The organism is Nibrella saemangeumensis, from assembly GCF_039541915.1.
Classification (GTDB): Bacteria; Bacteroidota; Bacteroidia; order Cytophagales; family Spirosomataceae; genus Nibrella; species Nibrella saemangeumensis.
The window spans coordinates 403700-461370 of the sequence record NZ_BAABHD010000029.1 but is presented as its reverse complement, the minus strand read 5'-3'; the positions used below and the strand labels follow the sequence as shown (position 1 = coordinate 461370).

The following is a 57671-nucleotide window of genomic DNA, read 5'->3' as shown; positions in this document are numbered from 1 at the left end:
TGAAAAAGGGATTCAGCAGTTTATCCGACGGTGGCGGTCATGAGATGGCAATCATCTGGTGGCCGCGCAGTTCCGGCACGGTGAAGACGATGCGGTCACCGGATTGTTTGAACGGAATCGCTTTATTTTCCGGCACCCGCATCACGCTTTTCACCCGGCCCGGCGTTTTGACCGATACCGCTACATTGTACAGCGGAATTACATCTTCCAGTACATCAAATGCGGTGCCCCGCCGTTCGGGTACGTAGTGCAGCAGGTGGAGTACGCTTCGGTTCTGGGGGGCCTGCCGGTTCAGGGCCGCCATTAATGTAGTAGGTGCCCCCGGCGTTTGCACCAGCGGGTCGGGCAGCAGGCGGTCAACCGCGTTCAGTACCAGCTTTTTGCACCAGCTTGGGGCATTCTGGGCGTATTGGCTGAAAATCGGGTGGGCAAAATAAATGACTTTACCGGTCTGCACCACTGCCGGATAGCCCGCCTTACCTGATGAGGGCGTGTGCCGGTGCGAGACGAAATGCTGATACGTCCGGTTAAAATACGGTACGTTGGTCATAGCCAGTACGGTGGCCGTGACCGGCTTTACCTCCATGGCCTTCTGGTAAACGACCAACTCGGTAGCCGGCAGTCCGGCGCTAATGCCTTCGCCGGAGGAGACAATGAAGTCAGGGCTGTACGGAGCCTCGCCAACCAGTGAAATACCGAAGGCCGAGCTGCCGAAATCCTTTTTGTCTGGCCGCAGCCCCGAACTGTGCGACGCAATAACGGAACCACCGCCGGCCAGATAACCCTCCAGTTTCTGCTTCATGGCATCAGTCATCACCACCTGGTCGGGCAGAATCACCACTTTATACGGTGACCAGTCGCTCAGCACATCGATCACGTCGAACTGATGCTTACCTTCCTGGAGCATCCGAACGGCACCCATCATTGGCTCCGGCACCCGCGCTGAGGTTTCCAGCGGCTGCATCTCTTCGATGGTCACGATGCCGATGTCGACCAGCGGCCGGGCTCCCTGGCACCAGGGTTCCTTTTGTTCCACCTGCCGGTACACATGGCCAATGAGATCGTAGGTAGCCGCGTCGAGTTTGCCGTTGGGCGGCAGTTGATCGCCGATAGAACATTTTCCGGTCATAGCCAGCATATTGAAGCACTCGAACTCCAGAGCCGCCTGGTTTTTCAGGGAATGAAAATCACCCCAGGAGGTATGAAACTTGCCGGTCATACCCATAAAGTCTTTGCCCAGCGTACGGGCGTAGCGCGATGTCAGCGGGTAGTGCAGATACCCCCAGCCCCCACTCGGCAGTGATTCCAGTTCCAGGTGCGTATAGGTGGGCAGCGGTCGGCGGATATACGGCCCGATATGCCCGCTGTTGTAGAAGATAGACGCGTTTTGGTCCAGCTTACGAATGAACGCCGTGAGGTCTTCGCGCCATTCCACCATCACATCACTGTAAAAGTGCATCCGGTCGGCGGAGCGGGCCGGGTCCAGTCCCTTTTTGCGCATCTGCCGGATGTTATGCGGGTTTGACGAATCCAGTACTTTGATGATGTCCAGGAAGAGCCCATCTACCGGCACCGTCTCGAAGAGTTCGCCAATATACCGTTTCAGGAAATCGCGGTAGGGGGTATTCACGTCGAGGTAGCGATAGAAGCCGGCTTCGTAAGGCTCGGTGCCGTAGGGTTTGCCATGTTCGTCCACAATTACCCATTCGGGGTGTTCATTGGCGGTAAAGTAATCCCACTGTACGGTTACGTACACCGGCACCCGGATGTTTCGTTTGTGGCAGGCTTCAATCTGTTCTTTCAGCAGGTTTCGTTTCAGGTGGGGGTGGTGCCGATCCGGAAACAGTTTGGTGTCGTGGTAGATCAGCCCGTGGTGGCAGCGGCCAAAGCAGGTGACCGAGTTCACTCTGGCCTTATCCAGCGTAGCGGCAAACTCTTCGGGGTCAAATCTGCCGGCAATGTCCTCTATCAACTCACTGGTGTGATAATCGAGGTGAATCTGCCGGAACCGCAACGCAAACGGGCTGTCGGCAGGTAGTGCAGAGGCAGGTCCGGATTGGTTATCCGGACCCAAACTGCCGGCGAGACTGTATTCTGCCTGTACACCTTTAGCATATATCGGTTGGGCCACCAGCAAGCCGGCGGCACTCAGCGTAGACTGTTTCAGAAAGGCCCTTCGGTTAAACATAGGTCAGCAGTTACGGAGTAGTATGATTTGTCTTCTTATAGAGACAGAATTTCGGGTAGTTTACCCTGGCTGGGCATGACTTCTTTTCGGGCAAAAGGGTGTAAATTTGTCGGCTTAGTATCTTGTTTGCTCCTGTAATGAAAGTCGCCGGCTTCAGCTTTATCCGCAATGCCATTCAATACGATTACCCTATTGTCGAAGCCATTCAGTCCATCCTGCCGGTTTGCGATGAGTTTGTGATCGCCGTCGGTCGCTCCGAGGATGAGACTCTTGCCCTGGTACAATCCATCGATTCGCCGAAAATCAGGATTATAGAAACCGTTTGGGATAATACGCTGCGGGAAGGTGGTCGCGTACTGGCTGTGGAGACCGATAAAGCCCTTGCCGCTATTGCGCCGGATGCCGACTGGGCGTTTTATATTCAGGGCGACGAGGTGCTGCCGGAGACATACCTGCCCGAGGTGCGCCGGGCCATGGAGCAGTACCTGGATCAGCCGGCGGTAGAAGGCCTCCTGTTTAACTACCGGCACTTCTACGGCTCCTACCGCTACGTGGCCGATTCGAGAAAGTGGTACCGGCGCGAAGTCCGGATCGTGCGCAATACCGGTAATGTGGTGGCTTACCGCGACGCGCAGGGCTTCCGCACCCGCGACAATCGCAAACTGAACGTCAAGCTTATTGATGCCTGGATGCACCATTACGGCTGGGTGAAGCCGCCGGAAAAACAGGCCGGTAAACTGAGCAACTTCGGGCGCTACTGGCATACCGACCAGCAGATGGCGCAGGTGCGGCAGGAGCTACAGAATTTCGACTACAGCGGCATCGACTCGCTTGCCCTGTTTACCGGGCAGCATCCCCTCGTGATGCAGGACCGCATTAATCGGGCAGACTGGAATTTTCAATTTGACATTCGGCAGAAGAAGCTGTCTATCAGGAACCGCCTGCTGGCGCTGATCGAAGCCGTAACGGGCTGGCGGGCGGGGGAGTACAAGAATTACAAATTGATCTAGGGAGAGACCCTTTTCAGTACGGGGAAGGTCGCTTATCCTGCTATTCTACCGTTCATCATTTTAATGGCTAGTGTGTATTGCATAGTAGCTTAGAAAAAAAGCATCTTTGCTAAACACACATCGTCTGAACCATTGACCTGTTGATTATGAAGTTTGTCTCCCTAACGGTTGTAGCTATTCTGCTCACGGCAGGCTACTCCGAATTTCTGTACAAAGCCAACGTGGTTGATGGTGGCATGGCTACTTTATCGAACGTTTTCACTGGCCATACAAACAAAGTGTGGGCTGTGCGCTTTAGCCCCGACGGAGCCCTGGTAGCCAGCGGGAGTGTAGACAGTACCGTCAGAATCTGGAAAAAGACCACCGGTGAGGTCATTCAGACACTGAAACACTCCATGGGTGTGACGCATCTGGAGTTTAGTCCGGATGGGCAATACATCGCAACCGGCAGCTATGATGCCATTGTAAGGCTGTGGAGGGTTTCGGATGGTAGTCTGGTCAGGTGTTTTCCGGGTCATGCTAAAACCGTATGGACCCTTGCCTTTAGTCCGGATGGAAAAACGCTGGCGGTCAGTGGGGAAGATGCTGTTATTACGCTTTGGAATGTAGCGCAGGGAAGCCATGTCCGCACGGTAAAGGGCCATGACCGAACGGTATGGTCAATCCGGTTTAGTCCGGACGGCACCAAGCTGGCCAGCGGCAGCTTTGATAATACCCTGAAGTTTTGGGATGCCCATACCGGCAAATTGATCCGAACCCTGGAAGGCCATACGGAGGCCATTGTGGATGTTGCCTTCAGTCCGGATGGCCAAACGCTGGCGAGCGGAAGTGATGATAAAACGGTAAAGCTGTGGAATGTCAACGACGGTCACCTGCTCCGTACGCTCCAGGGCGATTCTGAATGCGTGTACGGCATTGCCTTCAGCCCGGACGGCAGGCGAATCGTGAGTGGCAGCCGGGACAAGCCGGCCATCGGTGAAGTCGTCCAGAATTTTTTTGGCGACTCAAAGGTCAACAAAGGCGTTTCCATGCGGCTTTGGGATGTCGCAACAGGTAAGCTCCTGCAAACGTTTGCCGAGCATAGCAATGAAGTCAACGATGTGGCGTATAGCCCGGATGGTGAGTGGATTGCCAGCGCCAGCGCCGACAAAACGGTTCAGGTGTGGCGGTTAGCCCGGTAACTTAGGATGGATATGCCGAATAGTAACGCTCCCAATCGCTATATTTAGGGGAAGACAGCCTTTTAGAGCAATAGTAATGCTATCAGGCTGCCCGTTCGTCTATGAATGAGCTTCAGCAAAATGTGTTTACATCCATCATCAATGGCCATCATACAGTTTTGCCTTCTTCGATGCATAAGCTTCTGGAGAGCTGCCAGATCAGGCATCTGACTAAAGATGAATTCCTGACTCAGGAGCACCAGCCCGATACGTATGAGTACTTTTTGCTGGAAGGACTCGTTCACCGCAGTCTCTTGGGCGAACATGGGGAATATGTCACCACAGGCTTTTATACGGCTCCAACCGTAGTAACGCCCCATTTTGCCCGTACCGTTACCGGAAGGAGTCTGTTTACCCTGCAGGCGCTTACTCCTGCCTGTGTCGCTTATATGCCCGTGGCAGCCCTGGATGCCCTCCGCTATTCACTAGACGACGTAAAGCGGTTCGGGCAGGATGTTCTGGCCGATGAACTACGCCAGAGTATTCACCACGAAGTGGCGTTTCGCGCCTGGAGTGCCAAAGAACGTCTGTTGGACCTTCGCCAAGCGTATCCGAATCTGGAGAACCTGGTGCCCCATTCGTTAATAGCTTCGTATCTGGGCATTACACCCGTGTCGTTCAGCCGGCTCCGGCATGAACTGGCGCAACACCGCTGAGTAGAGCTTTCCAGACTCCGGCGTAGCCCATTGATTTTCCGGATCTTCCGTTTCTTTCCTTGTTTAACAATTAACAGCCTGAGTTTCGTCAGCCTGCCAGCATATTTAAGCGAAGGCGAATGCGCTGGCAGGCTGACGATACCCAGGCCATGCTGGTACGAATTATCCCTTATTCAGGACAACCGCTTATTGCCCTTTAAGAACCCTGATGGTTTTGTGCTGATCCGGGGTGCTGACCTGCAAGAGGTACACCCCCGGCAGGCTGCCTACCTGCAGTACCACCCGCTGCCGAGCCTGGGCCTGCTCTACCTGCTGTTGATCGAGTGTACGACCCTGTGGGCTCACCAGCGCTACCCGCAGGGCTTGCCCGGCGGCTCCGCTAATCAGGACTTCTACCTGCTGACTACTCACCGGATTGCCCAGCACCTGCACCTGCAGCTCAGGATGAGCTGGCTCGGCGCTCAGGCGGGCGTTGGCAGGCGAGGGGCTACAGGCACCCAGCTGATCACCATGCGCCAGGTGGTCCTGCATGCCTTCTTTATCCACACACAACATATTTCCGTTGTGACACACCAGGTACTTGGCTTTTTTGCCGTTCTGCGGCTCGCAGTCATAGATGTCCACCACACCGTCGTTATCATCATCCTCATCACAAATGTCGCCTTGGCCATCTTGGTCAAAGTCGGCCTGGTTGGCATTGGCCAGCAGGGAGCAGTTGTCCTGGGCATCGGCTACGCCATCGTTATCATCATCCGTATCGCACACGTTGCCCTGACCATCACTATCGGTGTCGAGTTGATCGGCATTGGCGGTTAGAGGACAGTTGTCTACTTCATCGTTTACCCCATCATTATCACCGTCGCTGTCCAGCACACACATATTTAGTAAAACACCCAAATTGTTGTTGGAATTTGCCACGACCAGATCAGGCTTTCCATCGCCGTTGAAGTCGCCGGTTGATATACCAAGTGGCTGGTCGCCACCGGAGGGAAATGTGGTAGCAATTGAAAAGGTACCATCACCATTGCCCAGCAGCACCCCCACATTGTCGAAGGATAGATTTGTCACCGCCAGATCAGGCTTTCCATCGCCGTTGAAGTCGCCGGTTGATATACCATATGGCTGACCACCACCGGTGGGGTAGGTGGCGACAGATGCAAAGGTGCCATCACCATTGTTCAGGAAGATGCCAACTCTGTCGGAGGATAGATTTGCCACCACCAGATCTAGTTTACCATCGCCGTTGAAGTCGCCGGTTGTTACGTCCCTGGGAGCCCCACCACCGGTGGGGTAAGTGGCGGCAGATGCAAAGGTGCCATCGCCATTGCCAGGCAGGATGCTAACATCATTAGAGACTCCATTCGTCACCGCCAGATCGAGTTTACCATCGCCGTTGAAGTCGCCGGTGGCGATGCCAAATGGCACGTCGCCACCGGAGGGGTAGGTGGTGGCAGCCGCGAAGGTGCCATCGCCATTGCCCAGCAGCACACCCACATTGTCGGAGGATAGATTTGTCACCGCCAGATCAGGCTTTCCATCGCCGTTGAAGTCGCCGGTTGTTATACCAAGTGGCTCGTTTCCACCGGAGAGGTAGAGGGTGACAGCCGCGAAGGTGCCATCGCCATTGCCCAGCAGCACACCCACATTGTCGGAGTTAAAATTTGTCACCGCCAGATCGAGTTTACCATCGCCGTTGAAGTCGCCGGTTGTTATATCAAATGGCACACCTCCACCGGAGGGGTAGGTGGTGGCAGGCAAAAAGGTGCTATTACCACTGCCCAGCAGTACACCAACATTGTTGGAGCCAGCGTTCGTTACTGCTACATCGGGATTGCCATCGCCGTTGAAGTCCCCCGTGATTGTATAATTAAGGCTATTACCGCCGGAGCTATAAGGTACTGCCGGTGTAAAGCTGGGGGTAGAGCAACCACCGCTTTGGGCACTCACATTCAGCACACCGGCTAGAAGCACTGGCAGGATCCATACGGCACGGGAGCAGGTTACTAGCCAGCCAGGACATTGCCGCTGCGAACTTCGGCGGATGAACAAGTTGGGGGAGATCTCGAGGGTTCGCTGAGCGAACGAAGTAAAAAGTAGATACATAGTCAGTACGCTGAGTGGTTTAAGAGACGATACAACAGCAGGATAAACGTATGGATATTCACCCAGAATGAGGTGCACTATTGTTCAGAAAAGGTGCAGTATTGTTCAGCCCCGGGCTGATTAGTGATAATTTCCGGGAGAATGCTTCGGGGCTGGGCGTTATTACGGTTGTGGAGCTACTTATCTCCGCTTCTCCAGACCATGTTTCATTCGGCAACTTCACAGATAGTCGGGGTGCTACACTAAAAACCAGTCAGCAGGTCCAGCTTCTGCTGAGCCTGCTGACTGGTTGCGCTAACTCCACAAGGAAAGGCTTACTGGGCTTTCAGAAGCCGCACGGTTTGACTCTCTTTAGTGGTGCTCACCCGCAAGAGGTACACTCCAGGGGTGCGGCCCACCTCCAGCTGCAAGTCCTGCTCAGCCTGGGCTTGCTCCACCTGCTGCTGGGCCACAGCACGGCCTTGTAGGTTGACCACTTCCACCCACAAGCGCTGCCCACCGGCACCCCGCACCAGGGCTCTCACCTGCTCACCCTGCATCGGATTACCCAGCACCATCACCTCCAGGCCTTGCTCGGCACTGGCGACGCGGGCAGTAGCATTGCTGCAGGCGGTGGGGGTAAAGCTGATAGAAACCTCCGTGTAGCCTCCGCTGGCATTACGCTGGCGGACCCGCAGCTTCAGCTCCTGGCCGATGTGTTTATCCTGCACGATAAAGGTATTGCTGCTGACGCTCTCCCAGCCGGTAGTTACACTGGCAATTTGGTATTCCATCACCCCCCCGTTTCCTCCTGTGGTGCGCAGGGTCAACTGCCGGGTAGCGCAGCTATAGACCGGAGCAATCATCTGCAGGGGAGCGGCCTGCACCACCACTGTAGCGGAGGCTGACGGACTGGTGCTGGCGCCCAGCTGGCAGCTTGCCGAGTAAACAAAGGTACCGGTCTGGGTGGTGGGTACCTGAATGGTACTGGAGCTGCCGCTGCTGCCATTGGGGCCCGTCCAGGCGATGGTAGTACCCGCTGGGCAACCCTGCACCTCCAGCACGACGGGTCCGGAGTACTGGGGTACGGTGACGGCGGACTGACCGGCGGGGTAGGTGGCCCCTCCAGCCTGGGTCAACAGGGTTGGTGGCGAGTTGTTTGGATTACAGTTAGCTTGCACCTCGGCCAGGGTAGCGCAACCCGGCGCATTCCCCGAGATTTGGGTTCTGTCAGGATAAGCCGCTACAAACTGGCAAACGCTGGCAATAGCACAGGTAGTGAGCTTAGCGTTGTTGTTGATTAGCAAGTTTCCACCAATGCTGGTGAGCATCTCCAGACCGGTCAGACTCGTCAGCTCAGGATTATTTTGAATCCGCACATCTCTTCCTACTGAGGCCAACCTGCTCAACGCGGCTATATTGGCCAGCTTGGCGTTGTTGAGGATTCGGAAGTCTATATTATTACTCCCTCTGTATCCAATCTTGGTTAGCTTTTCCAGACCGGTCAGACTCGTCAGTTGGGGATTACCTACAATCTGCATCTCTTCTCCAACTGAACTTAATCTGCTCAGCCCGGCAAGACTGCTAAGTTTAGCGTTGCCCGAAATATACATACCTGCAGGATACATCACCTCTCCAACTGCGGTTAGGTTATTTAGGCCAACAAGACTCGTCAGCTCGGAATTGTTGGAAATACGTACAACACCGCCTACCATATATAGCCCGTTCAGTCCGGTCAGACTGGTAAGTTTGCTATTGTTAATGATAGATAAGTCTCCGTTTCTAAGTTCTCGCAGGTTCCCCAGACCGGTCAGACTTGTTAGTTCGGGATTGCTTTGAATCTGCAAATGATATCCTAAAAAATCCAACCGCGCCAACGCGGCTATACTGGTAAGCTTCACATTATTTAAGATGTTCAAGCTTCTACTAATCTCCGTCAACTTCTCCAGACCGGTCAGACTCGTCAGCTCAGGATTGTTTTGAATTAGCAAGTCTCCTCTTTCTATTGATATCAAACTGTTCAATCCGGCAAGACTGATAAGTTGCGGGTTATTTTGAATAATCAAACTACCATAATTACTTATACGTTGCAGATTGGCCATCGGACTCAAATCAGTGATGTCGTCCCCTTCAATACGTATTGTTCCATCGTACTGGGTACAGGTGGAAGGGAAAGCATTCACCTGAGCCTGGCTGCTGAGCCATATATTACCAGAGCACTGGGCCCACGCGCTCAGGCTAGGCAGGCCTAGCAACAGCAGCATGCATATGGCACGTAAGCCCGACGTTAGCCAGTTGGTTCGATGCCGCTGCGAACTTCGGCGGGTGAACAAGCTGGGGGAGATCTCGAGGGTTCGCTGAGCGAACGAGGTAAAAAGTAGATACATAGTCAGTACGCTGAGTGGTTTAAGAGATGATACAACAGCGGTACAAGAGTAGGGCTACCCCCGCCAAAAATGGTGCACTATTGTTCCGAAAAGGTGCAGTATTGTTCAGCCCCCGGCCAAATGGCGGTAATTTCCGGGAGAAACGCCAAATTCCTCAGAGAACAACCGGCTGAAATATTTCGGATTGTCGAAGCCCACGGCGTAGGCTACTTCCGAAACGTTTAGTTTCGTAGTGGTTAATAACATCTGCGCCTTGCGTAACCGCAGGGCGCGCACATAGCGGCTGATCGACATGCCCGTCAGGGCCGTTAACTTCAGGTGCAGCGTGGTCCGGCCCATGCCCAACTGCTGGCAAATGGTTTCCACCGAAAGTTCGGGGCTTTCCAGTTGGGCTTCTACCGTAGTCCGGAGCTTCATCAGAAAAGCATCTTCCAGAGCATCGACGGCGTCGACCGGGGTCTCTTCAGCAGGAATAGCGTCCGGCCTGGATAGGTCCGGCCTGGTATGGTCCAGCGGGGTGCCGTTCAGCGGGCTGCTGCCCAGCGCCAGTTGACTGTAGTAGGTCTGCATCTGCCGCCGGGTCTGAATCAGGTTACCCAGCACAATCAGGAGTTCTTCCCGCAGGAAGGGTTTAGTCAGGTAAGCATCGGCCCCGCGCCGTAAGCCGGCAATACGATCACTCACGGCCGCCCGGGCCGTCAGCAGAACAACGGGGATGTGACTGGTTCGCTGGTCATTCTTCAGCGTATCGCATAGCTCAAATCCATCTTTGAGGGGCATCATCACGTCGCTGAGGATTATGTCCGGCACCTGCTCCAGCGCCAGATCAATGCCGACTTGTCCATTTTCGGCCCTGATCACCCGGTAGTCGGTTCCGAGGCAGCTCTGAATGTACGCGGCTATATCGTCATTATCCTCTGCCAGCAACAGCAAGGGTCCGTCGCCGGAAGTGACCGGTTCCGGTTCGTCTTGCTGAATGGGCTCGGGGCTGACCTGTACCGGAGTGGGTTCTAGTTCTTCGGCAGGCTGAGCCTGACGGGTAAGCGGTATACTGACTACAAACTCGGCCCCGCCAAGGTCGTCGTGGTTCCGAACGGCCAGTCCACCCTGCATAAGCTGCACCAGTTCCCGCACCAGCGACAGCCCAATGCCGGTGCCGTTAACCGGTGAAGCCGACTGATTGTCTGCCATACGTGGCCCGGCCGAACGCGGCCCGGCCATTCGTGGCTCGGCCTGGAAAAATCGGCCAAAGACTTTCGGCAGGCTGGTCGGTTCAATACCGGGTCCGGTATCGCTGACGCTGAACTGAATCCACGGGCCATCCAGCCTGGGACCATCCAGCCTGGGACCGTCCAGCCCGGGATCATCCAGATAGGCGGTTGGGGTAAGTTCCTCGTAAAATCCCTGTACGCATAGAGGCTGCCAGTTTTCCAGAATCTTTAGCTGATAGTAAATATGCCCGCCCGCCGGGGTAAACTTGAGGGCATTGGCCAGCAGGTTGGAAAGGATATCCTGAAGCTTGTTCTGATCAAAATCAGCTTCAGCCGTTTTTTCCGCCAACAGCACATGCAGTTGAATCCCCCTGGCCTGAGCCAGCGATTGAAACGATTCGCCAACGTACCTGGCAAAGCCTACCAGATCGGCCCGCACCAGCTGTAGGTGCATCTCGCCGGCTTCTAGTTTGGAAAGGTCAAGAATCTGGTTGATCAGCCGCAGCAGATTCGAGCCGTGGCGGCTGATCAGGCCGGCCGCCTTATGAACTACGGCCGGTTTTGCCTCCGGCTTATAGGTCGCCAGGTCGGCGGCCATGCCCAGAATTACGGTAAGGGGCGTACGAAACTCATGCGAAATGTTAGCAAAAAACCGGGAGCGGGCTTCGTTGAGCCGGAGCAGATCCTGCGCCTGCTGCTCAATGGTTTCTTTATCGGCCTCAATGCGGGCTGTGGCCTGATGAATCTCCCGCTGCAACCGGATCTGTTCGCGCTGATGCCGCCAGATCCGCCAGCGTAGCCACGCCCATATACCGGCACCTACCAGCAGGGCCGTAAGGACCAGAAACCAGCTGCGCAGATAAAACGGCCGCACCACCGATACGTTGATGGACAGCGTATTGCCCGACCATTGTCCGTCGGCCGCCTGTGCTTTTATCAGTAGCTGATGGTCACCATAGGGCAGGTTACTCAGCCGTAGGGTGGGCTCCGTCTGGAAGGTCCATTCTGTATCGATGCCCTTAATCTGGTATGCATACACGTTTTTGTCGGCGTTGGTGTAATTAAGCAGGGCAAACTCCATCACACTCGAGCGGTCGCCGGGCGGTATGGTGATGGTGTTCGTCCTGACTACTTCATCTGTTTTATCGACAAGCTTATCCGTCGCATCGTCATACTGCCGAAACGAAGTAATGCGCAGCGGTAACCCGTCGGCCGGTCTATGTGTCTTAAAATCGCGGGGGTCAAAGGCGGTAATGCCATTGAGTCCGCCAAAATAGATCCGGCCGTCTTTATCCTGATAATGCGCAATTCGGTTGAACTCATTGTTGGTTATGCCATCTTCCACAAAGTATGCATACGTGGTGAACCGGACAGGGTCGAACTGCATGATACCAAAATCACTGCTCATCCAGAGGTGGCCCCGGTGGTCAGGGTAGACGGCGTAGATATTATCATTGGATAAGCCTTCGCTGCGCCGGAACTGCCGATACCGGCTTTGCCGACGGTCCCACCGAATGAGTCCCGCGTTGGCCGTAGCCAGCCAGTAGATGCCCTGGGGATCCTGGTAAAAATGCTGGTAATTCTCGGCAGGCAGGTAAAAGCGCCCCTTACCTCCGCTCCAGTACCGGGCTGTTATGCCTTTTTTCGGGTCCAGGGTGTATAAGCCGGTATTGGCACAGAGCCAGAGGGTGCCCTGCCGGTCGGGAGCGATATGCAGGATATGGGCCTGAGCCAGTTCAGTAAATTGATTGTACTGCGTAAATGGTCGTACCTGCTCCCGTTTTGGCTCAAACAACAAAAGGCCTGGTTGACCACCTACTAACCATTGCTCCAAATCAACTGGGTGAAGGGTCCACATGATGTATCCTGCGGGAAGGGCCATACTGGAACTGGCTCCGGTTACCGGTGTGTAACGCAGGAGTTGACCAACAGTGCCGACATGGAGGGTACCCTGCTCATCGTGGGTTAACCCATAGGCGCGGATAAAAGCAGGCCCCCCTTGTAGTATGAATACCTTCTTTGGGGGGCCGCCCAGCCGGTATGACCTATACAGACCCTGGTTCTCCCGGTTGGCGTATACCTGATCGCCCAGCACGGTGATGCCTCGGATAGGCTCTATACTAGCCCCCTTGTCGGTTTCCTGGTATAACAACCGGTGAAAATTGTTTTTGGCCAAGTTGACCTGATATATGCCAAAACTGGTTCCCAGCCAAAACAGGCCATTGCGGTCACGGAAAAAACTTCGGTTGGTAATGGGCACGCCCGGTGTGTGAGGGGTAATGGTCAGGAGGTCTCCCTGAGTTGAATCCCGCAAACTCATCCCATCCCAGACTAAACCTGTCTGGTCGAAGGCGTAGCAAACCGGATAAATGGGCCGGTATAGCGAAGTCAGCAACGAATTCGGCCACTCCCGCCGTTGGCCGGACTCGTCTACACTATAAAATACATCCTGTGCCCGCTTTGCGGGGCCAGGGGCAAAATAGAAAAATTCGATACCGGCGTTTCGCTGCCCAAAACAGACGGTAATCGGCCCCTGAGAATGGGCAAACTGATTCAGGATACGGCCATCCGGCATCAACTCCAGCAGCAGCCTGTCATCCGCCACGGCCCAAACCGTATTGCGGGCCGTAACCTGAAAGGCAAACAGTTTCTTAAACTGTGGTAAGGCAGCATACCGCAGCCCGGTTTCAGGATGGTACGAAATTAGCCTGGCGGGTTGATGCTCCATAAAAAAAATGGTGCCGTTACTGCTGCTGAGCAGACGCTGGGGAACGTCAGACAACTTCAAGGAGACTGGCTTATTGAACCTCTCTTCGAAGGAAACAGCTTTATTCGTCTGAGGATTGAACAGGGTAATCTGCGGCTGACCGAAAGGGCCCATGAGCCATAATATTCCTTCGGCATCCTGGGCGATAGACTGGACATCGTCAAAATCGAGTCCATTCCGTTCTTTGGTGTATTGGGTAAATCTCTGCCCGTCGAAGCGGTTAAGGCCCAGCTTGGTACCGAACCACATAAAGCCCTGCTGGTCCTGAAAAATAGCGTTTACCTCCCGGTGTGCCAGGCCCTGCTCCGGTCCATAGTGTTTCACCGAAGCCACATACGGTTGGGCGGCATCCCGTTGGGCGGCACCCCGTTGGGCCGTATCCAGCGGGGCCTGGGCCGTGCTAGAGAAACAAAGCAGCAGGGCGATCACGAAGGCCAACCCTGTACTGACCAGACTAACTTGTTGATAGCCAACCCCAGCGCGCATGTCAGCCGTCACAATAAGCAAATCCTTTTGTCAGATTATATAGATAGACCACGTAGCCTTCTTGTAAGTAACTAAAAAAATCTATAACTGGCAAAGCGCAGGCTCATTATCTGCGCTTTTCTGACGCAAAAGGATTTGCAAAAAGTCAGGTCGTAGGCGGAGGCAGTGAGTTATGTACTCACTGCCTCCGCCTACGACCTGGTTACTGTAAGGTAAGCTATAACTGGTTTCAGGCTGATGCTTCACCCTTTTGACCCTGCGCAAAGCTATGGGCTATCAACCAGTACTTCAGTCAACGCACGACCTTATTGCCCTTTGAGCACCCTGATGGTTTTCTGCTGATCCGGTGTGCTGACATGCAACAGGTACACGCCCGGCAGGCTACCTATCTGCAGCACCACCCGCTGTTGGGGTTGGGCCTGCTCCACCTGCTGCTGCTCGACAAGGTGCCCCTGTAGACTCACCAGCGATATCCGCAGCGTTTGCCCGGCGGCTCCCCCAATCAGGGCTTCTACCTGCTGGCCACTCACGGGATTGCCCAGCACCTGTACGGTCAGCTCGCCCTGCTCTGCACTGCAGGCCTGGCGGGCATTCCTGCCCTTAGGTGTGTGAATCACAATCGAGCCCTCACCAATAGCCGTCGACAAGGCGGCATCATCGGCTGTGTGGCGCTGGTTGTCGTACACCACGGCTCCATCCTGCTTTTGCCAGATCTTGATGCGGAACTTATCGGCTTCTCCCCCTCCGTTGACTGCCCCATCGATGGCCGTCAGCATAAAGCCGTACTCACCCACCCCGTTGAGCGTACCTGACCCCTTGAACTGAGCCCGAGCACCCGCCACCGTCAGCCATTCGTAGACCGTACTCTTGAAGTGCAGGTTACCCAGGTGAAACTGGAACTCCGTATTGCCCGTAGGCACGGTGGCTCCTTTCTGGTACTTGGCCACAAAACCAAAGTTGGCCTGACCCGTCAGCGTGGGCTCTACACTATAGGCCCCGGCGGGCGAATCAATCCAGCCACCACCGGTGACAAAGCCTGCCGAGGGATCATAGGCTACGGCATATTCATAAGTCTGGGTGGCCGTGGCCCCACAGGCATCGGACAGCGTCAGGCTGATGCGGTGCACGCCGGCGGTGGTATAGGAGTGAGAGGCCGAAAGGGTACCGCCCCCCAGGCCGGTACTAATAGAGGCACTGGATCCATCTCCCCAGGCAATGCTGGCGGTAGTGAGGTTGTTATTGGCATCATACACTACCGCATCAACCGTAAAGGCCGTGTTAATAGGCAGGAGGTTGGTGCCCACCGTGAGTGTGGTGATGCTGGGGGCTACGTTGCTCTGACTGTTTACTGCCACACTGGCTACATACGAACAGGCTAAGCCATTGGTGACCGAAAAGTATACCGGATAGGTGCCTGTTGCTGAGTTACTGGCCGTAAATGTATTGGGACTGTAGGTACCGGCAACCGTGGTAAGAGCCGCATCCTTATACCAGGTTGTGCCAACGGTAAAGGAATTAGCCTCCCCTATTTGCAGGGCTGACGTAGCCGTGGGCCCGCAGGTTGTGATAGGAAGGGAGATCAAGGCGTTATTCGTCACATTGGGTATAGGGTTTCCTTGCGGGTAAGCCAGAATGCCATTGTTGCTAAAGCCCGTGTTGCTGTGTGCTCCGGCGGTACTAACGGTAAGCAGACCTTGGTTGCTAAAGGAACTGTTGTTATAAAAGGGCGCGAAAACGGATAGCGTAGCGCAGCCGCTATTGGTGAAGGTGGCGAAGTTTTCAAGGCCATAGGTTCCCACGCCCCCATTAGCACCGATAATGATGCTGGCCGCATTAGTAAAGGTGCCGGCGGTATAGTTGCGTATGCCACCGTAGGCTGAGCCATCAATTTGAAGGGTGCCTCCGGTGGTGTTGATGAAAGTAGCGTTGTTGTAAAGACCAAAGGAGCCCACAGGGGCACTGGCACCGATAATAATACTGGCCGCATTGGTGAAGGAGCCGGCGCGGCTATACAAGCCAGTATCGGTTGTGCGATCGATCTGAATAGTGCCTCCTGGGGTATTGTTAAAAATAGCATCGTTTAAAATACCATATCTTTCTAAAGAGGCAATATTGCCTATCACCAGCGCTCCGCTGTTGTTGACCGTGCCTTTGTTGTATAACGAGATAGTTAAGCCATTGATGAGTTTTGAGCCGTTGATGGTGAGGCTGGCGGTGTTTTGGATGGCGAGCGAAGCACTGCTCTGGACTTCTATAGAGTAAGCCAGGGCAATTGTGCCGGCACCAATAACCGGGTCGTTGGCTACATCCGGGATGATTACGTCATCGGTGGCGGTAGGCACATTGCCGGTGTTCCAGTTGGTGGCCGTGTTCCAGTCCGTGCTGGTGCTGCCGGTCCAGGTGGTCTGAGCCAGTGAGGTTAGGCTTGTCAGACACAGCAACAGCAGGACATATACCGGGCGAGGGCAGGAGGCTAGCCAGCTTAGGCTTTGCCGTTGCGGGCCTGGGCTGATAACCGGGAGCAGGGAGAAGCGGCTGCGGCCGGAAGAGGGGGTAAACCACGTAAAGGGTGACTGCATGATACTGGCGATTAATTGAGTTAAAAAGAAAGTTTGGTTGTGTGCTGCGGTAGTGAGTTGGGTACTCACCATACGTTAGGCTACTCCGTTATCAGCTTCCGCTGTTGTTGCTCAAGCTGGCGTACCTGGTAGTCATAATACAGCCATATGCTGCCCGCCAGCAGGGCAACACCCAGCAACAGAGCCAGGAGTTGCAGCAGCCATCGGCGTTGGTCGCTATTGGAAATCAGGACGAAGAATTGGCGCATCGGGGCAGGGGCTTGTTTCGCAAGAGCCGATGCAAAGCAGTGAAAAAGCAGCGTCCGGGCCTAATTAACACCGTAGACAAAGTGTAGACAAGGGTGTAGACAAAGCGTAGACAGTCTAGAGCTAAGATTTACTGAACCTCAACTTAGCTATTGTATACCAGGCGTTTGGAGAAATGAATGCAGTTGCCTGAGCAACCCGGTTTGTCTGACCTGGCAACGGGGGGGTGAAGCCTATAATTGCTGAATGAGATTGTCCAGGTTCGGATCGCCCTGGTGGTGTTCGAGCTTACGACGCAGCCGGTAGCGTGAGGTGCGGATGGTGTTCATGGTAACGCCCAGCATAAAGGCCATCTGTTTGGTCGAGATACCCAGCTTCAGTAGAGCCAGCAACCGAATCTCGGCCGGGGTTACCTCCGGGAAGTGTCGTTGCAGGGCAGCAAAAAAATCGGGGTACACATCCTCAAAGAGTTGCTTAAACTGTTGCCAGTCCACTTCGGTCAGGATCACCCGATTCAGCAGGTTATCCAGGGACGGTGGCTGGGGTGGGTGATCCTGGAGGGGAGGAGGACTGGCCTGATTCAACTCGGCCGATATGGTTTCAATTAGTTGGTTTTTCTCCTGCAGGTTGGCTACGTACTGGGTCAGCAAGGCCTCGGCCTGTTGCTGGCGGGCAAGCAGGACACGCTTCTCCTGCATCCGTTTCTGATGGTTTTGCCTAAGGGCGTAGGCACCTACCAGGGTTAATAACACCAGGGCCACCACAATGATGTTGCGTATGCGTACCGCGTTGGTCTTTTCCACCTCCAGGCTGTGCAGATCCCGCAAGTAACGCTCCGCGTTGACCCGGATTTGCGAAGCGGCTAACAGCTGAACATTGAACCGCACCCGCAGGGTATCCTGCAGCCGCAGGGACGAATCCAGATACATAGTGGCCTGCCGGTAGTCCCCCACCCGCTTGTGGTACAGGGTCTGGGCCTGGTAGTAGTGCAGATCATAATCAGACCAGGGTTTATTCTTAAAAAAGCCCTGGGATTTCTCAATGTAGGCTTTGGCTTTGCGGGTGCTATCGAGGGCGATTAACGCTTTAGCCAGATACAGAGCGGTGAGGGCCGCATTTTCAGGGACACTGATCCGGCTCAGTTCATAGCCGCGATACAGGTAAGGCAGCGCCTGCCTGAACTGCCGGCGCTCAATGAGGATATGCCCAACGGAGGTATTGGCAATGGCCGTATAGGCCGCGTCGTGGTGAGTCAGAGCCAGTTTCAGGGTTTGCAGGAAGTACGTCTGGGCCTGGGGATAGTTGCCCAATTGCAGATAGCAATGCCCGATGGCATTCAGGGCCGCCATTCGCAACCGCATGATTATAGGCGGGTAGCGTACGGAAGCCTGCATGTAACGAATGCAGGTGGGATACTCTCCAAAGCGATAATAAACATCGGCCAGGCCCCTCAGGTATTCACTAATCTCGGGGATATTGTCGTAGCCGATCTGGTCAAACGCCTGTTGGGCGCGCAACAGCCAGCGAAAGCACTCATCGAAGTGCTGGTGCTCAAACTCGTCCCGTCCCCTTAAGTACCAGTACGAGGCCTTCACCGCCAGCACGGGACACGCATCCATGTAAGCCGCTACCGCCACCGCATCGAGTCTGCTGGATTGTACACCTAACGCACCACGAAATAAGATCTTCTGCAGTTGAACGTACCAGTACAGACGCTGGTCCTCCTGCCGCTGAGCAAACTGAGCCAGCTGGGCCAGTTGGGTCAGTACAGCCGTCGAGTCCTTGGCGGTCAGGCCCTGAGGGTACTGGCCAACGTTCAGAAACGGAGAATGCTGCCAGAGTCGGAGGATACGCAGGTCGGTACTGAGTCGAAATAAGGTATCGACGCCGGTCCCCGCCTGAGCCACCGTCAGCCAGCTTATCCACGTAATGAAGACGCAACAGGTGCGGCACAGAAGCAGTCGGTTCCGAATCATAGATAAAGTGAAGCAGGGGCTGGTATACTCCCTGCCGGGAGGCTGGCCCGCAGACCGGCGCTGATGACAGGCTGGGTAGCAGTACCTGCTGTGTAACTATGCCGTATGCGACGGAACACCGGGGAAAGGTACAAAAATCAGCCTAATCTTTATGCAGAGAGACCACAAAAAGCCTGGTGTGAGACACCATCATGTGTCTTTCTTCCGCTTTTGCGACTGATTACTGATTTTTGGTGCCGGGTGCATTTCTTAACAAATGATAATGGTAGTCGGGTGGGGAGAGAAGACCTTTGTAGTGAACATTTACCACACGACAACCATGAAAACGTTAATCACACCAAAAAACAGTTCTGCTCACCTCATTCACCGGTTCGCCACACTGAAAGTATTCATTGTGTTAATGGCGCTATGGCCCATGATGAGCTATTCTCAATTCTCTACGCCTGGTACTGCTGAACAGCCGGCTACCACGCTTTCGCTGGAAACAGATCCGGCACCTTACTTGTACAAAGGGTATTCGGTCAGCCTGCGCTTCAGTCATAAAGCTTTTCCGCACTGGAGCGTGATGGGCTCACTGTTTCAGGGTGGAGTGCCGGATGCCTTACTGACAAAGACGAATAAGGAGTTAGGCTGGCGCAATCTTCGGTTTAGTCCGAGCTATGCCCTGTTTGTCGACTACTCCCTCCGTCAGTCTGGCAGAGGATTATTTTTTGGCCCTGCTGTTTTCCTGTATAATAATTACGTTACGCTGAGCACAACCGGACAGCGGGTCGATTTTCGGACTGCGTACCCCAACGTTCGGATAGGCTATACCATTTTCCCGTTTAAGCGGTCGAATCTTTATATTACTCCCTGGTTCAATATCGGTAAAGAGATCCAGATGGGTTCGAATGCCGCCCGGCCGGAGCCAACGTATCAACTCAGTCCGGTAAAATACATCATGGCGGTGCATCTAGGCTATCGGTTTAAATTTCAGGACTCTTCCAGACGATGAAAACGGTATCCCCCCTTTTTGCAGAAAAAGAGATGGATTGGGTCGAGGCTGTGCTGAGTGAGGAAGTGGAGCAGGGGCGTACGCCATCCGTTCAGTATGTGCACTTTACCCCACATACTGTTGTCTGTGAATACCGCAAGGGCTACGCTGACGTGCAGCGACAAGTACCCGTTAGCCGGTCTACTACCTTCCCTGTCTTCTCGGTAACAAAGACCTTTACGGCTCTGAGTATGCTGCAACTGGCGCAGGCTAAGCTTGTAGATCTCGACCGTCCCATCTGTATGTACCTGCCTCAGGTGTATGATACCGGGGAGATCACGCTGAGGCATTTGCTGGCTCATGTATCCGGCCTGAAAGACCCGTGGCCTTTACGCTGGATACATCCTGTACAGGAACATGCCCGCTTTGACCGGAATGCTTTTTTCAAGCCCCTGCTTGACGCGAAGCTTTCAACCCGCGAAACGCCTGGTAGCCGGTGCCGGTACTCCAATCTGGGGTATGTACTGGTGGGGCAGGTGCTGGAGGCTGTTACCGGTATTCCTTATGAACGCTATATACAGGAGCATATTATTGGTCCTCTAAACCTTTCGCACCACGAGCTTGGCTTTACAATTACCGATGCTAGTCTACACGCAATAGGGTACCAGAATCAATATAGCCTGATGGGTTTGTTGCTAAATCTGCTGATTGATACCGATACGTTTATGGATAAGAGGGTAGGTAAATGGAAGCCCTTTAAACCCTATTATTTAAATGGTACTCCCTATGGTGGTTTGATTGGCAACGCAGAAGCAGTTGTCCGGTATGGACAAGCTTTGCTACGGCAGGATCAATCTTTATTGAATAATGATTACTACAAACTTCTTTTTACCGAAGGCAGAACAGATAAACAGGAGCGTACAGGCATGTGTCTGTCCTGGTTTACAGGTCAGTTGAACGGCACTTCGTATGTTGCCCATGCAGGCGGAGGTGGCGGTTACTACTGCGAACTCCGCTTGTATCCCGATAAGCAACTGGGGAGTTTCCTTATTTTCAACCGAACCGGTTTTAGCGACGAGCGATACCTGGATAAAGTAGACAGGTATTTGGTGTAACGGTCTGGACTGATCTGTCGTAATGCTGCGTTGTAGCAGCAGCGAACCAATTTCGAGCTGCGGTTGTAACAGAATTATGGCAAAGGCATCATCTCGACCTGATAATCACACTGCTACCCCAACTGACCCTAACAAACCGGACCTCTCCTGGCGGGAGCGGCTGAGTGCGCTGGGAAACCTGCCCGCTTTCTTCCGAATGGTCTGGCAAACATCACCGGGCCTGTTTATCGGCAATGCCGCGATCCGGCTGGTGCGGGCGGCCATGCCGGCCGTAATGCTGTATATCGGTAAGCTGATTATCGATGAGGTAATCCGGCTGTCGGGGCTGTCGGGAGCCGGCGATACCACCTACCTGTGGGAACTGGTGGCCGCCGAGTTTGGGCTGGCTATCCTGTCGACGGCCCTGGGCCGGGCAACATCGCTGCTTGACGGCTTATTGGGCGACCTGGTGACCAACCGGACTTCGGTGCTGCTGATGGAGCACGCGGCCACGCTGGACCTCGAACAGTTTGAAGATGCTACCTTCTACGACAAGCTCGAACGCGCCCGCCGGCAGACCACCGGCCGGTCATTTCTGCTGTCGCAGGTGTTCGGGCAGGTGCAGGAGATCATCTCCGTGGGCTTTCTGGCGGCTGGTCTGGCGGTGTACAACCCCTGGCTGCTGCTGCTCCTGTTTATTGCGGTGACGCCTTCGTTTATCGGTGATAATTACTTCAACCAGAAAAGCTATTCGCTCTCGCGGAGTTGGACGCCCGAACGGCGTGAACTCGATTACCTGCGCTACGTCGGGGCCAGCGACGAAACCGCCAAGGAGGTCAAGATTTTTGGCCTGTCAGGCTTTCTCATCAATCGCTTTCGTGACTTGTCCTGGCAGTATTACACAAAAAATCGTGCCCTGGCAATCCGGCGGGCATCGTGGGGTACGGTACTGACGGCCCTGGGCACGGCCGGCTATTATGGGGCTTATCTCTGGATTGTGGCCAGAGCGGTCGGTGGCACCATCTCTATTGGTGACCTGACGTTTCTGGCCGGCTCCTTCCGGCAGTTGCGGTCGTCGCTGGAAGGTATCCTGCTTCAATTCAGCAGCCTGACGCAGGAAGCCATGTATCTGCAGGACCTGTTCGATTTCTTTCATATTACCCCCCTCATTGATTCGCGTGATAAAGCGCTGCCCTTTCCAAATCCGGTGCAGCAAGGGTTCGTTTTTGAGAATGTGGGCTTCAAGTATACCAACTCGGAGCGGTGGGCGCTGCGTAACCTGAGCTTTACCCTGGAGGCCGGAGAGAAACTGGCGCTGGTGGGTGAAAACGGCGCGGGCAAAACTACGCTGGTCAAACTGCTGGCCCGGCTGTACGACCCCACCGAGGGGCGTATTCTGCTCGACGGCCGCGACCTTCGCGATTATGACCTCGATGACCTCCGGCGCAACGTGGGCGTTATTTTTCAGGATTATGTCCGGTTCAAAATGTCGGCCGGAATCAACATTGCCGTGGGGGATATCGACGAACGAACTAACCAGCCCCGTATCGAAGAGTCGGCGCAGCGGAGTCTGGCCGATACCGTTATCGCGAAGCTACCGGGCGGTTACGAGCAGGTGCTGGGCCGGAGCTTTGCCAAAGGCGTTGAACTCTCGGGCGGTGAGTGGCAGAAGGTAGCGCTGGGCCGGGCCTATATGCGCGAGGCCCAGGTCTTAATTCTGGACGAACCCACAGCCGCGCTCGACGCTCGCGCCGAGTACGAGGTATTCCAGCGCTTTGCCCGGCTGACGGAAGGTAAAACGTCAGTCATTATCTCGCACCGCTTCTCCACCGTTCGTATGGCCGATCGCATACTGGTATTGGAAGGCGGGCAGCTCCTCGAAATTGGCAGTCACAAAGAACTGCTTGAGCACGATGGTCGATACGCCGAATTGTTTCAGTTGCAGGCGAGGGGGTATCAGTAATCCGATCCTGCTATAATGTTTCGGATCCTCTACCGCTTAATAAATCATCTGAAGTATCTATTGTCGTTACAACTACTTTTGGTTAGCTGCAGAGCACTGCAATTTAGCTCTTTTTTAACCAAATAGTCCCGATGAAGCCTACACTGGCTTTTCTCTTTATGCTATTGGTCCCGCTCTTCGGTTCGGGCCAGAATATAGCGACCACTGATAGTGTAATGGTATCCTCTGTGAATACGCCCCGGTCACTGAGGGGATCGTGGGTCAATTTGCGGGGTGGCATTATGCTTCCCGATTTTTACAAACGTTCTTCGGAAGCTGTTCGTCTGCCCGTGCTACAAAAGCCTTATCTGGGCTGGCAGGCAGGTCTGAGCGTTGAGGTAGCCCATTCGCGCTGGCATGGCAGTCGTATTGAAGTTTCCTTTGTACGCAAAGGTGCCAATGAACTGTTTGCTGAGAACGGTCATCGTCTGGAAAGTACAACCCGACTCAGTTATGCGCAGGTAGCGCTCCTGCCGGTTATTGTTAAAGCCAGAGGGGAGCGGTTCAGCCCATTTTTAGGGATTGGTGGCTACGGAGCTTATCTGCTTAATGCCACTCACCAGGTCCGGCTCAACGGTGCTCCTGCCGTACCGGATAAGAATCTTCCCAATCATTTCAGGAAACTTGACTATGGCTGGACCGTCGGGGCCGGCGTTTACCTGGGCCGGAGACCTCTCGAACTACGTTACGAATCTGGCTTGACCGATGTATTCAGGGAAGGTTACCTCACTACACCTGTACGCAATCAGGCGGTATCGCTGCTTTTCTCGCTTTAATGTTAACTTCCTCTGTTTGTTATTCTTGCCATGCCACTGAACCGTTTACTTAAATCACTCTTTCTGTTAAGTGTGCTGAGTCTCCTGTCAGACTGCTCGCGCCGGTCAGATATACAACCGCTGGCCGATTACTACGCTTACCAGCGGACCAATGCCGTGACCGTAAACCTGGAGCAAGGGAGGAAAACGACGGTGCTGCTGTCCGTCGATACAGATTCGCTGCGTTTTAGAGCCTCAGCGACTGACGCCCAGGGCAAGGACATTCCCCACGCCTTATACACGTTTTTGGTCGATGGGAAACCGTTACCCTCCAATGCGTTTCTTCCGGCAAAGGAGGGGAAATACCAGATTACAGCCAAGCTGGGCGCAAAGGAAAGCCAGCCTGTTGTGATCGAAGCGGTAGACCTGAAAAGTCTTGTCAAAGAGATCCGGCTTCAACCTGAGGCCGGTAATCCCAAAATGGTTCTATCCGACGGGAACACCCTACTGCGCTTTTCGATGGTAGCTATCGGGTTTGATGACAAGCCTGTGCCATTCGATTATTTGAAGGGGCTCACCTTATATGTGAACGATCAGCCTCTGACTTCAGCTGAATTTACGCCTAGGCAGGAAGGTACGTACCGGCTCGTGGCCAAAGGGTTTGGTCGGGAAAGCAGCGAAATTGTGATCAGCGCTCATCCCAAAGCGTACTATATCGGCACCGTACTGCTAAAAGTTAATCTGAACGGGCCGGACTTTATTGCCGACAATCTTTCGGCCGCTACCTTTACTGTTAACGTACTGGATCGGGAGGGAAAGTTGGTCGACTGGTATGCCGAACGGGATATGCAGCTTTTTCTGAATGGTCAGCTTACTCAGGAGCGTACGTTTCGAACCCGCACACCGGGCGTATACCGGTTTAAGGCGGTTGTAGCCGGTAAAGAAAGTGCCGAGTACAGCCTGCGAGCGTTATCATTCAGTGAAGCGAGGATCGTTACCATCCCAATTGTATTTCACCTGTACGGTGTCGATATTCCGCAGTACAAGCTTCAGGAGCAGATTAATGTGCTCAATAATACCTTTCGGGATAACTTCAATCCGTCCAACGCGCTTAAAGCAGACCGTCATGCCGATCTCCGGTTACAGTTTGTCCTGGCGGACACTGATCCTAACGGACAGCCGATGGCCCAGCCCGGCCGGCACTACGTTGACGTAGGTGGTAAGCAATATAAAGACGACGAGATGTTTACCAAAGCCGGCTGGGATCACTACTGGAATCCCGAATATTACCTCAACGCTTACGTAGCCAACTACATTGAAGAACCCGACGACAACTGGGCCGGCAAAGCTTATTATCCGACTGTAACCCAACCGTTGGTTGGCCTGGGAACATACGTTAAAGGATCAAAGCCTTTTTACCTGTTCTCTATGATTTTAAAACCGCTGGTATTCGATGGGGCCAATAACAATACCATTATCACCCATGAGATTGGCCATATGCTGGGGTTATATCACGCCTTTAATACGAATAATTGTACGTCTGATGCCGATTATTGCCCTGATACCCCCATGTACAACCGGCAAAACTACAATGATAAAGTCTATTCAATGAGTCGGACCGATTGCAATGGGCAAGAGTTCTCCTCGACAAATTACATGGACTACTATTACAGCTTCAGAAATTCGTTTACACTGGATCAACAAACCAGAGTCAGACACGTGCTTGACTATGGTTTGTATTTGCCTACCCAATTTAATGGGCGTTCGGGACGACGGTCTGTGGCCGCACCGGGCGTTGTGAAACGTCCTGATGTTCTTTGGGACGTGAAGCCTGTAGCCTGCCCTATACCCCATGACCACCATTAATTTCATTTGGTGAGTTTCTGAAGACAACCTGCATGGTCAGATAAGAAACAGGCGAATTCCAAGAGAGCGATAAACTCTTATCGCTCTCTTGGAATTCGCCTGATAAAGAAATTTCCTGTTGCTTTACTGAATCGGCGAGTAGTCTGTCGCCTTCATGTACACAGACTCCACTTTGTTGGTCAGTGAGCCGTTTTTCTCCGATTCGGCTTTGGCTTTTACCCACTTGGGATTTTTGCGGAATTCGTCAAAGGCTTTCTTTCCCGCTTCTTCGCTCGGGTGAGCCAGAATGTACACCAGCTTCGACTGGCCGGTCTCGTCCTTTTTTTCGGTCAGCCAGTAGCCCAGGTTTTTCATGCCGTGTTTCTTGAACAGGTCAATGGTATGATTGCGAAAGCGGCTAAGCAGGTCGTCCAGCTTTCCGGGAGCGGCCGAATAGGTACGGAGTTCGAACACCCGGTCACCGGAGGCCTTCTGCGTTTTAATTTCCGGTGAAATATCAGCGGCCGTCATAAATATCTGGTCCACTTTTGCGACAATCTTACCGTTCGCTTCGGTTTTCTTGACCACTTCTCTCCAGGCAGGATCACTGCCGAACGCCTTCCAGGATGCGTCACGGGCTTCGCGGTTTGGATAAGCCAGAATGTAGATGATCTCGTGACGGCTGGTATCGGTCGGAAGCCAGTAACCGATATTTTCCATGCCATGTTTTTCAAACAGCTTCAGCGTATACTGCCGAAAGCGGTCAACAATAGCATCAAATTTTCCCGGTGCTGCGTAGTAAATGCGCATTTCGTACAGGCGCGTATCCGGTTTAGGTTTAGCGGTGGCCGTAAAGAAGCCGGCCAGCAGGGTAACAGTCAGGAGTAGGGTTTTGTGGTATCTCATGGTTTGATAAAAACGAAAAACGGCTGGCAATTTACTTGTTTTATGCAGAAACTATTCACGTTGCTCTCCGTTAAAGCGGAGAACATTTCTCCCGTATATGAAAAACAACGCCCAGCCGTTTGCCCTGATCTTTGACATGGACGGTACGATGATCGATAGCAATCCAACACATAAAGAAGCGTTTGAGCGGTTTTTTGCTCAGTACGACATCGAAATGACCGACGAGGACTTTATCAATTATGTCTCGGGGCGAATGAACCCGGACATTATGAAGCATTTCTTCGGCGATGCCATCAGTTCACAGAAAATTACCGCCCTGACCCGTGAAAAAGAGTTACTTTTTCAGGAGTTGTTTGCCCCTAAAATAAAGCCGATCAAAGGTTTGCTGCCATTCCTGAAGAAGGCGCGCGAAAAGGGCATACCAATGGCGCTGGCTACATCGGCACCAAAGATGAACATCGAATTTGTCTTTACACACATTCCATTAAGTGATTACTTCCCCCACATCGTACACGACAGGAATGTTAAAAAAGGAAAGCCGGCTCCGGAAATTTTTCTGAAAGCCGCTCGCAAATTGAGGTATCCACCTGAGCGCTGTATCGTTTTTGAAGACTCCAAGGCCGGGGTCGAAGCGGCTCAGGCGGCTGGCATGACGGTAGTGGTGCTTACCACAACGCATAGCGCCGGGGAGCTGGAGGGAGCAGACTGGGTGATCAATGATTTTTCGGAAGCAACCATCACCAAATTGAATAAGCTTGCATCACTAAAAGAAAAAATTGCATTTAGCAAGTAAGGTCCGAAAATATAGTGGTAATCAGGTCGCTTTGCCAATGATTAGTTTGTAAAAGAGGCTTTTAACCATATTTTTGTTAAAAGCCCTATTTTAATTACTATGCTGAGCCGCGTTGCCAACTCGATTTACTGGATTAACCGCTACATCGAACGGGCCGAAAATTACGCCCGTTTTATGAGTGTCAATTTTAATCTGGCCCTTGATCTGCCGCCCAGCGTCAATCAGCAGTGGGAGCCGCTACTGATTGCCACCGCCGATAATTACCTGTTCTACGAGTACTACCAGGAACCCACCCGCGACAACGTGCTGGAGTTCATGACGTTCGACAAACGTAACCCAAACTCCATTATCAGTTGCCTTGGCAACGCACGCGAAAATGCCCGTACCGTGCGCGAGACCATCTCAAAGGATATGTGGGAACACCTGAATCAATTTTACCTAAGAGTGCGCGACTCAGCCCCGGAGGTGGAGTGGAACCTGAACCGCATGCAGGCGTTCTTTACAGAAATAAAAAATGGTGTGCAGCTTTTTTACGGTATCATCGACGCAACGATTACCCGCAACGAAGCCTGGCACTTTGGTCGTCTGGGCCGTTTTCTGGAGCGGGCCGACAAAACCTCCCGCTTTCTGGATGTAAAATACTTTACCCTGTTACCCGAATCAGATGGCGTAGGCTCAACCCTCGACCTGATGATTTGGACAGCCGTGCTGAAATCGGTTAGCGCCTACAATATGTACCGGCAGCAGTATCCGTCGCTTACTCCATCCTGTATTGTTGAGTTTCTGATCCTGGACAGGCTGTTTCCGAGAGCGGTGGCGCACTCTATTCGTCAGGCCGAGTTATCCCTGTATGAAATTGGGGGTAATGTCATCACCTCCGGCTTTACCAATCAGGCCGAAAAGAAGCTCAGCAAGCTTCGGTCCGAAATTGAATTCACCGAATCCGCCGACATCTTCAAAGTCGGGCTGCACCACTACCTCGATCAGTTCCAGACCCGAAACAATGAGGTCGCCAATGCCATTTTTGAAACCTACTTCGACCTGAAGCCGGTGGAGGCTTAACCGCCTAAAGCGTTTAGCCTTAAAAAGCAGGGTAGCTGAAGTGTGGTTTCGGTTTTAGTGGAAGAAAGGAAAAGTGAGCCCGATATAGGGCATACCCATCCGGTTCCTAAAGCGGTCGTTGTTGTCGGTGACGTTTACGGTAAACGCTCTCATCTCTGTCATCATCCACTGATACCCTGCTTTAGCCGATAGCCGCTGATTGATTTTTACCCGTACAAAAATTTCTGTTGCCAGAGTGCCGCTGTTGTTATCGCCCAGCAGACGGGCGTTGAACCGGGGTGCAACAGCCGCTACCGATGCTCCCTGCAACGGGATCGTGTCATTTCCCAGGGTAGTTTCCTGAATAAACTGTCCGTTCGTGGACCGGTATAGTCCCCGGCGATTGCGGCTGAACGCCACTCCGAAAATATCGGCACTGGCCCCAATCTGAACGATACCCACTGTCACCTGGGCCCGTACCCCAAAATTTAGAGAGGTAAGAGAGACCCGTTTAAACTGCATGGTGTCAATATTGGCAACAAGTAAAGGAGCGCTCAGGGCCTCAAGTCCGGTTTTTCCGCGAGTCAGACGAGCCGGGGCGGTTATATAGTTGAGGTTGTTGCCGTAAAAGGTCCCCAAACGGGTGGTCCAGCCGAAAGAGAACATATTGTTAGGGCCTACATTCAGCAACTGGTAGTAACTTATGGAAGGAGCAATAGTGCCTTTTCCAAAAGCGACCTGTGCATCGGCACCGGCGGCAATACGGGAAGAAACCGGAGATTGTGCATGAAGTTGGATGGAGAGCAGAAAAAACAGCGCAAAAAAACTTTGTTTCATGAATAGGTTTGGTCAGTACTGACCGGGCAAAATTAACCGGAATTAAACGGCGGGCAAAAATTTTATAGGAAGCGGGAAAACAAGGCTGACCGACAAAAGCTGGTTCATTAGGTATCCAGCTTTTGTCGGTCAGCTTACATACGGCGACCTTATTGCGCCTGAAGCCGTAACACCACGGCGGCTAACGGCGGTAAAGTCAGGCTTACCGACTGCTCTTTACCATGCCATTTTTTAGGTTCCGTCGGTAGCGATTCGGTATTGTGCATACCGCTGCCGAAATAGGCTTTGGCGTCACTGTTAAAAATTTCGATCCAGTTACCAGCTAATGGCACCCCAATCCGGTAGTTGTAGTGCGGTATAGGGGTCAGGTTGAGTACCACAATAACAACGTCTTCGGGCGTATCTCCCAGGCGGGCGTACGTCAGCACGCTATGGGCGCGGTCGGTGGTATCGATCCACTCGAAGCCGTTGGCGGTGAAGCTGCGTTCGTAGAGGGCCGGTTGCTGCCGGTATAGGGCATTCAGGGCCTTCAGGCAGGCCAGCATACCTTTGTGGGGTTCATTGTCGGTCAGATGCCAGTCGAGGCTAGCGTCGTATTTCCACTCGGATGTCTGGGCAAATTCGCCCCCCATAAAGAGTAATTTAGTGCCGGGGTGCGTAAACATGTAGGTAAACATGGTCCGCAGGTTAGCGAACCGCTGCCATTCGTCGCCCGGCATTTTGCCGATCAGCGATTTTTTGCCGTAAACAACCTCATCATGCGACAGGGGCAGCATAAAGTTTTCGGTGAAGGCATACACCGTGCTAAACGTCAGCTTGTCCTGGTGGTAGTGTCGGTAGAATGGGTCCCGCTCGAAATACTGGATGGTATCGTGCATCCAGCCCATCATCCACTTCATGCCGAAGCCAAGCCCTCCGGTAAAGACCGGGCGCGAAACACCGGGGAACGCTGTTGATTCTTCGGCAATGGTCTGCGTATCCGGAAACTCCCGGTAGATGGTCTCGTTCAGTTCCTTGAAGAGCGAGATAGCCTCCAGGTTCTCCCGACCGCCAAAGATATTGGGTTCCCACTCGCCATGATTACGCGAATAGTCAAGGTACAGCATCGACGCTACGGCGTCTACGCGGAGTCCATCGGCATGGTAGCGGTCGAGCCAAAATAAGGCATTACTGATCAGAAAGGCGCGTACCTCATTGCGGCCGTAATTGAAGATATAGCTCTTCCAGTCTGGATGATAGCCTTTGCGCCGGTCGGGGTGCTCGTACAGGTGCGACCCATCAAACTGGTATAAGCCGTGGGCATCGCCGGGAAAATGGGAGGGTACCCAGTCCAGAATAACGCCGATACCCGCCTGATGCAGTCGTTCAACCAGCTGCATAAAATCCTGGGGGCGGCCGAACCGGCTGCTGGGTGCAAAGTAACCCGTAATCTGGTAGCCCCAAGATGGTTCGTACGGGAACTCCATTACCGGCATAAATTCGACATGGGTAAAGCCGAGTTCCTGCACATACGGAACCAGGGCATCGGCTATTTCACCATACGACAGAATGCGTTTAGGATTTGACGGATCGCGACGCCAGGAGGCCAGGTGCACTTCGTATACGGAAACGGGTTTATTTAAGGCATTGCGTTCCCGACGGCTCTGCATCCAGTCGGTATCTTTCCATTCGTACCAGGTATCCCAGACAACAGAGGCTGTTTTGGGCGGGGTTTCCCACCAAAGCGCAAAGGGGTCACCTTTCTCAAAGGCATTGCCATGATCGGCCGTGATATAATACTTGTATACTTCGCCCCGGCCGATATTCGGAATAAAGCCTTCCCAGATGCCTGAACTATCCCAGCGGACATACAGCGGGTGGCTGGACTTATTCCATCCGTTGAAGTTACCGATGACGCATACGGATTTGGCGGAAGGAGCCCATACGGCAAAGTACGTGCCGGTCACGCCGTTGTGTTCGACTACGTGCGAGCCTAATTTTTCGTACAAACGGTAGTGCTTACCGGATCGAAACAGATAAATATCGAAGTCGGTGAAGCGCGAAAAGCCCTGCACGGAAGGACCAGAGTAGGTTTCCGGCTCTCGCGTTGGGGCTAGTACGTATTCTGAGAGTGATTGCTCGTTCATAGTGGGAGTTTCGGTGGTTGACATACCGGGTACCGCAGCGGGGGTATCCGTATTTGTCTTGCGGGAACGGGGCACCTTAGCCACCTTGGGTTCCTCAGGAGTTGCTTCCGTGGATTTACGTTTCGCCATACGGTTTCCAGTAGTTCTTATAGGTTTGAGAGATTGAAGGTAATGTAAATCTTACCATCGGGCAGCACCCATGGTCAGGATTGTCTCTAACGCTTCCCGATCGAGTCGTTCGGGACGGCTGATTTTCAGGCAGCTTTTTCCACTCCGAACGGGCTTCAGCCGTTCGGCAAAGCGTTCGTTGAGGTCGGGCAGGGTATAAATCGGCATCAGATACAGCATCAGGTGCTTTTCCGTAAGCCGGAGACCGGCAAAGTATTTGTCGCGGAGCAGAAACTCCTCAATGCCTCCTTTGGGGGTCTGGCCGGTGCCGGAATAGGGTCGGCTGGTCATGCCATCAATTGACAGCAACTGTTGCCGGAGATCGTCGTGCAGGGTTTGAAGCATAGGGCTTATCCTTTATAACTGATTTCTACAACGCCAGTTTTTCAATCTCGCGAATTACGTCGACTATACCACGCAGCGGAATCTTGACCCAGGCCGGCCGGTAGCTGATTTCGTAGCCTAATTCGTACACGGCTTTCTCCAGCAGATAAACCAGCAGCAGAAAGTTTACCTCACTATTGTCTTTAAACAGCGGGTGCGGATACCCGAAGGTGTCCAGATAGGCATCCATATAGGTGTCGCGAATCAGCTTGAACCAGCGGTCAGAAACGCGTTGCAGGTGGACTGGGTCAATATGGGCGGTTTCGACGCTATTGAAGAGCTTGGCGCTGACGGCGTAATGGTAGGACCGAATCATGCCGGCTACGTCTTTCAGCGGAGAATGTTTAATTTTCCGGTCGGAAATACTGCTTTCCGGCTCACCTTCAAAATCAAGAATAATGTAGTCTTTGCCGGTTGCCAGAATCTGCCCTAAATGATAATCCCCATGGATACGAATCCGGAGTGACTCCAGCGGACGGGTCCGGAACTCGGCAATAAACTGGTCAATGAGTTCTTTAGCCTCCATAAACGTCCACGCCAGCCGCTGCGCCTGGGGATCCAGTTTCAGGTAATTATCAATCAGCAGGTTGTACCGGCGCTCCAGCAGGTGTTCAATGCGGCCGATGATAAACGTGCGGTAGTCGCTGGTGATGGGCTCCGGGGCAAAAGCGGGTCCAGCGTCGGGTTCATAAAGCGCCATGTGCATTTCGGCGGTTCGCCGGCCCAGCATCTCCACCATATCAAACACGTCTTCCTTGATAGAAAAATGGCGTGTGGGTACGGCAAACAGAAAGTCGTTCAGGTTATCGCCCGTTTTGTCCCAGCAATCTTTTTCGTTCGGAACCATGCGCTGCATCAGGCCCAGCGTCACGTCGGTCTGGCTAGAGGTTCTGTTTGATGTCGCATCGGCGTCGTCACGCTGCCAGACAAGGCTGCCGGCATAAGCAGGTATATACGGAAAATTGCTTTCTTCGGTCAGGAAGCTGACCATATCCACTTCCGGGTTGGTCTCCCGGAACAGCTTGCGGTACAGCTTCATGAAATACTTTTCCCCGAATACCAGCGCCGAGTTGCTGGAGTCGACGGGCAGCACGCGATTAGCGATTTGCCCTTTCATATCCTCACCGGCCAGACCGCGCCCCCGGTAAAAGCAGAGTTGCCCTTCCGGCTGCGGCAGACAATCCTGATTGACCAGATGCTGAAACAAGGCCTGCCGGAACCGCTCATCGTAGATAGCGTCGACCAGTAACCCGCGGGTCTGGTTGAAATACGCTACGGTAATGATGCCCTTGGGAAGAATCTCGGGGACGTTAGGTCCGTCGGTTTCTACGAAGGACAGGGGCAACTGGTAGTTTTCGGTCTCACCATCGGCATACCGGACTTCAATGATCAGCAGATACGCTACCGATTCTTTCAGGCCAATTTCATGCACCACCCGAATCCGGAGCGCTTCCTGTTGGCGGGCTTTACCGGCAAACCAGCGGCAGGTGTTGACATAGGGCGGCAGCACCGCCGTTTCCAGGGACTGGATCAGCTCAGGGTCCTTTTGCAGATCGGTCCAGACGTGGGCGCTGGTCAGATTTGTTACAGCCATGTCGTGCATAACAGTTGGCGAGTTTGAGAGTGGGCGTTAATACACTTCAATCCGGAACAGGTGCATGGGCAACACATACGGGTCCAGCTCGACATAGTTCCATTCACCCCGCCAGGTGTAATAGGCACCCGTCAGCAGGTCATGTACGGTATAGTCTTTCCAGTCCGGAATTCCCAGCTTCCAGATCGGTACCTGCACCATATTGGCCCGACGGTTGTAAGCGTCCATATTGACAACCATCAGCAGCCGGTTGTTACCGTCTACTTTCAGGTACGCCATCAGGTAGTCATCATCAACCCGGCAGAAGGTCAGATTACTCGTTTTTTGCAGGGCTGTATTTTCTTTCCGGATGCGGTTGACCAGCGAAATCAGGTACGTCAGCTTGTTGGTATGATTCCAGTCCCAGTGCCGGATTTCGTATTTCTCAGAATTCAGGTATTCTTCCTTGCCCGGAATCGGTACATGCTCCATCATCTCAAATGATGGGCCGAAAATTCCGTAGTTCGACGATAAGGTAGCCGCCAGGAAGAACCGAACCAGAAACTGGGGTTCATGGCCGCTTTGCAGAATATAGGGGTTAATATCGTGCGTCGTCGGCCAGAAGTTCGGACGGAAGTAGTGCTGCATATCCGTCTGCGTCAGTTCGGTGAGGTACTCTTCTAGTTCCTGTTTGTTGTTACGCCAGGTGAAGTAGGTATACGACTGCGCAAAGCCCCGTTTGGCCAGTTCCTGCATCACTTTTGGTTTGGTGAAGGCCTCGGAGAGGAAGATCATATCCGGATACACCTTTTTTACTTCGGCAATGACCCATTCCCAGAACACAAACGGTTTGGTATGCGGGTTGTCGACCCGGATCATCCGAACCCCCCAGGAGCCCCACGTCAGCATTACCTGCCTGAGTTCTTCCCAGAGGCTGCGCCATTCGTCGGTTTCAAAATAAACCGGGTAAATATCCTGATACTTTTTCGGCGGGTTCTCGGCGTACTGGATAGTGCCGTCGGGGCGTTTCTTAAACCACTCCGGATGTTCTTTAGCCCAGGGGTGATCGGGCGAACACTGGATTGCCAAATCCATGGCCACTTCCATACCAAAACCTTTACAGGCCGCAATCAGATTCCTGAAGTCCTCCAGCGTGCCCAGGTCCGGGTGAATAGCCGTGTGTCCCCCCAGCTCGGAGCCGATACCGTACGGAACACCCGGTTCGCCGGGGGATGAGGTTACAGAATTGTTTTTCCCTTTCCGGAACGTAGTGCCAATTGGGTGGATCGGCGGCAGATAAAGCACGTCGAATCCCATGCCGGCGATCCGGGGGAGCAGCATCTCCACATCCCGAAAGGTACCATGGCGGCCTGGTTCCTGGGAGGCCGAACGCGGAAACAGGCAATACCAGGTGCTGAAGCCTGCTTTCTCCCGGTCTACCTCAATACCCAGGGTAGGTTCGTAGCGGGTTGGGTGCTGCCGTTCCGGATAGGTATTCAGCCATTCGGTAAATTGCGAACTCTGCGCCACGGCAATGGCCTCACCATATTGGTTTTTGTCTTTAAACAATCTCGCCATGGCCTTCAGCGTCTTTTTATCGTCGCCTTTGGACCGTTGTGCCATCCCTTCTACGTAATGCGAACCGGCCAGCAACTCACTGTTGACGTACTGCCCATCTTTAATCTTCAGAACAATCTCGTGCTGCCAGGAGGCAATATGGTCGACCCAGCCTTCAATGGTGTACAGATAACGCCCCGGCTTCCCGACGGTGAATGATGCGCCCCAGCGGTCGTTGTTGATGAACTTCATGGAAACCTCCGTCCACTCCCTGTCGCTTTCGTGTTTGTACAGGAGCCGGGCTGCGATCTTATCGTGACCGTCGGTGATGATGTCGGCTTCAACAGCGATGATTTCGCCCGGAACAGCTTTGATGGGATAGCGGCCCTCGTCGATTTCCGGAGTTACCCGTTCAATCACAACGCGTCTCTGACCATCAAAAGGAATTGCTGAGCCATTGGACGAAACTTTGGGTTGGTTGATAGGAGCGGGAGTGGTTATGGTTGGCATAGTGTACGTTAATGACAAGGGTGTAGCACTCGACGAATGGGCAGACGATCACTATTCGGCTCACGCCGACATTCGGAGCGAAATTACAACAATATCAATACTAGAGGTAACAGAATGGTTTTTCCTTGTTTAAGGAACCACCGGAAGGGGTCATTGTTCGGTAAAAATCTATTTTAAGTTCGTGAGACTCGCTTCATTAAAGCGGAAAAGGCCAGCTTTGAGCTGACCTTCCCTGCTTGTTTGCTCGGCAGCGAGAACTTATAGACCAGATCCGTCGGCTTTACCACGGGCTACGGCATAGGTGCCGATATTACGTCCGCAGAGTAAGCCCACTTCGCAGTCGAAGCGGTAGTGAATCAGGCCATAGATCCTTGATTCAGACGCTTCTCTGGCCTGGGCTTCAAATTTGTTAGCCTGGTCTGGGAAAATAGAACCCAGCACCGTAGCGGCAGCCGCCGAGAAGGTAGAGTGTCCGGACGTATACGACGGGAAGTTAGGTAGACCCACCGAGGTCTTGATTCGGGCGTCCATCTGTTGCGGACGGGGGTAGTAATAATAAAACTTGGTGTCCCAGCAGCATACCCCGGCATCCATCAGCGTAGTGCCGACCAGCGCCAGCGTTCGGGCCGTCCGCACCTCACTGTACCGGGCGTCGTGGGCTGCGTTGGCGGCAATGCGATGCCAGTGGCCGGGGGGCGTGTAACTGCCGGCTCCGTCTGACCAGTAATTGGCAATCCGGGCCTGTTCGCGGGTCTGTTTTTTTGCGATATTAATCAGTTCGTCCAGCGCTTTTTTATACTCGGCGCTGCCGATGGCGGGCGGGGCCTGCGGACGAAGTCTGATGGCCGTAGCCCGGTCGAAGTTCCAGGTTTGCACCGCTCCGTAGTTGGGCAGCATGGGCGCACGAATCGGTGTCTCCTGACTCCTCCATATCTCCGTCAGCCCCATTGCTTTGGCCCCTTCAATCATAGCCGCCGTCAGGGTCTGGTTATTGGAGGCACTCATGCCGTCGGTGCGGGCGCGGCCCATTACCTTAGCGGCTACCGCATTGCCCAGGTCAATACCGGCCGCCAAATCGCTATCCACGTTCATGCCAGCCCATAGGCGGCTGTCGCGGTGCTCCTTCAGCTTTGCTTCCAGATACGGGACTTCGCCCGGAAACATGGCTTTCAGGACGGCTACCGATGCGGCCGCCACGACGGCATCTTCCGAGGGATAGGAGGGAAGCTGCGACACCGGCAGGGCTACGCGGATAGTGGCATCGGTGCGTGATGGCGCCGGCCGCTTAAATTGGTATTTATAATTCCACGCGGATACCAGCGCATCGTACTGCGCTACGCTCAAATACGCAAGGGCGCGTGCCGCATAAGGCGGATTAGCAAACGGAAACTTGGGGTCTGCTAAGGGGTTGGCGGCATCCGGCACGGGGTACTTGCCGTCGGGCGTCGAAGCTGGCGGTGTGTTGTAACGGGCCGCCAGTTCGCGGGCGATTTCGTTCCAGCGGTACACGGCACCGGCTCCCCAGTACGCTACCGCTTCCTGCTGCTCCCGACTCAGGCTGGCCGATAGCTGTTTCAGGCTCACCAACTCGGCCTGATACTCCGGCGAATTCACTGCTTTGGGTGCGGTAAGAGTCACATCGGTGGGAGAGGTCAGGACATAGGTCTTCCAGGTGCCCGCTCTGTCATCTACACTGGCAGGCGTATAGCCGACACGGAGCGGCTCTTCAATGGATTTGTCACAGGCGGTCAGCGCGAGGGATAATGCCACGACCATACTACCAAGTACTTGTAATAATTTATATTTTTTCATGAGGAAACTTGTCAATGCAGCGGGCCATTGCTGCTGCGGTTTAAAGGGAGTTATTGACCGTTGATCTGATACAGCAGACCAATCGTATAGCTGGTACTCTGGCCTACGTTCAGGCCGTTGGTTACGTAGCCGATGCGGGCATTGATACCAATGTTTTTCGGCTGTACTTTAGCGTACCAGCCTACCGATGTCGCCTGCATATTGTTGGTCGGGAAGGGCATATCATTCCGGCGAATGTTATCGCCACTGGTACAGGCAAAGCGTTCGGCCCAAAATTCGGTCTGCCATTTGGCGCGCAGAACACCAGCGCGAACGCCCATATCGATGGCGTTGGGTACCCGAACCTCGTTGGTATAATACACCCGATCGTCAGCCAGGTAGGCGTCGCGGTCCACGCGGATGTTGCTGCGCCAGTTATAGCTGCCGTGTCCTGTCAGGTATAAACCTGTTTTCGAATGGGTATAATTGGCCAGCAGCCGTCCCGTTACGGTGCGGGACTGCAGGCCAATAGACATTGGTAAAAAGTCTGGCACGTAATTACCGACGGGTATGGAAGCACCCGCAAGGGTATGCAGTGAAAATCCGCCTACGGTCACGGCTTTGTATTTCAGCCAGCCCGAGAAGTCCTGAATGCCTTTCTGGCCCATCAGATTACCGGCACTGGTTTTGGTCCAGACGAACGGCAGGCTCAGAATGACGTTGAACCGGTCGGTAATCCCGATGGCGGGCATAACCATGATTGATCGGGTTATGTGGGCACCAATGTTGTGGTTTTCCCGCTTAAGGGTATTTTCCCAATACTGGTTCCAATGGCTTTGCCCGTACATAAGAGCCACACAGGCTGTTTTGCGGGGCATATAAATGGCATCGTGCGGCATTTGCGCTACGGCACCAAGTGACACAAACATGGCTGCCAGAGCCAGGCAATGCTTTATGTATTTCATGATGATTGACAAGAAGGTGAGTAGGAGCGGGTATCAACTGATAGCCCTGTTGACACCCGCCCGAAGATCGAACGATTAGAACCAGCGACTGAAGGACGCCGAAACCAGGTAGTCCGCAAAAGCCGCATCGCCGTGCCGAAGCCCCTGCGGGTCGAGCCGGTCGGAGTAGCTCTTGATGCGGTTGCGGTACACGGCAACGGGCACCGTAACCGCAGCCGAGTACTTGCCCTTCATGTAGGCAACCCCCGGCTCTACGGATACGATGTAGCCTGGGCGACGGAAGCCCTTGCTACCCCCAAACGCATCGTACGCCGGAACGCCCTCAAGCCGGCCGCCCAGCATCAGCGCCAGACCTGGAATAGCCGATATGGACTGGCTGAAACCCAGCCGGGCAGCAAACTGGTCGGCTACCGAGAACGAGCCGGTTACCAGATCAATGGTGGTCGCTTCCGGATTGCGGATGACCCCGTTTGTTTCGCGGGGATTGAACAGATAAAAGCCGTTGAAGTACACCGTTGTGTGCTTACCTACCTGCACGTATCCCTGGGTCTCCAGACTGGCACCAATACCGCCATCGCCAAGCTGAATCGACTGGTCGACGGGTTTGTTTACCACGTAATCCCGCTTTTCTTTGTCCAGTTTGTGGAAATCGCCGGTTACGCCGTAGTTGCCGGTGGGTAGCTTCACGCCTACTCCCATCGCTATGTTCACTTTCGGAAGTTTATACGGATTCACCAGCCAGTAAGACGCTGAAATGCGCATATCGCCAATACCCTGCGATCCGGTATGGAACCGCTTCTGCTCTGGGTTAGCCGTTACAGAATTCCCGTAGTGCTCGTACAGCGACGACCGGTCGTTGTACTGAATGGGCAAATTGACAGAAAACGACAACCGGGGTGTTGCCAGGTAGCTGATGCCGAGGTCAACGGCGTGGGAGAGGTTAACCACTTCGGTATTTTGGTCCAGGCGCTCATGCTCTTCCTTATCACCTCTGAAGTGGCGGAATGATTTGAAGTACCGGTAGCCCATATTGAGCTGCCAGTGACCGTTGCGCTGTTTGAAAAAGTCGGCCGAGGTGGCCGCTCCACCCGGAGCGGCACAGCTCATGTGGCGCACAGCCACACAACCTTGTGCCGAGGCTTTTACCTGAAGAAGAAACAGGCTTACCGAAGCCAGTAAACAGGTATAGATCGGTTTCATGAACGTGAAAGTCGATAGAATTTGAAAAGCTATTTAAAATGTATGGCAACGTTGTACCTGCTTTGCAATCAGCAGTGTACATCGGTAAAGCCATATGGTAAACTCACTGTAGCGTATGCAGACAGCCAGTCTCCTGCCGGTAATCCGGAAGAGCGGGAGTGTACCCAAAAATCAGCTTAACAAACCTGTTTAGGCGGGGGGGAGTGGGGGAGTATCGACGCAGTGATTCGGAAAGGTGTATAGGGAGGTATGGTATTCGTTGAATTCCAGGCATAATGTGCCGGGCAAACGAGGTTGTCCGGCTGGAAATACTCCTTCAGCAGAAGCTTCAGCAGTTGATTGGTTTTCTTCTGGGTGTCGGAGGTGCCGGTAATTTCCCGCTTGATAAAGCTCAGCAGGTCATCCTGCCAGAACGAATAATTCCTGTCTTCATACCCGGTAATGTGCAGCGTATCGCCCGAAATTTCTGCCCGGATAATTTCGTAATAGCTACCCCGGTACTTAAATCCCTGATCCTGTTTCCGGGTCAGAGCCGCTTCGGAGGGGTGTTGCTTCAGGGGAACGTGAAATTCAACGAGGTGATCGGTCGACGGGTAAACCTTCACGCGTTCGGAAAGCTCGTGTTGCTCCTGCCACCACACACTGACGAGTACAACCGCGTACCCCAGCATGTTGTAAACCAGCAATAGCAGCAATCCGATGGATAAAACTCGTTTCATAAGCACGTCAGGTACAGAGGCACCTACAGCAGCTTAGCAAATATAATAGCTTTTTGGAGAAATGTTACTTTCCTGCCAAGTTTTTGTATTTAGCCCTTATGCCACCACGGGTTCGGGCTCCCGCTTGCGCGACACCGCCCAGAGACCAACAAAGGTGATCAGGCCGTTCAGCATCAGCCGCTCAAAACCGAATTTGTAGCCGCCGAACCACTCTGCCGAGTTGTTGTTGATAAGCAGTGTCAGAAAAGGGGAGGCAATACAGATAAAGGGCACTAGGTTATCGCGGACCGGCCGCTTCGAGAAGATACCAAACGCAAACAGCCCCAGCAGCGGCCCGTAGGTATAACCCGCCAGGTCAAAAACCGCCGTGATTACCTCTTTGGTGTTGAACCGGTTGAAGATAATAATGACTACGTAGAACAGCAGCGAGAAGCCGATATGAACCACATTTTTGATGCGTGACCGCTCCGACTCAGGCCGGTTTTCGATGTTCATGAAGTCTACGCAAAAGGCGGTTGTCAGCGCCGTCAGCGCCGAATCGGAACTGGCGTAGGTGGCTGCGGTAATACCCAGCAAGAAGGTGATGCCCACCAGAAAGCCGAAGTGGTTAAGCGCCAGCATGGGGTAGAGGTCATCGGTTCGCTCCGGAATAGCAATACCCCTGGATTGGGCGTACAGGTACAGGAGCGCGCCCAGCGACAGAAACATGAAGTTGACGATCGTGAGCGTAACCGTAAACCAGAACATATTTTTCTGCGCTTCGCCAATGTTTTTGCAGGTGAGGTTTTTCTGCATCAGGTCCTGGTCCAGACCAGTCATCACAATGGCGATAAAGGTCCCGGCGAAGAACTGCTTAAAGAAGTTTTTAGGATCGTTGGCATCCCAGTAGAAAATCTGCGAATAATTGCTGTTTTGCACGGCACTGGCCATTTCGCCAAAGGAGAAGTTCAGTTCGCGGGTAATCAGAATGATGGTCAGAATGACGGCCGTCACCAGAAACGTTGTCTGCAGCGTGTCGGTAACGATGATGGTTTTGATACCTCCCTTGAACGTGTAAACCCAGATCAGGCCGATGGTAATCAGCACGGACACCTCAAAGGGTATGCCCAGGTTGTTGAAAATAGCCAGTTGCAGCACCCCGGCCGCCACATACAGCCGCACCGCCGAGCCAACCGTGCGCGACAGCAGAAAGAAAGCAGAGCCGGTTTTGTAGGCCCAAAAGCCGAACCGCTTTTCGAGGTAGCCGTAAATGGATATCAGGTTGAGCCGGTAATAGAGCGGCATCAGCACCGTACCGATGATGAAGTAGCCCACGAGATACCCCAGTACCACCTGAAAATACGAGAACTGAATACGACCCACCGCACCGGGCACCGATATAAACGTCACCCCCGACAGCGAGGTGCCAATCATCCCGAACGCCACCAGATACCAGGGCGACTGGCGGTTTGCCGTAAAAAAAGTCTGGGTATCAGCTCCCCGCGACGTATAGAAAGAAATGGCGATCAGCATCGCAAAGTAGGCAATCAGTATGGTTAGCGCGATGGAGGTATTCATAAGTGTCAGGGCAACTTTTTAGCCCGAAGTGGGGTTATTTAATAACGGAAAACGGCTTCCGAAAGCGGTCAGATTTTCGTAAATTTGCTAAACAAATACAATTTTCGGTCTGATGCAACCTTTTGAAGATCCCAACGTAGAAGTACTCGATGAAGTCATTGAAACAGACGTTTATAATCTCGTCGTATTTAACGACGACGTGAACACGTTTGACCATGTCATCGATACGCTGATGGACGTATGTGGTCATACGCCGGAGCAGGCCGAGCAGTGTACCCTGATTATCCATTACCGGGGCAAATGCACGGTTAAGAACGGCTCCTGGGAAGAATTAGTACCCATGCGCAACGAAATCTGCCGCCGGGGCATCTCCGCTGAAGTATTAAATTAACTAAAAGTTAAGAGTGAAGAATGAAGAGTTAGCTGACGCGTGCTCTTTTAATTTAAACTCTTAACTCATCACTCTCAATTCTTAATTCAAAAAGACCTTGGAGTTTCCTTCCAGACTGATAGAAGAAGCGGTCAATGAGGTGGCGAAGTTGCCGGGCATCGGAAAGAAAACGGCCCTGCGGCTGGTACTCCACCTGTTGAAACGCGATGAGGAGCAGACGCAAACGCTGGCGGATACGCTGGTGGCGATGCGCACAAAGGTAAAATACTGCCAGAAATGCCATAACCTCTCCGACAATGATTTGTGTACGATCTGCGCCAATCCCCGCCGTGATAATTCACTCATTTGCGTGGTCGAAGATACCCGCGATGTACTGGCTATCGAAAATACGGCTCAGTATAAAGGGCTATATCATGTGCTGGGCGGCATCATTTCACCCGTTGAGGGCGTTGGTCCCAGCGACCTGCATATTGAATCTTTGGTGCAGCGGCTGGGTGCCGTTGATAACGAGCAGGTGAAAGAGATAATTCTGGCGCTCAGCCCCACCATGGAAGGCGACACAACCGCCTTTTACCTCCAAAAGAAGTTACGTCCTTTTAAGCTGAAGATTTCGACCATTGCGCGGGGTATTCCCATCGGCGGTGACCTCGAATACGCCGATGAAGTTACCCTCGGCCGAAGCATCCTCAGCCGAATCGCTTACGAATAATGTCCGGGCCAGCAGAGATGCTGGCCTTTTTTATGCACATTAGCGCTTCGCCGTAAATCGCTCCACTTTATGCCTCTTAGGCTTCACCGTCCGCAGGTAATCGTAAATAGCCCCTAAGTCCTGTTCTGACATACCTGCGTAGAGCGTCCACGGCATCATGGTGTTAAAGCCGTTCTGCGTGTCGGGTGCCTGGTACGTCTTCGGGTTGAAAGTCTTGAAGCGGTTGATAAAATCCTGTTTGCTCCAGCGGCCAATGCCGGTTTCATTGTCCGGCGTCAGGTTTGCCGACCGGAGCGTACCGCCTGCCATCTTCATGGATGTACCACCGGCAAAGGCGGCTTTTTTTACCATCATGCCCATGGTGCGTTGGGTATGACAATCGGCGCAGCCGGCAATGGTAACCAGATAGCGACCGTAGGCTTCTGAATTGTGGGTGTCGGGCATAGGCTGAAGACGCGCTTTGTGGGGCACCAGCTTACTGGCCATTTTACCCACAAAATTTGGCTTCGATTCGGGTACCTTGTTCTCCACCGGTTCCAGCGTTCGGAGGTAAGCTATAATGGCGTTCACATCCTGCTCGTCCATGTTGGCGTAGTTCAGGTACGGCATCATCGGGAACAGGGGCTTGCCGGATTTGGACGCACCGGTGGTAATAGCCATAAACAGCTCCATATCGGTCCAGTCGCGGAGGGCCGCGGGTGTCAGGTTTTTGCCGTAGAACGTACCCGGCAGGCCCATGTTTTTGCCGAACTTCTCCCCGCCGGCACCGTGCGTACCGGTGATGATGGGCCCGGCCAGTTTGGTATAATCGCGACGGGAGTGGCAGTCGGCGCAGGCCGCTACGTGATTGAACAGATAGCGTCCGCGGTCAATCTGCGCCAGTGATTTGTCGACAGAAACAGCCGTAATGCGGGTATTTAACGACGAGTAAGCGGCCGGTTTATAACAGGCCGCCAGACCACCAGCCAGCCAGCTAAAGACTGCCAGGCCTGGAAGGAGATGCTTCTTCATGGTGTGGACGAGGACGTTCAATAATCCACAAAAGTAACAAGGCAGCAGAGACGATTGGGCGGGCATTGAGTGAACGGTAGGGTTTTACACCGTATTTTCAAAACATACCTTTATTTTGCAGGGGAAAACAAAGCTTTAAACATTGCGTTGTTTTTAAGATAACCTCATTAGCTCACCTTCAAACCAACATATCCGCATGAATCGTAGTGAATTTCTTAAACTGGCTCTTGGCGCTTCTTTCGGCTTAACGGCCCTGGATTTATTTGCGGCTGGCCCTGCTCAGGCAGAAGGACCCTTTAAACTGGCTCCCTTACCGTATGATGCCGGTGCGCTGGAACCCCATATTGATAAGGCCACTATGGAAATTCACCACGGTAAGCACCACAAGGCCTACGTCGACAACCTGAATAAAGCAGTGGCCGGTAAAGACATGGCAAAAATGTCAATTGACGATCTGGTCAAAAGTGTCAGCAGCAGCACACCGGCGGCCGTTCGTAACAACGCGGGCGGGCACTGGAACCACACGTTTTTCTGGAACATTCTGTCGCCCAAAGGCGGGGGCGCACCTACGGGCGCACTGGCTGCGGCAATCAACCAGAAATATGGCTCATTCGACAAGTTTAAAGAGGAGTGGGCAACTGCCGCCACCGGCCGGTTCGGCTCCGGCTGGGTATGGCTCATCCGCAGCGGCAACGGCGTTGAGATTACCTCTACGCCTAACCAGGACAATCCGCTGATGAAAGTGGCCGAAAAACAGGGAACTCCTATTATGGGCCTCGATGTGTGGGAGCACGCTTATTACCTCAAGTACCAGAACCGCCGGGCCGAGTATGTTACGGCTGCCTGGAACGTGCTGGACTGGAACAAGATCGGCCAAAATTTCGCGAATGCGAAGTAGTCGGAGATCAGACAATGAGACGTTGGACCGTGACTACGGTCCAACGTCTTTTTTCGTATCTTTGGGGAAACACTTCAGAGTATGATTGACAATAAGTTGTATGACGAAATTCCGTCGCTTGATCTGGCGGATTTTACGTCGGGTGACCCGGAGCGCCGGGCTAGATTTGTGCAGGACCTGGGATCGGCCTTTAATAATATCGGCTTTGTGGCGATAAAGAATCACGGCCTTACCCAGGAAATGACGGAGAATTTGTACGGAGCAGTTAAAGAATTTTTCTCAGCTCCCGATGACGTAAAAAGGAAATACGAACGCCCGGACCTGCATGGGCAGCGGGGGTATATCGGCAAAGGCAAAGAAACGGCAAAGGGTTTTAAAGTAGCCGACCTGAAAGAATTCTACCATATTGGCCAGCCGGAGCCAATTGGTGAGATGCCGGCCAACGTGTTGCCGGAAGAGTACCCGGCCTTTACCGAGCTCACGCTGGAGACGTACCGTACCCTGGAGAATGCCGGTAAAACGCTGCTGCGGGCTATTGCGCTGTATCTGGAACTGCCGGAAGATTATTTTGAAGACAAGGTAAAAAACGGCGACAGCATCCTGCGGGCGCTGCACTATTTTCCGCTCAACCCGGACCTGGTACCGGAAGGGGCTGTACGGGCCGCTGCTCACGGGGACATTAACCTGATTACGCTGCTGATGGGGGCCAGTGCCGATGGTCTGGAAGTGCTCCGTCGCGACGGTAAGTGGATACCCATTACCGCGCTGCCGGATCAGGTGATCGTAAACGTCGGCGATATGCTCGACCGGTTGACCAACCATAAACTAAAATCGACGATCCACCAGGTGGTAAACCCACCCCGGGAAAAGATGAATACCTCCCGGTTTTCGATCCCGTTCTTTATGCACCCTCGGGGGGATATGGACCTGACGTCGCTGGAAAGCTGCATTGATACCAATCATCCGAAGCTATACGAAGACATGACCGCCGGCGAATTCCTGAACGAGCGGTTGATCGAATTAGGCTTGAAAAAGCAATAGGTAACGTTGAGGCAGCGGTGCGGAATACCAGTTCGCATCGCTGCTCATTTTTGGTCTCTGAACCCGTCTCTGCGCTTATGGTGTAGTCCTCCTATGCAGATCCACCCGTCTCCACAGCCCGTTGTCCCCGTCAGGCGTATCCGCTACTTCATCTTCCTGAAGGATATTTTTATTCTGGCGGTAACTACCTTCGGCGGAGCGCAGGTGCATCTGGCCATGATGCTCGACCGCCTGGTTGCCAGACGCCGATACCTGACGGAAGCGGAACTGCTCGAACTAAATGCCCTTTGTCAGGTTCTGCCTGGCCCCACCTCTACGCAAACCATCACGGCTATTGGATTTAAAATTGGCGGTCCCAACCTGGCTTACCTCAGTCTGATTGTCTGGGTAATGCCCAGTGTGTTGATTATGACAGCGGCTGCTATTGGCGTATTTTATCTGGAACGTCACCACTTATCGCTTCATTTTGCCCGGTTCATTCAGCCAATGGCGGTGGGGTTTCTGATCGTTGCCGGCTATCGTATAGGGAGGAAGGTTGTAACGAATCAGCTTGGCCTGATGCTGATGGTTGTAGCGGCATTGGCGGCTTTTGCGTTTCGCTCGCCCTATATGACGCCAATCGTGATTGCTTGTGGTGGCGTAATAACGGCCATGACCTATAAGAAACAGGAGAAAATGACCAAAACTCCGCTGCAGATTAAATGGGCCAACTTCTTTCTCTGGCTGGGTGTATTAATCTTGGCGGCTTTATTGGGGCATTTCACCCGGTCATTGCCGGTACGGTTGTTTGAGAACTTTTATCGAAACGGCAGTCTCGTTTTTGGCGGAGGGCAGGTGCTGACGCCGATGCTGTATAATGAATTTGTGGCCTTTAAGCATTACCTGTCCCGCGAGGAGTTCCTGACAGGATTCGGACTGGTTCAGGCTATTCCCGGACCGGTGTTTGCCTTTGCCTCGTATATTGGGGCGTTATCGATGCGGGATGCCGGTTTTCACGGGCAGCTTTGGGGGAGTCTGGTTTCCACCGCCGGCATTTTTCTGCCCGGTACATTTCTGATCTTCTTTGTCTACCGATTCTGGGGGCAGTTAAAGCAATACCGACCGATTCGGGCATCGCTGGAGGGTATCAATGCCGCCAGCACGGGACTCACGGCCGCTGCGGCTTTTGCCCTTTTTGAACCTATGGCTCCGCATTGGCCTTCCGTAGCCGTCGTACTGGCGACAATTCTGATTCTTGAGTTCACCCGCACCCCGGCGTACTGGCTGATTATGGGTGGGGTGGCGCTGGGGATTGTTATATAAATTTCATTAACCCCTAAATTCCCTAAAGGGGATTTAGGGGTAAGAATCACTCCTCCCGTTCTCCCTGCTCAAAATCATCCGCAATAAACTTTCTAATAGCTTGGTAAGGCCGAAGTCCCCGGTTACGCGAAGAATTCATAGTTACGGATCGTTCTGATGAATTGGCTTTCGCCCGGTTGGCTAAGTTTTGGGTAGTAAAATAGCCGTTACGGAACTGCTGATACTCTTCATCAGACATTGCGGTTCGGGCTGCTTCGCCTTTGGAAAAGCCATCGTTGTAGTTGGCAATGCGGCTGTCGGCGCGGGCCAGTTTGCTTTCTTCCAGCAATTGATTCAGTTCACCGGCAACGGTTTGCTTCTGTTTTTGCAAATCGTCCAGCGGGGGCAGCAGTTCCAGTTCATGCTCCAGCACGTTTTTGCGGGTAATCTGGGTCGCCAGTTCCTGCTCCGCCGGCGTTAGTTCCCGAACAACCCGCTTCAGGCGACGACGTAGTTTCCAGAGCCGGATATCGGCCTGTAACCACCGGAACCAGAACGCCTGTAGCACCGGCAGCGCAATACCCAGGCAAACGGCACCAGCTATCGCAAACAAAATACCGCTTAATACGAACGACAGCAACGCAAATGGGCTGCTTACCAGGGTCTGGTTCAACGCATCCGATTCCTGTAATTGCTTTTCAATCCTGTTAAGCAGCGCCGGGTCGTACTGCTGAACACCCGTAGTAGGGTCTACCGGAGCCCCGTTCAGCTGCATCTGCCGGATTGACTTATTGATGGCCGACTTCAGCTGATCGGTGCGGTAGGCTTCATACCGGAACCAGCCCAGAATGGCCAATGTGATAACGGAGAAGATGGCCAGCGCCACTTTAAATCGCTCATATTTGGTCTGGTTGCGCTCGGGCTCTTCCAGAAAGGGTTTTTCGATGAGCCGGTCATACGCTGGTTTAAGCAGGATAGACACCATGGCCAGACCCACCGCGAAAGCCCAGGCTTCCGTGTTATTGCGGATATTCAGGGCGTAGGCTACAATCTCGTGGGAGATGATCAGGTCACCGGCCAGGAACGAGATACCCGCCACAAAAAACAGCAGGCCTGCCAATAACGAATAATCGGGTGCCGCTTTTGACCGGCGCTCCCTGAGCGAGATTTGCTCCTCCTCAATGGTGTCGCGGTCTTTTTCCAGCCGATCTACCCGCTTCGACTGGACACTTAGCCTTAGTATATGCTCCTGTAACTGATTGTAGGCCGACTTCCGGTTGGCAGTCGTTTCGTTGACCTGCTGGTCCAGTCGTTGCAGTTCATTGCGTTTTTCCTCGATGCGGTCCGTCAGCCACTCATGATTCACCTGGCTCGACAGGTACCCCTCGTATGTATCACGGGTCACACCCTCAACACCGCTGGTATAGCCGTGCTGAAAATCGTAGTGATTAACCGGTTGATTTTGTTGTTCCATAATTTTTAACGCCCTCGTAAAATTGCCTGCCGCTGGCGTTCGGTTAATTGTGTTTTCAGGGTGCGGGCGAGATTGTATTCGCTTTCAAAGAGCTTGATCAGCATATCCCGCCTGGCGTTCATGCGGCTGAACTCGGCTTCGGCGCGGTTCAGATCAGGGATGATCTGCCACTTCTGCACCCGTAGTTCATCTATTTCTTTCCGGAGGGTGTCAATCTCGGCTTCCCACTGTGCCGACCGCGTTTTTTGTTCATTCTTCAATTGTTTGTTCCCGAAGTAGATACGGAGGTCGTTACGAAGTACCGTGAGGGTACCTAACAGCAGCTTGCCCGACAGTAAAAACAGGAAAAATACAAACACCAGCAGCGCCATGGCCTGCAGGAAAGGCTGCCGTTGTACCGCCTGGGCAAATACAAACAAGGCAGCGGCCAGCGGTAAACCAATCTCTTCCAGCAGCCGCCGGCGTGTTGCGGGCGAACCGTTTTCGTGGAAGAACGATGTCCGGCTAAAGAGATTGAACATACCGGCCAGAAAAATCCCGACCGAGATCAGCCGGCTCTGCTCAAAGGCCGGACGTAGCGTTTCCTCGATCAGGAAGTAATTGCCTACGCACATTGCCGTTGATAAAGTGAGGCCAATGATAGTGCGGGGTAAGTGGTGATCGCCGGGTGGGCGGTTGGCCAGTTCGTGTTGGCGGTGGTCAAGTTCGCCGATCCGGTTTTCCTTCTGTTCAATGAAGAGGTTCAGCTCACCAATTTTTTCATTATACCGCTCAATATCCCGCTCCAGATCGGCACACCGGTGGACAAAATACGTTCGGATGGCGGCAATCTTTTCCTCCGGTTTGGCATCCGATAAACCAAAAATGACACCCTCATCCCGAAGCAGGTCTTCATCTTCCATCCAGGCCGGAATATCCTGGTCGACCGGCGTTGGAATAGCCGGAAAAGAAGCCTGCGGAGGGGGCATACTGGCTGCGGGAGCCGGAGAAAGGCTGGCAGGCGCTGGTTCCGGCAGAAACGGGGTAAGCGTCAGATCAGCATTTGGTTCCTTTTTGCGGAAAGGGGCCAATAATTTATCAAACAATGCCATAAGCGGGCAGCGTTAAATCAGTCGGATTAAAAAGCTATTATAGTAAAACTCCCCAATATGTAGAATTATTGTTTGACTACCACGCTTTGCGAGCAGTAGGCCTGTTAGTATTGGCGGTAGTTAGGAGGCTGTGGGTACCTCCCGGTCCTGAACGCCTATTCGCAGGAACAGAACGAGCGATACCAGTAGTAAACCAATAAAGATGAGGCTTAGTTTAGGGTTGTAGTAGATAATGGCCACCAGGCACACAGCCGAAAGAAATAGCGCTACCAGCGGAGCCCAGGGATAAATGGGAGCCAGAAAAGGGCGGTTCAGCGCCGGCTCTTTCTTGCGTAGCATAAACAGGCTGAGCATACTGATGATGTACATGACCACCGCTCCCAGCGCCGACAGAATGATGATTTCGTCGGTGGTGCCGGTAAAGAGTGCCAGAAAACCAACGAGGCCGCCGGCAATCAGCGCCCAGTGGGGCGTCTGAAACCGCACACTGATATTGGCCAGGAATTCAGGCAGATACCCGCTCCGGGCCAGCGCATAAATCTGCCGGGAGTAGCCAATGGTATTGCAGTGGAAGGAGGCAATCAGCCCAAACAAGCCTAGGCTGGCGAAAATTTTGGCCCAGGGGCTTTGTTTACCCATAGTCATGGCCAGGGCCTCGGGCAGCGGGTAGTCAAGCTGGCTAAGCTGCCGCCAGTCGCCGATGCCACCTGAGAGCATCATGGTGCCCAGCGCCAGCAAAACCAGCGTGGCTATGCTCAGCAGATAAGCGCGGGGAATGGTTTTGCGGGTATCTTTCACTTCTTCCGCTACCATGGCAACGCCTTCAATGGCCAGGTAAAACCAAATGGCAAAGGGCAGGGCTGCAAAGATGCCGCCAATGGTGAAGGTATCGTTGTGCGCCAGAAAATTTTCGGTCTTGTAAAAGGGAAAAATCAACGCCATAAACACCAGCAGTTCCACTACCGAGAGAATGGTCACGACCACCGAAAAATTGGCCGACTCTTTGATACCGATGATGTTGATGCCTATAAAAATGACGTACGTAGCAATGGCTACCGGCAATATAGGAATGGCCGGATTAAGAAAATGGGTGTAAGCGCCGAGGGCTGCCGCAATGGCGGGCGGAGCCATCAAAAAATCAACCAGCGTGGCAAAGCCGGCCAGAAAACCACCAATAGGACCGAAAGCCCGGAACGCATAGGTAAAAGGGCCGCCCGCGTCGGGTATAGCCGCCGTCAGTTCGGTGTAGCTAAAAATGAAGGCGATGTAGAGGACTGTGACCAGCAGCGTGGCAATCAGAAACCCGACGGTGCCAGCCACGGCCCAGCCGTAATTCCAGCCAAAATATTCGCCGGAGATGACCAGCCCAACGGCGATGGCCCATAACTGGGTGGTGGTAATGACTTTTCGGAGACCGGGGCGCTGGGGACCGTCTGGAGGAGAGGACATAATTGAAAGAGTGAGTGATAGAATGATTGAATGATAGAATGATTGAGTACCAGGGACAAATAGTCTAGTCTGACTAATTGTTGCCCATTATTCAATCATTCTATCATTTTACCATTCAATTATTATTTAAAGAATATCCGCTGCAACGCTCCCCACAACCGTTTCTTCAGGTCTTTATCCTCTTCAATGACCGGCAGCGAATCGGCCATCATAAACGTAATGCCATCAAACCGAACGGGATGATAACGATCCATCATGATGTCAAGATTGATCTGGCTGAAGGGAACACCGAAAGTAAAGAAATGATGAATTACCTTCCCCCGCAGCAGCGGCTCAAATTCCATCGCCTGCGAGTTATGTATATTCACCAGATCAACTCCCTCAAGATTCAGACTAACGGCATTCAGAATTTTCTCTAGAAATAAGTGGTCAGCGGGGGTTAAGTCTTCGTCTACCAGAATCAGCACTTTTTGGTTGACGGGCGGTATTGCCGGCACGTTTCGTACCGATTTAGGGGCGACGGGTGGAGCGGGAGCGGTCACTTTTTCGACAATGGCAGCAGGTATTACCATGGGCTCCGGAATAATTACCGTTACCGGTTCGGCCATTGGCTCTGTCGTAGCCGTTGCTACCGGGAGGGCTTCCAGCTCTGCAGAGACTTCCTGGGGTACTTCTTCGACCACCGGCCGGGCGACCCGTTCCGGCGCTACCATCACTGGGATGGGGGCTTCATCCAGCCGGAATAACTGGTCGTTCTGGTAAAGGGCCTGATAGAATGCTTTGTGTGACATCGATTACAATTTATACCATTGAACGCCCGGCAGGGGCTTCCGGCGACCGTCAAACGCCTTTTGCTCGGGTCCGTAATACTTTGCCAGATAATCCAGCACCACCGGCTCCGAATCGCGCAGATCCCACAGGTTCTGGGTGCGCTGCATCCAGCGGATTTTCTCTTTCCAGCCGTCGCGGGTGAAGCGATTTTGCAGGATCAGCTTACTGGAATGGCAGGACGTACAATGGGCCTTTACTACATTCAACTGCTCTGCCACCACCAAGCCCGTATCCGGGTCTTTGGTCAAACTATCCGCAAGAATCATTGGCGATGGGCCAGACGGCAACGCTGCCTCGAATCCTGAAAATACCATCAGGCATCCCAGCAGCGCCAAAACTCCGCACGCGCTCCTTGTCCATTTATCATTCATCATTCTTAAGGCATCTTTCGGTTAAACCACTTTCACCGCAATCCGGTGGCAGGCATTATTAATATAGCCTTCGGGGTTCCACTGCGGCATCACCATCGGTTGGGAAATACCGGCATCATCTACCGCCCGCGCCCAGATTTCGTAATACCCTTTTTGCGGCAGCTTTACACTTGCCGACCAGTGTTGCCACGCCAGTCGGTTTTTGGCGAGCTTCAGGTCACAACGCTGCCAGGTGGCGCCGAAATCGTAGGATACATACATTTCTTTAACGCTACGGTCACCCGCCCAGGCATGGCCTCGCAGCGTTAGCGGTTTGCCCTGGTCCAGCATGGCCCCGGTTTTGGGAAACGTAATGAGCGACTTCACCGGCATGGACTCAATAATCCTGAACTGGTCTTCCGGCGGGTCTACCCCCGGCTCGACTGCGTTCATGGGTACCTTGTAACTTTTGCCGGTCATCTTAGCGCCATCATGGACTTTGTTTCGAACCGAGATCGTGTGCAGCCATTTACCCGATACCGACGCCGGCCAGCCGCCAATCACCAGCCGCAGCGGAAAGCCGTGCGCCAGCGGAATATCCTGCCCGTTCATGGCCCAGGCAACCAGGGTTTCGTCTTCCGTCGCCTTACGCATCGGAACACCCCGCGAAATAACGGCTTTGGTGGGGTCCTGACTCACGTGCAGGTCTTTGCCGTAATAGCCGATGTACACCGCATCGGCTTTTACCCCAACATCGGCCAGGATATCCTTTAACCGGACGCCGGTCCATTCGGCGCAGCTTACGGCTCCGTCGGTCCACTGATTACCGGCTGTTTGGGGCACATAACCGGCCCGGCCGTTGCCGGCGCACTCCAGCACCAGTTGGTAGGTGTACGTTTTAAAGCGCTTCTTCAGGTCGCTGAGTTTGTAGGTTTTGGGTGCCTTTACCGATTCGCCGTTGATGGTCAACGACCAGTTTGCCGTATCTATCTTCTCCGGCATCAAACCATTGTTGCGGATAAACATCTTGTCGGTGGGGGTAACGGCATCATCCAGCAAATGGGGGAGGGCCTCAACGTTCCAGGGTTTGTCGTTCAGTACGACCATGTCTTTGTGCTTGGTAGCCATGGGGTTAACGTCAAACACCAGCGGCAGATACTCTTTTGGCAAGCGATGGGCAAAGACCAGATCGGTGCCGAGCAGGCCGGCCATGGTAGCCAGGGCACTTTTACGTAAAAAGCCACGGCGGTCAAACAGGGAGCTATTAGAGTCAGGTGAGGTCATATTGTCTATACTCTTAGATCAAAAATAAGCATTACCGGTGATTTTCCAGCCAACAAAAAGCCCCGCTCACCGAAATAAGCAGGGCATTGTGCGGGGTAGTTTCGTTTTTAATTATCCCATTCCCGACGGCTTGAGAACTTGAAAGCGCCGTAGAGTGGACAGAACCCGGTCAGGCAGCTAATGGCCAAAACGATGGAGAGAAGAATAAAAAGGTAAAAAATTGGTCCTGAGATAATACCCAGCAGGCAGGGGATAAGCAGATCAACGACAATAAGCCCCCGTACCAACTGGTCGATGAAGCCAATGTTTTTCGGTAACATAATAAGATAGGTTAGGCTTAAGTAAGGTGGTGTCGCCGGTAAGTTACAAAAAAAACAGGGCTACTTTCAAGTATATCCGGCATAATCTTCCGGAAAAAGAAAAGCTGCCGGATTAAGGGCAGCTTTAGTAACTGTCTGGCAATAAATAGTATATGCTAGACCACCGCTTCCCGGTGAATAATGGCTTCCCGGTCTGGTCCGGTAGAGATAAAGCTGATGGGTAGCCCCAGTGATTCTTCCAGAAAATCGATATAGGTAGCGAGTTCGGCCGGTATTTCGTCGAACGAGTGAAAATCCGTCAGGGCCGTCTGCCATCCTTTAAATTCCTTATAAACTGGTGTTACATCGGAATCGCATAAATCGTAGGGCATCTGTTCGGTTAATGTACCATCGGCCAGGCGGTAATGGGTGCAGACCTTGATGGTTTCAAAAATATTGAGTACATCTACCTTCATCATAATCAGCTGAGTAACACCGTTGATCATGATCGCGTATTTAAGCGCGGGCAGGTCGAGCCAGCCGCACCGGCGCGGACGACCGGTAGTGGAGCCGAATTCCCGGCCTTCCTGACGCATCCGTTCTCCCTCTTCATCCAGCAACTCGGTTGGAAACGGACCGCTACCCACGCGGGTGCAGTACGCTTTATAAATGCCGTATACTTCACCGATCTGCCGGGGGGCTATACCGAGACCCGTACAGGCACCGGCGGTCATTGTGTTTGAACTGGTTACGAAGGGGTATGAGCCAAAATCAATGTCCAGCAGCGAACCCTGAGCCCCTTCCGCCAGCACTTTCTGACCAGCACTCAATGCGTTGTTAACGGCATATTCACTGTCGGTCATTTGAAACTGCTTCATGAAGTCGACCGCAGCAAAGAACTCAGCTTCGGCCTGCGGCAGTACCGACTGGTAGTCGAACTGGTGGTGGTCGAGAATGGTCTTGTGAGTCGCTACCAATTGATCGTACTTCTTACGGAAGTTGTCCGACAGAATGTCACCAACGCGCAGCCCCTGCCGGGCGACTTTATCCTGGTAAGTTGGGCCGATTCCCCGCAGGGTAGAGCCAATTTTGGAAGCACCCTTGGCCTGCTCATAAGCGGCATCGAGCAACCGGTGAGTCGGGATGATGATGGAGGCTTTTTTCGAGATCAGCAGGTTTTGCTGCAGGCTAAGGTTGAACTTGGCCAGTCCGTCAATTTCCCGCTTAAATACGATCGGGTCGAGTACCACGCCGTTGCCGATAATGTTCAGGATGTCGCTTCGGAAGATACCGGATGGTATCTGGTGCAGGACATGCTTAAAGCCATCGAACTCCAGCGTATGACCGGCGTTAGGACCGCCCTGGAACCGGGCGACTACCTGATACTGCGGAGCCAGTACGTCAACAATTTTACCCTTCCCTTCGTCGCCCCACTGGAGGCCAAGTAATACATCTACCATGAATTCAATACCGCTCTCGCGGCTGTTGTAAATACTATATACAGGTGTGTGAATTAATTAGGTTACGCTTCTCCTCGCTCCGACATGGCGGCCGGCATAGCGTGGTCTTCGCCATACCGCTGGCGATTTTCGCAGTTATCGCGAACGCAGTTTCCGTAAAAAATCAGGGAATGGTGCATGACGTTGAACTTCAGCATATCGCCTACCATACTCTGAATGTTCTGCACCCGTGGGTCGCAAAATTCCATCACCTGGTGGCAGTCCGTGCAGATGAGGTGGTCGTGCTGCTTATAGCCGTAGGATTTTTCGTACTGCGCCAGGTTACGGCCAAACTGATGTTTGGTCACCAGATCACAATCGACCAGTACATCCAGGGTATTATAAACCGTAGCGCGGCTGACCCGGTACTTCTTGTTCTTCATGGAGATGTACAGCTCATCTACGTCGAAGTGATCTTCACGGTTGTAAATCTCCTCCAGAATAGCAAAGCGCTCCGGTGTCTTCCGAAGCCCTTTGTTTTCCAGGTAGGCCGTAAATATCTTTTTAGCAGCTGCCAGATTTTCTTCTTTTGGCACAGGCATGGTCATTCTCGGTTAAAACACAAAAATAGTCAGCAAAGAGCAGAGGGCCAATTCTTCTTTCGTTTAATCAAACCGGACCACTTCAAAAACGCCGTTCACCCGCTCCAGTTTGCCCATCAGCGTCTCCAGGTGACCAGTGTCGTGTACGTACAGTTTGATAATACCTTCAAAAACTCCGTCTTTGGAATCTATGGTGATCGACCGCATATTGATGTGCAGCTCATTACTGATCACCCGCGTAACATCATTCACCAGCCCAACCCGGTCGGTACCCGTAATGCGGAGACCCGCCAGAAACGCCAGTTCTTTCTGCGATGTCCACTTGGCCTTAATGATCCGGTTGCCGTGATTAGACATCAATTCTACCGCGTTGGGGCAACTAACCCGGTGAATCTTAATACCCTCGTTGACGGTTACAAACCCGAATACATCGTCGCCAGAGATCGGATTACAGCATTTGGCGAGGGTATAGTCAATCTTGTCCATGTCCTCACCAATAAGCAGCATATCGGCATCGGCCCGCTCGCCGTGAATTTTCTTGAGTTCTTTCTCAAACGTCTTGCCATCCTGAATGGTATCTGTATTGAGTTTGTGCTGCCGGTTTTCTTTAGCGTCCTTATCTGCTTTAAATTTCTTTAACTCCTGGACATCAACATGCCCCTTGCCAACGCGGTAGAAGAAATCATTAACGGTCTTAGACCCAAAATAAGCCCGAAGCTGATTCAGTGTTTCATTGGACATATCCACCCGCAGCGTCTTCAGCTTTTTGGCAACCATATCGCGGCCGTCGGTGATGTAGCGCTTGTTCTCCTCTTTGATGAGGTCCTTGATCTTCGTCCTGGCTTTGGAGGTAACCACAAACCGGAGCCAGTCTTCGTTGGGCTTCTGCTTGTTGGAAGCAATGATCTCGACCTGGTCGCCATTGTGGAGCACGTGGCTGAGGGGTACCAGCGTGTTGTTCACCTTGGCGGCCATACAGCGGGCTCCGATCTGGGTGTGGATCTCAAATGCGAAGTCGAGGGCGGTGGCCCCCCGCTGCAATACCTTCAGGTCACCTTTAGGGGTAAAAACAAAAACTTCTTCGCTGTACAGGTTGCTGCGGAAATCATCCAGAAACTCAATGGCCCCTGTTTTATCGCCATGGCCGGCCGTTTCGAGCATTTCGCGCACCTGGCTGATCCAGGTCTCAATGCCCTGGCCGGTATGCGTTTCATTCCCTTTATATTTCCAGTGGGCGGCATAGCCCTTCTCGGCAATCTCGTTCATGCGGGCCGACCGGATCTGCACCTCTACCCACTGACCGGATTTACTCATGACCGTCGTATGCAGCGACTCGTATCCGTTGGCGCGGGGAGTGCTGATCCAGTCTTTCAGCCGGTCGGGATTGGGTTTATAATGATCCGTGACGACTGAATACGCCTGCCAGCACGCGGCTTTTTCGCTTTCCTGAGGAACATCCACGACGACCCGTACGGCAAACAGGTCATAGATTTCCTCAAATGGCTTCTTTTGTTTATTGAGCTTATTCCAGATTGAATAAATCGATTTGGGCCTGCCTTTAACCACAAACGACATTCCGGTTTCGGCCAGATCGCGTTCAATCGGTTCAATAAACTTAGCAATAAACTTATCGCGGGCCGCCTTGGTCTCCCGGAGCTTCCGGGCAATATCCTTGTAGGTTTCCGGCTCAACGTATTTCAGGTAAAGGTCTTCCAGCTCAGTTTTGATGGCGTAAAGGCCGAGCCGGTGCGCCAGCGGAGCATAGATATAAATTGTCTCCGACGCAATCTTCAGCTGCTTGTCGCGGGGCATGGAGTCGAGCGTCCGCATGTTGTGGAGCCGGTCGGCCAGTTTCACCAGAATCACGCGAACATCATCCGACAACGTCAGCAGCATTTTCCGAAAGTTTTCGGCCTG

The 57671-nt window shown here is 53.2% G+C and carries 46 protein-coding genes (2 of these 46 running past the window's edge); 17 read left to right on the top strand and 29 right to left on the bottom strand.

The features are described 5' to 3' along the window. On the top strand, positions 1–43 hold the final stretch of the coding sequence (locus ABD949_RS15040; protein ID WP_345244668.1) for a GNAT family N-acetyltransferase. It extends 902 nt beyond the left edge of the window; the window shows 43 of its 945 coding nt (coding positions 903–945); its start codon lies beyond the left edge, outside the window; it ends in the stop codon at positions 41–43. Here the strand turns inward: ABD949_RS15040 and ABD949_RS15035 are convergent. After that, entirely contained in the window at positions 38–2188 is a 2151-nt protein-coding gene (locus ABD949_RS15035) for a beta-galactosidase trimerization domain-containing protein (protein WP_345244667.1), read from the bottom strand. The genes ABD949_RS15040 and ABD949_RS15035 overlap by 6 nt on opposite strands. 137 nt (positions 2189–2325) lie before the next feature. Between ABD949_RS15035 and ABD949_RS15030 the strand changes: the two genes are divergently transcribed. The 3 genes from ABD949_RS15030 to ABD949_RS15020 all read left to right on the top strand — a co-directional run bounded on the left by ABD949_RS15030 (position 2326) and on the right by ABD949_RS15020 (position 5074). After that, positions 2326–3198 (top strand): glycosyltransferase family protein, encoded by an 873-nt coding sequence (locus ABD949_RS15030; protein ID WP_345244666.1) that lies wholly within the window; start codon positions 2326–2328, stop codon positions 3196–3198. A gap of 146 nt (positions 3199–3344) precedes the next feature. After that, positions 3345–4379, top strand: coding sequence for a WD40 repeat domain-containing protein (locus ABD949_RS15025; protein ID WP_345244665.1), 1035 nt, complete (start codon positions 3345–3347; stop codon positions 4377–4379). 101 nt (positions 4380–4480) lie between these two features. Beyond that, positions 4481–5074 carry a Crp/Fnr family transcriptional regulator gene (locus ABD949_RS15020; protein WP_345244664.1) on the top strand — a complete coding sequence of 198 codons (594 nt, stop codon included), beginning with the start codon at positions 4481–4483 and terminating at the stop codon, positions 5072–5074. A gap of 186 nt (positions 5075–5260) precedes the next feature. Here ABD949_RS15020 and ABD949_RS15015 read toward each other — a convergent pair whose 3' ends face one another. From ABD949_RS15015 to ABD949_RS14990, 6 genes are all read right to left on the bottom strand, one after another. Next, positions 5261–7177: an FG-GAP-like repeat-containing protein gene (locus ABD949_RS15015; protein ID WP_345244663.1), complete on the bottom strand. Its 1917-nt coding sequence runs from the start codon at positions 7175–7177 to the stop codon at positions 5261–5263. 314 nt (positions 7178–7491) lie between these two features. After that, a complete protein-coding gene (locus ABD949_RS15010; protein WP_425576756.1) occupies positions 7492–9258 on the bottom strand; it encodes a T9SS type A sorting domain-containing protein in 1767 nt (588 codons plus the stop codon). A gap of 390 nt (positions 9259–9648) precedes the next feature. Continuing rightward, positions 9649–14019, bottom strand: coding sequence for a hybrid sensor histidine kinase/response regulator transcription factor (locus tag ABD949_RS15005; RefSeq protein ID WP_345244662.1), 4371 nt, complete (start codon positions 14017–14019; stop codon positions 9649–9651). 293 nt (positions 14020–14312) lie between these two features. Beyond that, complete coding sequence (locus ABD949_RS15000; RefSeq protein WP_345244661.1) at positions 14313–16586, bottom strand: T9SS type A sorting domain-containing protein; 2274 nt, start codon at positions 16584–16586, stop codon at positions 14313–14315. 80 nt (positions 16587–16666) lie between these two features. Continuing rightward, positions 16667–16834, bottom strand: coding sequence for a hypothetical protein (locus ABD949_RS14995; RefSeq protein ID WP_345244660.1), 168 nt, complete (start codon positions 16832–16834; stop codon positions 16667–16669). A 231-nt stretch (positions 16835–17065) separates the two neighbouring features. Continuing rightward, on the bottom strand, positions 17066–18808 hold the full coding sequence (locus ABD949_RS14990; RefSeq protein WP_345244659.1) for a tetratricopeptide repeat protein: 1743 nt from the start codon (positions 18806–18808) through the stop codon (positions 17066–17068). Between the two features lie 319 nt (positions 18809–19127). Here ABD949_RS14990 and ABD949_RS14985 point away from each other — a divergent pair, with 319 nt between their 5' ends. The 5 genes from ABD949_RS14985 to ABD949_RS14965 all read left to right on the top strand — a co-directional run bounded on the left by ABD949_RS14985 (position 19128) and on the right by ABD949_RS14965 (position 25498). Further along, a complete protein-coding gene (locus tag ABD949_RS14985) occupies positions 19128–19802 on the top strand; it encodes a hypothetical protein (protein WP_345244658.1) in 675 nt (224 codons plus the stop codon). Beyond that, positions 19799–20896, top strand: coding sequence for a serine hydrolase domain-containing protein (locus ABD949_RS14980; protein WP_345244657.1), 1098 nt, complete (start codon positions 19799–19801; stop codon positions 20894–20896). The genes ABD949_RS14985 and ABD949_RS14980 overlap by 4 nt, the downstream gene beginning before the upstream one ends. 76 nt (positions 20897–20972) lie before the next feature. Then, entirely contained in the window at positions 20973–22838 is a 1866-nt protein-coding gene (locus ABD949_RS14975) for an ABC transporter ATP-binding protein (RefSeq protein ID WP_345244656.1), read from the top strand. A gap of 131 nt (positions 22839–22969) precedes the next feature. Then, positions 22970–23653, top strand: coding sequence for a porin family protein (locus tag ABD949_RS14970; protein ID WP_345244655.1), 684 nt, complete (start codon positions 22970–22972; stop codon positions 23651–23653). Between the two features lie 30 nt (positions 23654–23683). After that, the gene (locus ABD949_RS14965) at positions 23684–25498 is read left to right on the top strand and encodes a M43 family zinc metalloprotease (RefSeq protein ID WP_345244654.1); all 1815 of its coding nucleotides are present in this window, start codon (positions 23684–23686) and stop codon (positions 25496–25498) included. Between the two features lie 123 nt (positions 25499–25621). Here the strand turns inward: ABD949_RS14965 and ABD949_RS14960 are convergent, their stop codons facing one another. Further along, entirely contained in the window at positions 25622–26383 is a 762-nt protein-coding gene (locus tag ABD949_RS14960; RefSeq protein ID WP_345244653.1) for an NIPSNAP family protein, read from the bottom strand. 97 nt (positions 26384–26480) lie between these two features. Between ABD949_RS14960 and ABD949_RS14955 the strand changes: the two genes are divergently transcribed. Both ABD949_RS14955 and ABD949_RS14950 read left to right on the top strand, forming a co-directional pair. Continuing rightward, the gene (locus ABD949_RS14955; RefSeq protein WP_345244652.1) at positions 26481–27176 is read left to right on the top strand and encodes an HAD family hydrolase; all 696 of its coding nucleotides are present in this window, start codon (positions 26481–26483) and stop codon (positions 27174–27176) included. Positions 27177–27275: 99 nt separating this feature from the next. Beyond that, positions 27276–28238: an alpha-E domain-containing protein gene (locus tag ABD949_RS14950; protein WP_345244651.1), complete on the top strand. Its 963-nt coding sequence runs from the start codon at positions 27276–27278 to the stop codon at positions 28236–28238. Between the two features lie 54 nt (positions 28239–28292). Here ABD949_RS14950 and ABD949_RS14945 read toward each other — a convergent pair whose 3' ends face one another. The 8 genes from ABD949_RS14945 to ABD949_RS14910 form a co-directional block, all read right to left on the bottom strand. Beyond that, positions 28293–29054: a hypothetical protein gene (locus ABD949_RS14945; RefSeq protein WP_345244650.1), complete on the bottom strand. Its 762-nt coding sequence runs from the start codon at positions 29052–29054 to the stop codon at positions 28293–28295. 149 nt (positions 29055–29203) lie between these two features. Then, entirely contained in the window at positions 29204–31309 is a 2106-nt protein-coding gene (gene glgB, locus ABD949_RS14940) for a 1,4-alpha-glucan branching protein GlgB (RefSeq protein WP_345244649.1), read from the bottom strand. A gap of 51 nt (positions 31310–31360) precedes the next feature. Further along, complete coding sequence (locus ABD949_RS14935; protein WP_345244648.1) at positions 31361–31693, bottom strand: hypothetical protein; 333 nt, start codon at positions 31691–31693, stop codon at positions 31361–31363. Positions 31694–31718: 25 nt separating this feature from the next. Then, positions 31719–33326, bottom strand: a complete 1608-nt coding sequence (locus ABD949_RS14930; protein WP_345244647.1) for a putative maltokinase — start codon at positions 33324–33326, stop codon at positions 31719–31721. 36 nt (positions 33327–33362) lie between these two features. Next, positions 33363–35372, bottom strand: coding sequence for an alpha-1,4-glucan--maltose-1-phosphate maltosyltransferase (locus ABD949_RS14925; protein ID WP_345244646.1), 2010 nt, complete (start codon positions 35370–35372; stop codon positions 33363–33365). A 258-nt stretch (positions 35373–35630) separates the two neighbouring features. Continuing rightward, a complete protein-coding gene (locus tag ABD949_RS14920) occupies positions 35631–37184 on the bottom strand; it encodes a vanadium-dependent haloperoxidase (protein WP_345244645.1) in 1554 nt (517 codons plus the stop codon). 50 nt (positions 37185–37234) lie between these two features. Then, positions 37235–38128, bottom strand: a complete 894-nt coding sequence (locus tag ABD949_RS14915; RefSeq protein ID WP_345244644.1) for a hypothetical protein — start codon at positions 38126–38128, stop codon at positions 37235–37237. Positions 38129–38203: 75 nt separating this feature from the next. Beyond that, positions 38204–39328: a hypothetical protein gene (locus ABD949_RS14910; protein ID WP_345244643.1), complete on the bottom strand. Its 1125-nt coding sequence runs from the start codon at positions 39326–39328 to the stop codon at positions 38204–38206. Between the two features lie 42 nt (positions 39329–39370). On the opposite strand from ABD949_RS14910, the gene ABD949_RS14905 reads away from it, so the two are divergent. Continuing rightward, a complete protein-coding gene (locus ABD949_RS14905) occupies positions 39371–39508 on the top strand; it encodes a hypothetical protein (protein WP_345244642.1) in 138 nt (45 codons plus the stop codon). On the opposite strand, the gene ABD949_RS14900 is transcribed toward ABD949_RS14905, so the two are convergent. Both ABD949_RS14900 and ABD949_RS14895 read right to left on the bottom strand, forming a co-directional pair. Then, positions 39505–40047: a hypothetical protein gene (locus tag ABD949_RS14900; protein WP_345244641.1), complete on the bottom strand. Its 543-nt coding sequence runs from the start codon at positions 40045–40047 to the stop codon at positions 39505–39507. The two genes, ABD949_RS14905 and ABD949_RS14900, sit on opposite strands and share 4 nt — an antisense overlap. 96 nt (positions 40048–40143) lie before the next feature. Continuing rightward, the gene (locus ABD949_RS14895) at positions 40144–41604 is read right to left on the bottom strand and encodes a sodium:solute symporter (protein ID WP_345244640.1); all 1461 of its coding nucleotides are present in this window, start codon (positions 41602–41604) and stop codon (positions 40144–40146) included. Between the two features lie 112 nt (positions 41605–41716). Between ABD949_RS14895 and ABD949_RS14890 the strand changes: the two genes are divergently transcribed. Further along, positions 41717–41995: an ATP-dependent Clp protease adaptor ClpS gene (locus ABD949_RS14890; protein WP_345244639.1), complete on the top strand. Its 279-nt coding sequence runs from the start codon at positions 41717–41719 to the stop codon at positions 41993–41995. 97 nt (positions 41996–42092) lie between these two features. Further along, a complete protein-coding gene (gene recR, locus ABD949_RS14885) occupies positions 42093–42704 on the top strand; it encodes a recombination mediator RecR (RefSeq protein ID WP_345244638.1) in 612 nt (203 codons plus the stop codon). Between the two features lie 39 nt (positions 42705–42743). Here recR and ABD949_RS14880 read toward each other — a convergent pair whose 3' ends face one another. Then, the gene (locus ABD949_RS14880) at positions 42744–43715 is read right to left on the bottom strand and encodes a c-type cytochrome (protein ID WP_345244637.1); all 972 of its coding nucleotides are present in this window, start codon (positions 43713–43715) and stop codon (positions 42744–42746) included. A 196-nt stretch (positions 43716–43911) separates the two neighbouring features. On the opposite strand from ABD949_RS14880, the gene ABD949_RS14875 reads away from it, so the two are divergent. From ABD949_RS14875 to chrA, 3 genes are all read left to right on the top strand, one after another. Further along, complete coding sequence (locus tag ABD949_RS14875; RefSeq protein WP_345244636.1) at positions 43912–44613, top strand: superoxide dismutase; 702 nt, start codon at positions 43912–43914, stop codon at positions 44611–44613. A gap of 81 nt (positions 44614–44694) precedes the next feature. Next, complete coding sequence (locus ABD949_RS14870) at positions 44695–45654, top strand: isopenicillin N synthase family dioxygenase (protein WP_345244635.1); 960 nt, start codon at positions 44695–44697, stop codon at positions 45652–45654. A gap of 93 nt (positions 45655–45747) precedes the next feature. Beyond that, positions 45748–46956, top strand: a complete 1209-nt coding sequence (gene chrA, locus ABD949_RS14865) for a chromate efflux transporter (protein ID WP_345244634.1) — start codon at positions 45748–45750, stop codon at positions 46954–46956. Between the two features lie 46 nt (positions 46957–47002). On the opposite strand, the gene ABD949_RS14860 is transcribed toward chrA, so the two are convergent. From ABD949_RS14860 to ABD949_RS14815, 10 genes are all read right to left on the bottom strand, one after another. Continuing rightward, positions 47003–48409: a hypothetical protein gene (locus ABD949_RS14860; protein WP_345244633.1), complete on the bottom strand. Its 1407-nt coding sequence runs from the start codon at positions 48407–48409 to the stop codon at positions 47003–47005. Between the two features lie 5 nt (positions 48410–48414). Beyond that, positions 48415–49500 (bottom strand): hypothetical protein, encoded by a 1086-nt coding sequence (locus tag ABD949_RS14855; RefSeq protein ID WP_345244632.1) that lies wholly within the window; start codon positions 49498–49500, stop codon positions 48415–48417. 120 nt (positions 49501–49620) lie between these two features. Then, positions 49621–50949 carry an ethanolamine permease gene (eat, locus tag ABD949_RS14850; RefSeq protein WP_345244631.1) on the bottom strand — a complete coding sequence of 443 codons (1329 nt, stop codon included), beginning with the start codon at positions 50947–50949 and terminating at the stop codon, positions 49621–49623. 122 nt (positions 50950–51071) lie between these two features. Beyond that, positions 51072–51740, bottom strand: a complete 669-nt coding sequence (locus ABD949_RS14845; RefSeq protein ID WP_345244630.1) for a hypothetical protein — start codon at positions 51738–51740, stop codon at positions 51072–51074. 3 nt (positions 51741–51743) lie between these two features. Then, complete coding sequence (locus ABD949_RS14840) at positions 51744–52046, bottom strand: hypothetical protein (protein ID WP_345244629.1); 303 nt, start codon at positions 52044–52046, stop codon at positions 51744–51746. 126 nt (positions 52047–52172) lie between these two features. Beyond that, a complete protein-coding gene (locus ABD949_RS14835; protein WP_345244628.1) occupies positions 52173–53414 on the bottom strand; it encodes a sulfite oxidase in 1242 nt (413 codons plus the stop codon). Positions 53415–53521: 107 nt separating this feature from the next. Beyond that, on the bottom strand, positions 53522–53734 hold the full coding sequence (locus tag ABD949_RS14830) for a YgaP family membrane protein (RefSeq protein ID WP_345244627.1): 213 nt from the start codon (positions 53732–53734) through the stop codon (positions 53522–53524). A gap of 155 nt (positions 53735–53889) precedes the next feature. Continuing rightward, on the bottom strand, positions 53890–55173 hold the full coding sequence (locus ABD949_RS14825; protein WP_345244626.1) for an adenylosuccinate synthase: 1284 nt from the start codon (positions 55171–55173) through the stop codon (positions 53890–53892). Between the two features lie 62 nt (positions 55174–55235). Next, complete coding sequence (locus ABD949_RS14820) at positions 55236–55754, bottom strand: Fur family transcriptional regulator (protein WP_345244625.1); 519 nt, start codon at positions 55752–55754, stop codon at positions 55236–55238. 63 nt (positions 55755–55817) lie between these two features. Then, positions 55818–57671: the 3' portion of a RelA/SpoT family protein gene (locus tag ABD949_RS14815; protein WP_345244624.1), read on the bottom strand. The gene runs 396 nt beyond the window's last position; only the last 1854 of its 2250 coding nucleotides appear in the window; its start codon lies off the right edge, out of view; its stop codon occupies positions 55818–55820.

Bases quoted from the DNA above. Each gene is read 5' to 3' on its own strand.
- ABD949_RS14985 (WP_345244658.1), top strand. From the start codon at position 19,128: ATGAAAACGTTAATCACACCAAAAAACAGTTCTGCTCACCTCATTCAC.
- ABD949_RS14990 (WP_345244659.1), bottom strand. From the start codon at position 18,808: ATGATTCGGAACCGACTGCTTCTGTGCCGCACCTGTTGCGTCTTCATT.
- ABD949_RS15015 (WP_345244663.1), bottom strand. From the start codon at position 7,177: ATGTATCTACTTTTTACTTCGTTCGCTCAGCGAACCCTCGAGATCTCC.
- eat (WP_345244631.1), bottom strand. From the start codon at position 50,949: ATGTCCTCTCCTCCAGACGGTCCCCAGCGCCCCGGTCTCCGAAAAGTC.
- ABD949_RS14835 (WP_345244628.1), bottom strand. From the start codon at position 53,414: ATGACCTCACCTGACTCTAATAGCTCCCTGTTTGACCGCCGTGGCTTT.
- ABD949_RS15020 (WP_345244664.1), top strand. From the start codon at position 4,481: ATGAATGAGCTTCAGCAAAATGTGTTTACATCCATCATCAATGGCCAT.
- ABD949_RS14945 (WP_345244650.1), bottom strand. From the start codon at position 29,054: ATGAAACAAAGTTTTTTTGCGCTGTTTTTTCTGCTCTCCATCCAACTT.
- ABD949_RS14870 (WP_345244635.1), top strand. From the start codon at position 44,695: ATGATTGACAATAAGTTGTATGACGAAATTCCGTCGCTTGATCTGGCG.
- ABD949_RS14925 (WP_345244646.1), bottom strand. From the start codon at position 35,372: ATGCCAACCATAACCACTCCCGCTCCTATCAACCAACCCAAAGTTTCG.
- ABD949_RS14840 (WP_345244629.1), bottom strand. From the start codon at position 52,046: ATGATTCTTGCGGATAGTTTGACCAAAGACCCGGATACGGGCTTGGTG.
- ABD949_RS14860 (WP_345244633.1), bottom strand. From the start codon at position 48,409: ATGGAACAACAAAATCAACCGGTTAATCACTACGATTTTCAGCACGGC.
- glgB (WP_345244649.1), bottom strand. From the start codon at position 31,309: ATGGCGAAACGTAAATCCACGGAAGCAACTCCTGAGGAACCCAAGGTG.
- ABD949_RS14830 (WP_345244627.1), bottom strand. From the start codon at position 53,734: ATGTTACCGAAAAACATTGGCTTCATCGACCAGTTGGTACGGGGGCTT.
- ABD949_RS14910 (WP_345244643.1), bottom strand. From the start codon at position 39,328: ATGAAACCGATCTATACCTGTTTACTGGCTTCGGTAAGCCTGTTTCTT.
- ABD949_RS15025 (WP_345244665.1), top strand. From the start codon at position 3,345: ATGAAGTTTGTCTCCCTAACGGTTGTAGCTATTCTGCTCACGGCAGGC.
- ABD949_RS15000 (WP_345244661.1), bottom strand. From the start codon at position 16,586: ATGCAGTCACCCTTTACGTGGTTTACCCCCTCTTCCGGCCGCAGCCGC.
- ABD949_RS14950 (WP_345244651.1), top strand. From the start codon at position 27,276: ATGCTGAGCCGCGTTGCCAACTCGATTTACTGGATTAACCGCTACATC.
- chrA (WP_345244634.1), top strand. From the start codon at position 45,748: ATGCAGATCCACCCGTCTCCACAGCCCGTTGTCCCCGTCAGGCGTATC.
- ABD949_RS14975 (WP_345244656.1), top strand. From the start codon at position 20,973: ATGGCAAAGGCATCATCTCGACCTGATAATCACACTGCTACCCCAACT.
- ABD949_RS14895 (WP_345244640.1), bottom strand. From the start codon at position 41,604: ATGAATACCTCCATCGCGCTAACCATACTGATTGCCTACTTTGCGATG.
- ABD949_RS14845 (WP_345244630.1), bottom strand. From the start codon at position 51,740: ATGTCACACAAAGCATTCTATCAGGCCCTTTACCAGAACGACCAGTTA.
- ABD949_RS14970 (WP_345244655.1), top strand. From the start codon at position 22,970: ATGAAGCCTACACTGGCTTTTCTCTTTATGCTATTGGTCCCGCTCTTC.
- ABD949_RS14935 (WP_345244648.1), bottom strand. From the start codon at position 31,693: ATGCTTCAAACCCTGCACGACGATCTCCGGCAACAGTTGCTGTCAATT.
- ABD949_RS14965 (WP_345244654.1), top strand. From the start codon at position 23,684: ATGCCACTGAACCGTTTACTTAAATCACTCTTTCTGTTAAGTGTGCTG.
- ABD949_RS14995 (WP_345244660.1), bottom strand. From the start codon at position 16,834: ATGCGCCAATTCTTCGTCCTGATTTCCAATAGCGACCAACGCCGATGG.
- ABD949_RS14920 (WP_345244645.1), bottom strand. From the start codon at position 37,184: ATGAAAAAATATAAATTATTACAAGTACTTGGTAGTATGGTCGTGGCA.
- ABD949_RS14980 (WP_345244657.1), top strand. From the start codon at position 19,799: ATGAAAACGGTATCCCCCCTTTTTGCAGAAAAAGAGATGGATTGGGTC.
- ABD949_RS14875 (WP_345244636.1), top strand. From the start codon at position 43,912: ATGAATCGTAGTGAATTTCTTAAACTGGCTCTTGGCGCTTCTTTCGGC.
- ABD949_RS14915 (WP_345244644.1), bottom strand. From the start codon at position 38,128: ATGAAATACATAAAGCATTGCCTGGCTCTGGCAGCCATGTTTGTGTCA.
- ABD949_RS14825 (WP_345244626.1), bottom strand. From the start codon at position 55,173: ATGGTAGATGTATTACTTGGCCTCCAGTGGGGCGACGAAGGGAAGGGT.
- ABD949_RS15030 (WP_345244666.1), top strand. From the start codon at position 2,326: ATGAAAGTCGCCGGCTTCAGCTTTATCCGCAATGCCATTCAATACGAT.
- ABD949_RS14855 (WP_345244632.1), bottom strand. From the start codon at position 49,500: ATGGCATTGTTTGATAAATTATTGGCCCCTTTCCGCAAAAAGGAACCA.
- ABD949_RS15035 (WP_345244667.1), bottom strand. From the start codon at position 2,188: ATGTTTAACCGAAGGGCCTTTCTGAAACAGTCTACGCTGAGTGCCGCC.
- ABD949_RS15010 (WP_425576756.1), bottom strand. From the start codon at position 9,258: ATGGCCAATCTGCAACGTATAAGTAATTATGGTAGTTTGATTATTCAA.
- ABD949_RS14960 (WP_345244653.1), bottom strand. From the start codon at position 26,383: ATGAGATACCACAAAACCCTACTCCTGACTGTTACCCTGCTGGCCGGC.
- ABD949_RS14930 (WP_345244647.1), bottom strand. From the start codon at position 33,326: ATGGCTGTAACAAATCTGACCAGCGCCCACGTCTGGACCGATCTGCAA.
- ABD949_RS14900 (WP_345244641.1), bottom strand. From the start codon at position 40,047: ATGAAACGAGTTTTATCCATCGGATTGCTGCTATTGCTGGTTTACAAC.
- ABD949_RS14880 (WP_345244637.1), bottom strand. From the start codon at position 43,715: ATGAAGAAGCATCTCCTTCCAGGCCTGGCAGTCTTTAGCTGGCTGGCT.
- ABD949_RS14820 (WP_345244625.1), bottom strand. From the start codon at position 55,754: ATGCCTGTGCCAAAAGAAGAAAATCTGGCAGCTGCTAAAAAGATATTT.
- ABD949_RS14890 (WP_345244639.1), top strand. From the start codon at position 41,717: ATGCAACCTTTTGAAGATCCCAACGTAGAAGTACTCGATGAAGTCATT.
- ABD949_RS14955 (WP_345244652.1), top strand. From the start codon at position 26,481: ATGAAAAACAACGCCCAGCCGTTTGCCCTGATCTTTGACATGGACGGT.
- ABD949_RS14905 (WP_345244642.1), top strand. From the start codon at position 39,371: ATGGCAACGTTGTACCTGCTTTGCAATCAGCAGTGTACATCGGTAAAG.